Below are 56309 nucleotides of genomic sequence, written 5' to 3' on the forward strand. Positions count from 1 at the left end.
ATCTACGACCCCGTCGCCAACATCACCGCCGCCGCCAACTACGCCGCCGACCGCTACGGCTCCATGGACAACGTCGACAGCGCCTACTGACACACACGAACGACCGTCCCAGCCCGCCGCCGCTGAGGGTTGAGAGGTGGCGGCGGGCCACGACGTTCCCGGCGACCCGAGCGGGTCGCGGGGAGGGTGTCTGCCCTGACAGCGGGAGGTTACCCCGGATCTCGCTCATCTGAGCGTTTCGGCGATCAGACGTGGCGGGAGTCACGCCGGTCTCGCCGCCGGGGCGACCACCGCCCAGGGCGGCGAGGCCCGTGGTCGGCCAACTCCCGTCGCGGACGCACCGCGCGGCTCCGCGTACCCCAGGGCCGCCCACCGGGGCAGCGCCGGTCGGTCAGGGCATCTCGCTCAGGCGGCGGTCCGCGCGGTCGGGGGCGTAAAGGGACTCGACGACCATCGCCGCCGCGCCGGTCAGGCCGGCGCGTTCGCCGAGGCGGGACGTGACGACCTGGAGGTACGCCGTCGTCCTGGGCATCGCCCGCTGGTAGAGCGACTCCCGCACACCGGTGAGGAACGGCGGGCCCGCCAGGTCGCCGGCGATCACGAGGACGCCGGGGTTGAGCAGCGTGACCACCGTCGCCAGGACGCCGCCGACCAGCCGCCCGGCGTCGCGCGCCAGGCGCACCGCGTCCGGCTGGCCGACGGTGAGTTGCTCGCGCACGCCGGAGCCGGAGGCGGTGGGGACGCCGGCCGCCGTGAGCTGTTCCGCGAGGGCGCGCCCGCTGGCCACGGCGGCGAGGCAGCCGTAGGAGCCGCAGCGGCAGAGCGCGTCGGGGTGGTCGCCCAGCCGGATGTGGCCGATGTCGCCGGCGGCGCCGTCGAAGCCCCGGTACATCTCGCCGTCGACCACCATCCCGGCCCCGATGCCGGTGGAGACCTTGAGCAACAGAAACGCCGAGCAGTCGGGGTAGCCCTCGCGCTGCTCGGCGTACGCCATGAGGTTGGCGTCGTTCTCCACCAGCACGGGTATCCCGGCCGCGCCCGCACCGACCTGGGCGGTGAACGCGCGGCGCATGGTCTCCACGATCGGGTGACGGTCCCAGCCGGGCATCATCGGCGGCTGCACCACCTGCCCCAGCCGCGCGTCCACCGGGCCGGGAACGGACAGGCCGATGCCGCAGACGGCGTCGAGCGGGACGTCCGCCTTCTCCAGGAGCAACGCGAACCACTGGGCGAGCCGTTCGATGACCTCGTCCGGGCCCTGGTTGATCAGCAGCGCGCCCGAGTACTCGGCGAGCACGGTGCCGCCGAGGTCGAGCAGGGCCGCGCGGGCGTGACGGGTCTCCAGGTCGGCGCAGAGGACGACGGCGTGCTGGGTGTCGAACCGCAGCCGCACGGCGGGGCGTCCCCCGGTGGGGGCCTCCACGGGGTCGCCCGCGCTCTCCCGGACCCAGCCGGCGCGGAAGAGCTGGTCGAGGCGTCCGCCGACGGTCGATCGGGAGAGCCCGGTGACGCGTTGCAGCTCTCCCCGCGTGGTCGCGCGGCCGGTACGGATCAGCCGCAGAAGGTGACCCGCGCTCGACTGGTTCATGCCCGCTGCCTTCCCCTGGGGCGGATCTCTCACCCCCGGAAGCTTGTGAAGTAGATATTACAGCGGTACTTTTGCGTGTTAAGTAGACGTAACCCTACGGTACCTTCGACATAACACCGCGTGCCGTCGTGCCCCGGACGCCGGCGCCACCGTCCCTCGGAGATCACGTGGATCGCGCTGACCAGTCCACCAGCCCGCACACAACCGCATACAACGGAGCGCGCCGCGTACTCACGGGGAACTGGGTCGGCGCCTCCACCGTTCCCTCGCGTTCCCTCTATCCGCACCAGTGGAGTTGGGACTCCGCGTTCGTCGCGATCGGGCTGCGGCACCTGTGGCCGCTGCGCGCGCAGCGGGAGTTGGAGACGCTGCTGGCGGCGCAGTGGGACGACGGGCGGGTGCCGCACATCGTCTTCAACCCCTCGGTGCCGCTGGCCGCGTACTTCCCGAGCCCGGACTTCTGGCGCTCCTCGTCGGCCGGCGCCGCGTGCGGCGCGCCGCGCGGCACCGAGACCTCGGGGCTGGTGCAGCCGCCGGTGCACGCGCTGGCCGCGTGGCTGGTGCACCGGGCGGACCCGGCGTCGTCGCGGCAGCGAGGCTTTCTGCGGCGGGTGTATCCGAGGCTGGTCGCCTGGCAGCGCTATCTGACCGGCGCCCGCGACCTGGGGGGCCACGGGCTGGCGTCGATCGTGCACCCCTGGGAGTCGGGGATGGACAACAGCCCGTGCTGGGACCCGCCGTTGTCGCGGATCGAGCCGGTCGGCAGCGACACGTTCCACCGCGCCGACCTGGACCACAGCCGGGCCGACGACCGGCCGACCGACCTGGACTACGGCCGTTACGTGCGGCTCGCGGAGAACTACCGGGACCACGGCTACCGGGACCACGACTGCGGGCATCCGTTCGCCGTCGAGGACCCGGGGGTCAACGCGCTGCTGGTGCTCTCCGAGTACGCGTTGGCCGAGATCGCGGGGGCGTTGGGGCGTGACCCGGCCGATCACCTGGTCCGCGTCGAGGAGTTGACCAACGCGCTGGTGAAGCGGCTGTGGGACGAGGAGTCCGGCCTCTTCCTGCCGTTCGACGTGATCGCGGGCGAGACCGTGCGGGAGCACAGCGCGGCGGGGCTGATTCCGCTGGTGCTGCCGGGTCTGCCGGAGCGCACGGCGCGCGCGCTGGTGCGCACGGCGCGCGGGCCGCGCTTCGGCCTGGGCGACACGACCCGGATGGTGCCGAGCTACGACCTGACCGGCCACGCCCACGACCCGTCCCGCTACTGGCGCGGACCCGCCTGGTTCAACGTCAACTGGCTGGTGGAGCGCGGTCTGCGGCGCCAGGGCGAGTTGTCGCTGGCCAACGGGCTGCGCGCCGAGCTGATCCACCTGGCGGCGCGTTCCCACTACGCCGAGTACGTCGACCCGGTCTCGGGCGAGGCGCGCGGCACGCGCGACTTCAGCTGGACGGCGGCCGTCACCATCGACCTGCTGACCGGCGGCCCCTCAGCCGCCGCGCTGCCGGCGGAGGGGCGAAGGATCGCCGTCGCCGTGGACTGACCCGCCGCTCGCGGGGCAGGCCGTTGTCACGGGTGCCAACGCCCGCCCCCTCCCGTCATGCGCTTGAGGACCTCAAGGACCAAAGGAGTCGCGGTGATCCCGACGCACCACTGCCTGCTCGTCCGGGACGGCACGTTCGCAGCCGTGGGCGAGGGGGGTGACATCACCGGCGAGCGCGGCGTCAGTCCCGACGGCCTCTTCGCGCGGGACGCCCGCCACCTCAGCCGCTGGCAGCTCACCGTGGACGGAGTGGCGCCGACGGTGCTGGTGGCGACGCCGACCGGGCCGACCGGGGAGACGCCGGCGCGGGCGAGCGCCGTGCTCACCCAGCCGGCCGGCCGCTCGGACGTGCCCGGCATCACGCTCTTCCGGGAACAGACCGTGGCGCAGGGCGAGTTGGTCGACGAGATCCGGGTCGAGGGGAACGGCGCGCGGCCGGTCTCCGTGCTGCTGGCGCTCACCGTGGACGCCGACTTCGCCGACCAGTTCGAGCTGCGCGACGACCACCGCTGGTACCAGAAGCCGCACGCGGTGCGGACCAGGAAGAGCCGGCCGGACGGCGTCGAGTTCGGCTATCTGCGGCAGCAGTGGCACTCGCGCACGGTCGTGACGGCCGACCCGGCGCCCGACGCCGTCGAGGAGACCGGCAGCGGCGCGCGCCGGCTGTGCTGGCGGATCGAGCTGCCGCCGCGCGGCGGCACCACGCTGCGGCTGACGGTGACCGCCTACCCGCACGGCGTGCCGGTGCCGCTGACCGCGCCGCCGCCCGTGCCGGCGGCGCCGGAGCCGGTGGCGTACGGCGGCGGCGAGTTGGGGCGCGCCTGCGCGCAGGGCGCGGCCGACCTGGAGGCGCTGCGGATGCCGGCCCTCGGCCCCGACGCCGAGCAGCTGCGGGTGCCGGCGGCGGGGGTGCCGTGGTTTCTGACGCTGCTGGGGCGGCACGCGTTGATCACCTCGCTGCTGGCCCTGGACACCCACCCCGACCTGGGCCGCGACACCCTGCTCGCGCTGGCGGCGACGCAGGCGGCGGACGCGGAGCCGGAACGCATCGCACAGCCAGGGAAGATCGTGCACGAGGTGCGCAACGGGGAGCTGGCGTACTTCGGGCAGGTGCCCTACGGCCGGTACTACGGCTCGGTGGACGCCACCCCGCTCTTCCTGCTGCTGCTGGGCGCGCACGCGGAGCGGACGGGGGACGACAAGCTGGCGCACCGTCTGGAGCGCCGGGCGCGCGCGGCGGTCTCCTGGATGTTCGACCACGCGGGCCTGGGCGACCACGGCTATCTGCGGTACCGGGCCGACGAGGGCGGGCTGGCCAACCAGAGTTGGAAGGACTCCCCCGACGCCATCTGCTTCCCCGACGGCAGCCCGGCGCGCGGCACCATCGTGGCGGCGGCCCCGCAGGGGTACGCCTACGCGGCGCTGGTCCGCACCGCGGAACTGGCCCGTGACGTCTGGGGCGACGCGGCGTGGGCGACACGCCTGGCGGAGGCCGCCGAGGCGCTGCGGGCACGATTCCTGCGCGACTTCTGGCTGCCCGACGAGCGGTTCCCCGCGCTGGCCCTGGACGGCGAGGGCCGCCGGGTGGGGACGCTCGGCTCGGACGCGGGCCATCTGCTGTGGACGGGCGTGCTGGAGGGCGAGCGGGCCGACGCGGTCGCCGAACGGCTGCTGGCCCCCGAGTTCTTCTCCGGCTGGGGCATCCGCACGGTGGCCGCCGGCCAGGACGCGTACCACCCGCTCGCCTACCACCGTGGCGCGGTCTGGCCGCACGACAGCGCGATCGCCGCGCTGGGCCTGGCCCGCGCCGGCCACCACGAGCGCGCCGCCACGCTGACCGACGGGCTGCTGGCGCTGGCCGCCGCGCACGGCTACCGGATGCCGGAGGTGATCACCGGCTACGGCCGCGAGGCCCACCCCGTTCCGGTGCCCTATCCGCACGCCTGCTCCCCCCAGTCATGGGCGGCGGCGGTCCCGTTGGCACTCAGGCACTGCCGCGCGGCCCTGCCGGGGGCGACGGCAGCAGGTGGCTGACGTCCGCCCCCGCGACCGGACAGGGGCGCTCTCACGCCGACAACCCACCCAGCCACCAAGCTCCGTAGTCGACCAACCCCCGCCACCCAGCATTCGCGCAGTTCCCCGCGCCCCCAAACCGCCCACCGGCGTCACAGGGGCGCGGGGAACTGCGCGAGCAACCACACAGCGGGCTCACGCCGACAACCCACCCCGACCGGCAAGGTCGGTAGTCGCTGCCGTTACTACCCTCCCGACGTGGCCAACTCCGCGTCCGCCGCGACCGCGGCGTCCGCGTGGGGGTCGTCGAGCCAGCCGTCGGGGAGGGTGACCCGGTTGCGGCCTGAGGTGCGGCCCCGGGGGCCGTCCGCGCCGACCGGCCAGGGCTGGTCGAGGTCCAACTGGTCCAGCAGCGACGCCAGTTCGTCGAGCGAACCGGCGACGGCCAGCGCCCGACGCAGGTCGGAGCCGACCGTGAAGCCCTTGGTGTACCAGGCGACATGCTTGCGGAAGTCGATCACGCCGCGCGCCTCGTCCTCCTGCCACTCCCCCAACAGCCGCGCGTGCCGCAACATCACCGCCGCCACCTCGCGCAACGACGGCCGCGCGTACACCGGTTCCCCACCGGAGGGGCCCCCGCCGGAGGCGAACGCCGAGACCAGGTCGGCGAAGAGCCAGGGCCGGCCCAGGCAGCCCCGGCCGACCACGACGCCGTCGCAGCCGGTCTCCCGCACCATCCGCGCGGCGTCGTCCGCCGACCAGATGTCGCCGTTGCCCAGCACCGGGATCTCCGGCACGGCCTCCTTCAGTCGGGCGATCGCCGACCAGTCGGCCTCGCCGCCGTAGTGCTGGGCGGCGGTGCGGCCGTGCAGCGCGACGGCGGTGACGCCCTCGTCGACCGCGATGCGGCCGGCGTCGAGGTAGGTCAGATGATCGTCGTCGATGCCCTTGCGCATCTTGATGGTGACCGGCAGCCCGCCCGCGTTGCCGACGGCCGCGCGCAGGATCGCGCGCAGCAGCGGCCGCTTGTAGGGCAGCGCGGAGCCGCCGCCTTTGCGGGTCACCTTGGGAACAGGGCAGCCGAAGTTGAGGTCGACGTGGTCGGCCAGGTCCTCGTCGGCGATCATGCGCACGGCGCGGCCGACGGTCTCCGGGTCGACACCGTAGAGCTGGAGGGAACGCGGCTTCTCGGCGGCGTCGAAGTGCACCAGCCGCATGGTCTTCGCGTTCCGCTCCACCAGCGCCCTGGTGGTGATCATCTCGCTGACGAAGAGCCCGCGCCCGCCGGAGAACTCGCGGCAGAGGGTGCGGAACGGCGCGTTGGTGATCCCCGCCATGGGCGCCAGCACCACGGGCGGGTCCACCGTGTGCGGGCCGATCTGCAACGGCTGGGACATCGGGCGTTCCTCACGTTCCTCACTGCGGCGGCGTCGGGCCGCCTCCCGGCGGGCGGCCCTCCCATTGTGCGGCCCCGCGCGCCGAACGGCCGACGGCCGGGTCCCCGCAAGGGTCCCGGCCGTCGGCCCCGGTGCGTTCCCGGTGTGGTCCCGGTGCGTTCCGGTGCTGGTCAGCAGCCGATCAGGCGGGCGCCGAGGTAGCTCTCCACCTGGTCGAGCGAGACCCGCTCCTGCTTCATGGTGTCCCGCTCGCGGACGGTCACCGCGTTGTCCTCCAGGGTGTCGAAGTCGATGGTCACGCAGAACGGCGTGCCGATCTCGTCCTGGCGGCGGTAGCGGCGGCCGATGGCGCCGGCGTCGTCGAACTCGATGTTCCAGTGGCGGCGCAGCGCCGTCGCCAGCTCCTTGGCCTTCGGCGAGAGCTGCGGGTTGCGGGAGAGCGGCAGCACCGCGACCTTGACCGGGGCCAGGCGCGGGTCGAAGCGCATGACCACGCGCTTCTCCATCTTGCCCTTGGCGTTGGGCGCCTCGTCCTCCCAGTAGGCGTCGAGCATGAAGGCCAGCATGGTCCGCCCCACGCCCGCCGCCGGCTCGATCACGTAGGGGATCCAGCGCTCGCCGGCCTCCTGGTCGAAGTAGCTGAGGTCCTGGCCGGAGGCCTTGCCGTGGGCGCCGAGGTCGTAGTCGGTGCGGTTGGCCACGCCCTCCAGCTCACCCCACTCGGAGCCGCCGAACCGGAAGCGGTACTCGATGTCCGCGGTGCGCTTCGAGTAGTGCGACAGCTTCTCCTTGGGGTGCTCGAACCACCGCATGTTCTCCTCGGCGAGGCCGAGGTCGCGGTACCAGTTCCAGCGCTGCTCCATCCAGTAGACGTGCCACTGCTCGTCCTCGCCCGGCTTGACGAAGAACTCCATCTCCATCTGCTCGAACTCGCGGGTGCGGAAGATGAAGTTGCCCGGGGTGATCTCGTTCCGGAACGACTTGCCCATCTGCGCGATGCCGAACGGCGGCTTGCGGCGCGAGGTCTGCTGCACGGCCGCGAAGTTGGTGAAGATGCCCTGCGCCGTCTCCGGCCTGAGGTAGGCGATGGAGGCCGAGTCCTGGGCGGGGCCGAGGTGGGTGGCCAGCAGCCCGGAGAACTGCTTGGGCTCGGTGAAGGCGCCCTTGTTCCCGCAGTTGGGGCAGTTCACGTCGGCCAGGCCCTGCGCCGGCGGGTGCCCGTGCTTGGCCTCGTACGCCTCCTCCAGGTGGTCGGCCCGGAAGCGCTTGTGGCAGGAGGTGCACTCGGTGAGCGGGTCGGTGAAGGTGGCCACGTGGCCGGACGCCTCCCAGACCTCCGTCGCCAGGATGACCGAGGAGTCGATCCCCACCACGTCGTCACGCGAGGTCACCATGGCCCGCCACCACTGGCGCTTGATGTTCTCCTTCAACTCCACGCCCAACGGGCCGTAGTCCCAGGCGGCGCGCTGTCCGCCGTAGATCTCACTGCTGGGGTAGACAAAGCCACGGCGCTTGCTGAGGCTGACGATAGTGTCGATCTTGTCGGCGGCCACGGTGCTCTCTTCAGGACGAGGGGAGACAGGGAATCGCCTCAGGTTACCGGCGTCTCCCAGGGCGTCGGCAAATCGGTTGGCGGGTATCGGCCCACGGGGTGCGTTACCGGTGGATAGAGGGCCGTGACCGGGAGTTCCCGTTCGCCTCAAGATCTCTTTCGTTCACCCACTTGACCCATTTGACAATCGTTTCCACCGAACTTGAAAATGGCTGTCATGACCGGACGACGTCGCTCCCGCAGCCGAATAGCCATCGCCGCTCTCGCCGCCTCCAGCCTGATCGGGCTGAGCGGCTGCGGCCTCTACGACGACGAGAGCGACGGCGGCGGGGGCGGGTCCTCCGACGGCACGCTGGACGTCGTGGCGTCGTTCTACCCCATGACCTATCTCGCCGAGCGGATCGGCGGGGAGCACGTCTCGGTCAGCACCCTCACCGGCCCCGGGGTCGAGCCCCACGACCTGGACATCAGCCCGCGCCAGACGGCCGCCGTCGCCGACGCCGACCTGATCGTCTACCTCAAGGGCCTCCAGCCGGCCGTGGACGAGACCGTGGAGCAGTCGGCCACCGGCGAGGTCGCCGAGGCGACCGGCTTCACCTCCCTGGAGAGCCACGGGACCGAGGAGGAGGACGGGCACGACCACGGCGAGGACGAGGGCCACGACCACGACCACGAGCACGAGGGCGAGTCGCCCGAGGAGCACGCGGAGCACGCCGACGAGGGCCACGACCACGGGGACGAGGGCCACGCCGAGGAGGAGCACGCCGAGGAGGAGCACGACCACGGCGAGGACGGGCACGGGCACGACCACAGCCACGACATCGACGGCATGGACCCGCACATCTGGCTCGACCCGACGAAGTACGCCCAGGTCGCCCAGGGCGTGGGCGCCTCGCTGGCCAACGCCGACCCGGACCACATGGCCGACTACGAGCGCAACACCGCCGAGCTGGTCGAGGAACTGACCGCACTGGACCAGGAGTTCACCGAGGGCCTCGCCGAGGTCGAGGGCGGGACGTTCATCACCACCCACTCGGCGTTCGGGTACCTGGCCGCCCGCTACGGGCTGCACGAGGAGTCGATCACCGGCCTCGACCCGGAGGCCGAGCCCAGCGGGGCGCGGATGCGGGAGCTGCGGGAGGTCGCCGAGGCCGACGGGGTGACCACGGTCTTCTTCGAGACGCTGGTCAGCGACGACACGGCGCGCACCCTCGCCGACGACCTGGGCCTGGAGACCGCGGTGCTCGACCCGCTGGAGGGAATCACCGAGGACTCCCCGGGCGCTGACTACCCCGAGGTCATGCGGGCCAACCTGGAGGCGCTGCGGCAGGCCCTCGGCGCCGCCTGACCCGGCACGCCGCGGGGTCGCCGAGGTCGGGGCGGGCCCGCATCGTGAGAAGCGGGGGCGGCGGGGCGCCGGGAGGCGGACCGCCGCCGGGACGGCACGAGGAAACGGCACGAGAAAGCGGAGGCGACCCATGGAGCGCGAGGCCGAGCCCGTCATAGGGCTGGACGAGGTGTCCGCCGAGCTGGGCGGACGCCCCGTGCTGCGCGGCGTCAGCCTCACCGTCGGGCGCGGCGAGGTGGTGGCGCTGCTCGGCGCCAACGGTTCCGGCAAGTCCACCGCCGTGCGGGCCGTCGTCGGCCAGGTGCCGGTCACGGAGGGCCGGCTGACGCTCTTCGGCACGCCCGTGCGGCGCTTCTCCGACTGGTCGCGGGTCGGCTACGTTCCGCAGCGTTCCACGGCCGCCGGCGGGGTGCCGGCGACCGTGCGGGAGGTCGTGGCCGCCGGGCGCCTGGCGCGGCGCCGGCTGCGCCCGATGCGGCGGGCCGACCGGGAGGCGATCGACCTGGCCATCGAACGGGTCGGGCTCGCCGAACGCGCGGGGGAGCCGGTGGACGCCCTCTCCGGCGGGCAGCACCAGCGGGTGCTGATCGCCAGGGCGCTGACGGTAGAGCCCGAGCTGCTGGTGATGGACGAGCCGCTGGCCGGCGTCGACCTCGACAGCCAGCGGGTGCTGGCCGAGACCCTGCGTTCCCAGGTGGAGGGCGGGGCCTCCGTGCTGCTGGTGCTGCACGAGCTGGGACCGTTGGCGCCGCTGATCGACCGGGCCGTGGTGCTGGGGCACGGGCGGGTCGAGCGAACCGTCGACAGCCCCTCGCGGCTGCCGGAGGACAGCCACCCCTGCCATCCGGCCGACGCGCTGGAGCCCTCGGCCGAACCGTCCCTCCAGACCGGGATCCTGTGATGACCACCACGCTCGCCGGCTCCGGCGTCCTCGAACTGCTCGACTACCCGTTCATGCAGCGGGCGCTGCTCTCCGCCGTGCTGATCGGCCTGGCGGCGCCGGCCGTCGGGATCTACCTGGTGCAGCGCCGGCAGGCGCTGATGGGCGACGGCATCGGCCACGTGGCGCTGACCGGCGTGGCCCTCGGCTTCCTGCTCAACGCCAGCCCGGTGTGGATGGCGGTCGCGGTCTCGGCGGTGGGCGCCGTCGCGATGGAGCTGCTGCGCGCCTCGGGGCGGGCGAGGGGCGACGTGGCGCTGGCGATGCTCTTCTACGGCGGCATGGCCGGCGGCGTGATGATCGTGAACCTGGCGCCCGGCGGCTCGACGGCCAACCTCACCTCCTACCTGTGGGGGTCGGTCACCACGGTCTCGCCCGCCGACATCACCGCGATCATGGTGCTCTCGGCGCTGGTGCTGCTGGTCACGCTGGGTTTGCGGCGGCAGCTCTTCGCGGTCTGCCAGGACGAGGAGTTCGCCCGGGTCACCGGGCTGCCCGTGCGGGCGCTGAACCTGCTGCTGGCGGTCACGGCGGCGGCGACCGTCACGGTGGCGATGCGGGTGGTGGGGCTGCTGCTGGTCAGCGCGCTGATGGTGATCCCGGTGGTGGCGGCGCAGCAGCTCACGCGGGGCTTCGCGGCGACGCTGGCGCTGGCCGTGGGGTTCGGCGTGACGGTCTCGGTGGCGGGCACGACGACGTCCTACTACGCGGATGTGCCGCCGGGCGCGACGATCGTACTGCTGGCGATCGGGGTGTTCGCGCTGGTGTCGCTGCTGGCGCTGCCGCTGGCCCGCCGCAGGGCGCCTGCCGGCGGAACGCCTGCCGGCGGGGCGGGGGCGACCACCCACCCGGCCGGTACCGAGGCGTCGTCGGCCGCCGCCCACCGCCCGTGAAGGGGCGCGGGGAACTGCGCGAGCAACCCACCACCCGGGCGAGGACGACCACCCACCCAGGCCGGCAAGGCCGGTAGTCGGCCGCCGCCCACCGCCCGTGAAGGGGCGCGGGGAACTGCGCGAGCAACCCACCACCCGGGCGAGGACGACCACCCGCCCAGGCCGGCAAGGCCGGTAGTCGGTCGCGGCCCGGGAAAGCCGTGGAAGGGGCTACCCTGGGCCGGCAGGGGATGCTAAGCACATGGCAGGGAGGTACCCGTGGGGACGGCAGAACCGCCGGTTCGCGGACGTTCGACCAGGCAGCGCGCGGCCGTGGCGGCCGCCCTGGCCGACGTCGACGAGTTCCGCAGCGCGCAGGAGCTGCACGACATGCTCAAGCACCGGGGGGACTCCGTCGGGCTGACCACGGTCTACCGCACGCTCCAGTCGCTCGCCGAGGCCGGCGAGGTCGACGTGCTGCGCACCAACGACGGCGAGGCCGTCTACCGCAGGTGCAGCACCGGGGACCATCACCACCACCTGGTCTGCCGCTCCTGCGGCAAGGCGGTCGAGGTCGAGGGCCCGGCCGTGGAGCGCTGGGCCGACACGATCGCCGAGGAGCACGGCTTCGTGGACGTCGACCACACCGTGGAGGTCTTCGGCACCTGCGGCGACTGCGCGCGGAACGCCGGCCGCGTCTGAGGCCCGTCCGGCGCCGACCGGCGCCGACCGCGGCCGTCCCCCGTTCAGCGACCAGCGACCAGCGTGCGGCGTTCAGCCACCGGATCCGTTCAACGAACGGACGACCCGCCGCCCTCCATCTCGCCCTCCATCTCGCGCGCGATCTCGTTGGGGATGGCCCCGCCGAAGCGGCGGTCGCGGGAGGCGTACTCCAGGCAGGCCCTCCACAGGTCGCGGCGGTCGAAGTCCGGCCACAGCACGTCCTGGTAGACCATCTCGGCGTAGGCGCTCTGCCAGATCAGGTAGTTGGAGATCCGCTGCTCGCCCGACGGGCGCAGGAAGAGGTCCACGTCGGGCATGTCCGCGTGGTACAGGTAGCGGGCTATCGTCTTCTCGTTGATCCGCTCGGGGCTCAGCCGCCCCTCCCGCACGTCGCGCGCGAGCCGCGTCGTCGCGTCGACGATCTCCGCCCGGCCGCCGTAGTTGACGCACATGTAGAGCGTCATGGCGTCGTTGTCGCGCGTGACGTCCTCGGCGTGCTTGAGCTGGTTGATCACGGACTTCCAGAGCTTGGGCTCGCGGCCGGCCCACCGGACCCGCACGCCCAGCTCGTTGAGCTGCACGGTGCGCCGGGCGATCACATCCCGGTTGAACTCCATCAGAAAGCGCACCTCGTCGGGCGAACGCTTCCAGTTCTCGGTCGAGAAGGCGTAGAGCGACAGGTTCTTGACGCCCAGCTCCAGACAGCCGGCGACCACGTCGAGCACCACGCTCTCGCCGATCTTGTGCCCCTCGGTGCGCGGCAGCCCGCGCTCCTTGGCCCAGCGGCCGTTGCCGTCCATCACGATCGCCACGTGCTGGGGGACCAGATCGGACGGCAACCGCGGCGGGCGGGCCCCGCTCGGGTGGGGGTCGGGGGCGCGATAGTCGCGACGCTGCCGGGACAGTATTCCGCGGCGGCTCATGGGGCACTCCAGTGGTCGGACGGTCCTGCCGCGAGCGTATCCCCTCCGCGCCGCACGACCGAACCGGACGAACGGTCGGGCCCCGGAGGCCCGTTGTCCCTTCGGCTGGGCCTCCGCGCCCCGCCCGCGCCCCGTCAGCCCTTCTGGACGAAGCGCAGCGAACGCAGCCCGCGCTCCAGGTGCCAGTGCAGATAGGCGGAGACCAGCCCGCTGCCCTCCCTGACGTGGCGCCGCTCGGCCGCGTCCGCCGTCGCCCAGTCCCCGGTGAGCAGCGCGCCGAGCAGCAGCAGCGCCTCCGGCGAGGGCACCACGCTGCCCGGCACCCGGCAGTCCACGCATATCGCGCCACCCGCCGCCACCGAGAAGAAACGGTTGGGCCCCGGCAGCCCGCAGCGCGCGCAGTCGACGAAGCTCGGCGCGTAGCCGCCGACCGCCAGCGAGCGCAGCAGAAACGCGTCCAGCACCAGGCTCGGCGCGTGCTGCCCCGCCGCCAGCGTCCGCAGCCCGCCGACCAGCAGCAGATACTGCTGGACGTTGGCCTCGCCCTCGTGGTCGGTGAACCGTTCCGCCGTCTCCAGCATCGCGGTCCCCGCCGTGTAGCGGTCGTAGTCGGAGACGATGGAACGGCCGTACGGCGCGATCGACTCGGTCTGGGTGCACAGCGGCAGGCCACGCCCCACGAGGGTGCTGCCCCGCGAGAAGAACTGCACGTCGACGTGGCTGAACGGCTCCAGCCGCGCGCCGAACTTCGACTTGGTCCTGCGGACCCCGCGCGCGACCGCCCGGACCCGCCCGTTGCCCCGGGTGAGCAGGGTGATGATCCGGTCTGCCTCGCCCAGCTTCTGGGTGCGCAGCACGATGCCGTCGTCGCGGAACAGGCTCATGCCGCCCATTGTCGCCCGGCCCGGCCGTCGGTCGGCCGGCCGGGACCCGGCTTCCCGCCGTCGCGCGCCCCGCCACGACGGCCCTCGTTCAGCGGAGCGCGCCCGCGCGTACCGCGCGCTCCTGGGGGATGGTGAGAGGGTGAGCCCTCTCGCCCTGCCGCGCCGGCGGCGCAACGAGCGGGAGACGCCGTCCGACGTTCCCGCGCTGGACCCGCCGATCACGGTGGGGCGCTGGGACGTGTCCTGGACGCTGCCGGCGGCGCTGCTGCTGCTGATCGTGGTGGCGGACTGGCGGGCGCCGGAGCACATGCGGATCGTCACCTGGATCGGCCTGGTGCCGGCGTTCGCCGCCGGGATGTGCGGCGTGTGGACGACGGCCGTGTTCGCCGTGGTGTGTCTGGGGACGGTGATCGGGCTCGAACAGTCGCTTGACCACCGCTACCCGATGGGCGGCAGCGAGTTTCTGCTGGTGGTGACGGCCTGCGTGCTCTCGGTCCTCGCCTCGGCGCTGCGGCTGCGCGCCAACCGCCAGGTGCGGCGGCTGGAGGACGCGGCGCAGGCGACCCGGCTGGCGGTGCTGCGGCCGATCCCGCCGAGAATCGGCGGGGTGCGGACGGCCAACGTCTATCTGGCGGCGGAGCGCGCGGCCAAGGTCGGCGGGGACTTCTTCGACGTGCAGCCGACGCCGTTCGGGCCGCGCGTGCTCCTCGGCGACGTGCAGGGCAAGGGCACCAGCGCGGTGGACGCGGCGGCGGCGCTGCTGAGCGCGTTCCGCGAGGCGGCCTACTACGAGGCCGACCTGGCGGTGGTGGCGGAACGGCTGGAGCACCGCGTCCGGCGGCAGAACCAGTATGTGTCGCTGCTCGGGGAGGCCGGCGAACGGTTCGCCACGGCCGTGCTGGTCGGGCTGCCCGCCGAGGACACCGGCTGGCTGGAGATCGTCAACTTCGGCCACGAGGCGCCCTATGTGATCACCGACGAGCGGGTGTGGGCACTTCCCGAGGGGGAGGGCGCGCCGCTCGGCCTGACCGAGCTGACGGGGCGGCTGCCACCGGTGCGGCGGGTGGGGTTCCCGGCGGAGGCCACGCTGCTGCTGTACACGGACGGCGTCAGCGAGGCCAGGGACCGGAGCGGGGCGTTCCTGCCGCTCGCCGAGGAGTTGGAGCGCGCCTCGGACACCTCGCCACGCGGGGTGGTGGACCTGGTGGAGAACGCGGTGCTCCGCCACACCCGGGGCCGGCTCACCGACGACACCGCCGTCCTGGCGGTGTGCCGCGACCCCGACCCGCCGCCGGGCGGGCTCGCGCTGGACTGAACCGGCCGACTCCCGGACAGGGCCCGCCGTGGCGGGGGGACTACCCGGGGTGATGGTGCGGTGGGTGGTCCGGCTACTCTCCTGCCCATGTCAGCTGTGGGAGGCCGCGGGAGCGGTCCGAGACCCGGTCGCCGACGCGGCGCCGTGCCGGCGCTCGCGGTCGCTTGCGCCGTCGCCGTGGTGGGGGCCGCCGGATGCACGCTCACCGAACGGGCCGGGCCCGGCGGCGACGTGCTGAACGCGCTGGACGAGGTGCGCTACGAGTCGCCGCCCCCGACCGGACTCACCTATGTGGACGCGACCAGGGCCAACGAGCTGCGTACCGAGGACGCCGACCGGTTCGCCTTCGTCGCCGGGCTCGGCACCCCGCTGCTCAACCTCAGGGACCTGCCGGCCGAACGCTACGGGCTGGTGCCCGAGGACGCCGAGACCACGGTGACGGTGGACTTCGGGGCGCCGTTCGGGCACTGGGACGGCGCCTTCGACGCGGCGGCGATCGTCGGCGAGCTGGAGGCCGACGGCTTCACCGAGCGGGAGACGGACGCGGGCACCGTCTGGATCAACCACGACCGCGGGCTGGGGCTGATGGTCGAGGAGGACCGCATCCGCTGGGGCGACGAGCAGCTGGACCCGGCACGTACCGAGTCCTCGGGCGAGCCGCTCGCGGCGCGGGACACCTACCGCGACCTCGCGGCCTGCCTGGGCGACGTCTACCGCGCGGACTTCGTGCAGGCGAGCGAGGGCGCGGCCGTCCCCGTCTACGCCGTCGGCCACCGCGCCGAGGCGGCGGACGAGACGTCGACGGTGCTGTGCGCGGTGACGGAGGACGACGCGACGGAGGAGGCGGCGCTGGAACGGCTGCGGGAGGAGGTCGAACGGGCGACGACGCGGTACGCGGGCGCGGAGGTGTCCGCGCTGGACGGGGAGGGCGGCTCGGCCGGCGTCCGGGTCACGGTCCCCGACCGGCCCGAGCAGCGTCCCGGCCGCCTTCTCGCCGGCGACACGGACCTGACGGACGCGCTGCGCGAGCTGTGACCTGGCGGTCGGCCCTCCCGGGACGCGACCGGCACCCGACGTCCGCGTGACCGGTGCGGCAGCGGGGCCGACCACCCCGCCACCCACGCACCGCGCCGTCCACCGGGCCGAGGACGACAACCCACCTGGACCGGACAGGACCGTGGTCGACCCCGCCCACGCCGCACCTGCGGCTATCGCGCCGGCGTGACGAGCCCGGACTCGTACGCCGCGATGACCAGCTGCGCGCGGTCACGCGCGCCCAACTTGCCCATCACGCGGCTGACATGCGTCTTCGCCGTCAGCGGCGACATCCGCAGCGACGCCCCGATCTCCGCGTTGTTCTGGCCCCGGCCGACCAGGACGAGCACCTGGCGTTCGCGGTCCGTGAGGCGGGCGAGCGCCGCCGCCGTCGGTGCCGGCGCGTCGGGCGCGCGCAGGGCGCGGGCGATGAGCCGGGCCGTCGGGCCCGGCGACAGCAGCGCCTCCCCGCCCGCCACCGTGCGGATCGCCGCGAGCAGGTCGGCCGGCCGCGTGTCCTTGACCAGGAACCCGGACGCCCCGGCGCGCAGCGCCGCCAGCACGTGGTCGTCCGTGTCGTAGGTGGTCAGCACCAACACCCGCAGTCCGGCGAGCCGTTCGTCGGCGGCGATCCGCCGTGTCGCCTCGATGCCGTCGAGGTCGGGCATCCGGATGTCCATCACCACCACGTCGGCCGGGGTGGCGCGGGCCAGTTCGACGGCGGCGCGTCCCGTGCCGGCCTCGCCGACCACCGTCATCCCGGGTGTCGCCGAGACCAGCATCGCGAAGGCCGACCGCACCAACTGCTGGTCGTCGGCGAGGATCACCCGGATCCCGGGTACGCCGTCCGTGGTCACGGCACGTTTCCCTTCAGGGGCAGTTCGGCGGTGACCTCGAAGCCGGGGCCGCCGTGGGCGCGTGGCCCGGCGTCCAGTGTGCCGCCGACGCCCCGGGCGCGTTCCCGCATCCCGGTCAGGCCCAACCCGGGGCCGTCCGGCGGGCGTTCCGGTCCCCCGGCGCGCGGCCCCTCGTCGACGACGGTCACCCGCAGGGTGTCCCCGTCCCGCCGCACCGCGACGGCGACCCGGGTTCCCGGCCCGGCGTGCCGGACCGCGTTGGTGAGGGCCTCCTGGACGACGCGGTAGGCGGCGGCCCCGACCAGCCCCGGCACCGCCCCGAGGTCGGGCGCCACGGTCGAGTCGACGACCGCGCCCGCCTCCTCCGCGATCCGCACCAGGTCGGGAATGGCGTCGATCCCGGGCGGCGGCCCACCGGGCTCCGGCTCGTCGCCGCGCAACCCGCGCAGGGTGGAGCGGAGTTCGGCGCGGGCGTCACGGCAGACGTCGGCGATGCCTTCCAACGTGCCGGTGACGGCCGGCAGGTCGGCCCTCGCCGGTTCCACGGTGAGCAGGTGGGCGGCGACCGAGGCGCGGACCCCGATGACGGTGACGCTGTGCGCCAGCAGGTCGTGCAGGTCGCGCGCGATCCGCAGCCGTTCCTCCGCGACCCGGCGCGCGGCCTCCTCCTCACGGGTGCGTTCGGCGCGCTCGGCCCGTTCCCTGGCGGCGGCGAGCAGTCGGTGGTGCAGCCGCGCCGCCTCCCCCACCGCGAGCACGCACAGCAGCCAGCCGGAGATCCGCAGCAGCTTCAGCGCCGAGCCGCCGCCGTTGCCCTGCCAGACGACCAGCACCGCCACCAGCACCCCGCCCGCCAGCACGAGGGTCCGCCACCGGGGGCCTGCGGCGGCCGCCGTGTAGGCGCCGACGGCGGTGGCGGCGAACGGGGCGGCGTGCTGGTAGTCCAGCCGGTGGTAGACGGCCGCGAAGGCGAGCGACAGCACCAGCGTGCCCAGCGGGGCGCGCCGCCGCCACGCCAGGGGCGCGACGACGGCGCCCAGCAGCGCCAGCGCGAGTCCGTCCGTCGCCCGCCCGTCGTGCGGCAGCAGCACGGCGATCGCGCCGCAGACCGCGGCCAGGGCGCCGGCGAGCAGGGCGTCGGCCCGGAACTCTCCGAGCCGCGCGGGAAGTTCGGCAAGTCGCCGGACGGCCGACACCACGGAGGTCATCCGGCCATCATCCGGCATCGCCGCGCGGGACCGATCCGACGGGCACCGCGTCCCCCGCCGCCCGCCGGCCCGGCGCCACGGGCCGCCGGCCCAGCGGCCCCGGCCACCACACCCGCCGGTCCAGCAGCCAACTGGCCGAGGTGACCAGGTAGGTGCGGACGAGGAACGTGTCCAGCAGCACGCCGACCGCGACCACGAAGCCCATCTCCGCCATGACCACCATCGGCATCCCGGCCAGCACGCAGAACGTGGCCGCCAGCACCACGCCGGCCGAGGCGATCACCCCGCCCGTGGTGCGCAGCGCGTCGAGCGCCGCCGTCCTGGTGTCCGCGCCGTTCAACGCCTCCTCGCGCATCCGGTGCATCAGGAAGATGCCGTAGTCCACGCCGAGCGCCACGCAGAAGACGAAGGAGAGCAGCGGCACCTGCGCGTCCAGCCCCTCGAAGCCGAGGACCGGCCCGAAGACCAGCCCGCCCAGGCCCATGGCCGCTCCCCAGGACGCGACCACGGCCGCCAGCAGCAGCAGCGGCGCGACCAACGCCCGCAGCAGCACCGCGAGCACCAGCAGCACCACCGCCAACACCAGGGGGATGACGAGGAGTTGGTCGCGGGAGGCGGTGTCCGCCAGGTCCATGGTCTGGGCCGTGGGGCCGCCCACCAGCGCCCGCGCCTCCGGCAGCCCGGCCAGCCGTTCGCGGAGCGCGTCGACCGTGCGCTGCTCGCCGTCCGACTCCGGCGGGGCGGTCGCGAAGACCTGGATCTCCCGCCAGCCGCCGCCCTCCCGCCCGGGTTCGGCCTCCGCGACGCCGTCCGTGGCCAGCGCCGCCTCCCGCGCCGCCTCGGCGTGGTCCGCGTCGGCCAGCACGGTGATCGGCTGCCCGCTGCGCTCCGGGAACGCGTCCGCCACCAGCTCCATCGCGCGCACCGAGGCGGGCGTCTCGGTGAAGTTGTCCTGCTCGGCCAACGGCCCCGGCAGCCGGAGCGCCCCCAGCGACAACGCCCCCAGCAGCAGCGTTCCGCCCACGAGCACGGTGGCCGGACGGCGGCTGATCGAGGAGCCGAGCCGGGCGAAGAACGTGTCGCGCCCCGTCGCCCGCGACTCACCGTGGCGCGGCACCAGCGGCCAGAAGACCCGGCGCCCCAGCAGCACCAGCAGCGCCGGCAGCAGTGTGACCATCACGGCCAGCGCGCAGAGCACCCCGACGGCGCCCACCGGGCCCAGGCCGCTGCTGCTGTTGAGGTCGGCCGCGGTGAGGCAGAGCAGCCCAAGCGAGACCGTCCCCGAAGAGGCCAGCAGCGCCGGGCCGCAGCCGCGCAGCGCCGCCGCCATCGCCTCGCCCGCGCCGGGCAGTCGGCGCAGCTCCTCCCGGTAACGGGCGACCAGCAGCAGGGCGTAGTCGGTTCCCGCGCCGAAAATCAACACCGTCATGATCGAGCTGGACATGGTGGTGACGGTGAGGTCGAACCACGACACCAGCCCGTTGACCAGTGCCATCGCCGCGACCGCCGCCACCCCGACGGCCAACAGCGGCACCAGCCACAGCAGCGGGCTGCGGTAGGTCAGCACCAGCAGCAGGGCGACGATGCCGGCGGTGGCGAGCATCAGCGTGACGTCGATCGACTCGAAGACCGCCTCGGCGTCCACGCCGAGCGCGCCGGACCCGCCCAGCGCGAGGGTCAGCCCCCCGGGCGGGTCGCCGATCAGCTCCCTGATCCCGTCGACCGCCTCGGTCCGCTCCTCCTCGCCCAGCTCCCCCAGCGAGAACGGGTGCAGCGCGGTGCCCCCGTCGTCCGAGACGACCCCGGCGTCCCGCGGGTCGCCGGCCGCCAGCCCGAAGAGCGCGTCGACCCGCCCCAGCCGGCCCTCGACGAGCGCGCGATCCTCCGCGGTGAGTCCGCCGTCCCGCTGGGCGACCAGCAGCAGGTCGGTGGTGTCCCCGCCGGGCAGCAGCTCCGTGAGCCGCGCGACCTCGGTGGACTCGGCGCTGGCCGGGAGGTACTCCACGCCCTCGTCCTCGGTCGACTCCCCCAGCTGACCGGCGAGGGGCAGCGCGAGGGCGACGACCAGCAGCCACAGCCCGAGCACCCCCCAGGCCAGCGGGGAGGAACGGGACGGGCGCACGTCGGATCGACCCATGGCGGGGCTCCTGAGTGAGAAGGGGGAACGCGGCGACGCGCCGCGACCGTTCCAGACTCCCGCCCCGTTCCGCCGCCCTCGTCCCCCCGAGGACCGGTCTTCCCCCACTCCCCGGGCGGGCCCGTCGGCTCGCCGTACTCCCCCGGGAGTACGCCCGCCCGACCGGCGGGACCATCTCGCATCGTGGGACATGGGAGGCGGCGCGCGCCGACCCGGCTAGGCTGGTCGCCGCGATGCGAATCTGGACGCTTCTCCTTAGCCGCCGCGGCGAGGGTCCCTAGGCCACGACCGACCCCCTCCCCGCGGAGTTCGGCGCTGCCTGTCGGTCATCCCACCGTTCCTCACGCCCGACCGCGCCCCAAGGAGCCCGTCGCCCATGAGCACGTCGCCCGCGAACCAGCCCACGCCGCAGACCAACGCCACCGGCACCCAGCGGCCCTCCGGGATGCCGATCCACCGCTACCGCCCGTTCGAGGCGGTGGACATCCCCGACCGCACCTGGCCCGGGAACCGCGTCACCCACGCCCCCCGCTGGCTCTCCACCGACCTGCGCGACGGCAACCAGGCGCTGATCGACCCGATGTCGCCGGTCCGGAAGCGCGCCATGTTCGACCTGCTGGTGCGGATGGGCTACAAGGAGATCGAGGTCGGCTTCCCCTCCTCCGGCCAGACGGACTTCGACTTCGTGCGCTCCATCATCGAGGAGGACGCGATCCCGGAGGACGTCACCATCTCGGTGCTGACGCAGGCCAGGGAGGAGCTGATCGAGCGGACCGTCGAGTCCCTGGTCGGCGCCCGCCGGGCCACCGTCCACCTCTACAACGCGACCGCGCCCACGTTCCGCCGGGTGGTCTTCCGGGGCGGCAGGGAGCAGGTGCGGGGCATCGCGGTCGACGGCACCCGGCTGGTGATGGAGTACGCGGAGAAGCTGCTGGACGACCGCACGACGTTCGGCTACCAGTACAGCCCGGAGATCTTCACCGACACGGAGCTGGACTTCGCGCTGGAGATCTGCGAGAGCGTGATGGACGTCTGGCAGCCGGCCGAGGGGCGGGAGATCATCCTCAACCTGCCGGCGACGGTGGAGCGTTCGACGCCCTCCACGCACGCCGACCGCTTCGAGTGGATGGGGCGGCACCTGAGCCGCCGCGAGTTCGTCTGTCTGTCCGTGCACCCGCACAACGACCGGGGCACCGCCGTCGCCGCCGCCGAGCTGGCGCTGATGGCGGGCGCCGACCGGATCGAGGGCTGCCTCTTCGGGCAGGGCGAGCGCACCGGCAACGTGGACCTGGTGACGTTGGGGATGAACCTCTTCTCGCAGGGCGTCGACCCGCAGATCGACTTCTCGCAGATCGACGAGATCCGCCGCACCTGGGAGTACTGCAACCAGATGGAGGTCTCCCCGCGCCACCCATACGTGGGGGACCTGGTCTACACCGCCTTCTCCGGCTCCCACCAGGACGCCATCAAGAAGGGCTTCGACGCGATGGCGGACGAGGCGAAGGCCACCGGCCGGCCGGTCGACGAACTGCCCTGGGACGTGCCCTACCTGCCGATCGACCCCAAGGACGTGGGCCGCAGCTACGAGGCCGTGATCCGGGTCAACTCGCAGTCCGGCAAGGGCGGCGTGGCCTACGTGCTGAAGTCGGAGCACGCGCTTGACCTGCCGCGCCGGATGCAGGTGGAGTTCTCCCGGACCATCCAGGAGAGGACCGACGCCCAGGGCGGCGAGCTGACGCCGGCCGCGATCTGGGAGATCTTCTCCGACGAGTACCTGCCCGGCGGCCCCGGGGCCGCCGGCTGGGGCCGGATCGCGCTGCGCGACGTGCGGACCACCAGCACCGGGGACGGTGAGGACGCCCTCACCGTGGACGCGGTGGTGGACGGCACCGAGACCACGCTGACGGGTGCGGGCAACGGGCCGATCGCCGCGTTCTTCGACGCGCTGGCCGGCACCGGGGTGATCGAGGACGACATCCGGCTGCTGGACTACGTCGAGCACACGATGAGCGAGGGCGCCGGCTCCCAGGCCGCCGCCTACATCGAGTGCGCCGTGGGCGACCGGGTGCTGTGGGGCGTCGGCATCGACGCGAACATCGTGCGCGCCTCGCTCAAGGCCGTGGTCTCCGCCGTCAACCGCGCGGCCCGCTGAAGTCAACACCGCCTGACAGCGGGCACGGGCTCCGCACCGGGTCGGGGCGGACGTTTTCCGCCCGCCCCGACCTGCGCCTTCCCGGCCAGGGAACGGTCGACCCCGGTCACTTCGTCACGCACTACTGACGGCACCCGCCGACTGTGGTTAACATCACGGACGCGGCGATGTCGCCAGCGGGTAACGGAGGTACAGCGTGGTGCACTCCCGGTTGGCCGGGGTCAGGACTGTCTGGCGGGTCACTGACGACGGGGATTTCTTCTGCGCCGACTGCGGCGGCGACCGTCGTTACCAACGCCTGGAGGGCAGGCGGCGGTTGACGGTGCTGGCCGTTCCCGTGCTGCGCCGGGGCGCCGCCGAGCCGGTGGTGGAGTGCGTCTCCTGCCGGGCCCGGTTCCCCGAACGGGCGCTCACGCAGCCCACGACGACCCGGCTGGCGACCCTGCTGCGCGAGGCGGTGCACTCGGTGGCGCTCGGCGTGCTCGCGGCCGGCGGCACGGAGTCCGAGCCGGCGCGGCGGCTGGCGCTGGACGCGGTGCGGGACGCGGGCTTCCCCGACTGCTCGGAGGAGCGCCTGCTGACCCTTCAGGCGACGCTGGCGGCGCGCAGTCTGTCGCTGGTCGCCACGGAGATCGGCGAGACGGTCTCCGTCCTGACGCCGCACCTGTCGACGCCCGGCCGGGAGAGCCTGCTGCTGCGCGGCGCGCGGATCGCCCTGGCCGACGGCCCCTACCGGGAGGCCGAGCGGCGGATGCTGACCGCGGTGGGCGAGGCCCTGTGGCTGCCGAGCGCCGACACCGAACGCCTGCTGGAGGCCGCGGCCACGGCCAGCAGCTGAGGCGGGCCCGACCGCGGGGACGCCGAGGCGTCAGAAGCCGAGGCGGCGGAGCTGCTTGGGGTCGCGCTGCCAGTCCTTGGCGACCTTGACGTGCAGGTCGAGGAAGACCGGCGTGCCCAGCAGCGCCTCGATCTGCCGCCTGGCCTTGGTGCCGACGTCCTTCAGCCGCTGCCCCTTGGGGCCGATCACGATGCCCTTCTGGCTGGGGCGCTCGATGTAGAGGAACGCGTGCACGTCCAGCAGCGGCCGGTCGGCCGGGCGGTCCTCGCGCGGCAGCATCTCCTCGACGACCACGGCGATCGAGTGCGGCAACTCGTCCCGCACGCCCTCCAGCGCCGCCTCCCTGATCAGCTCGGCGATCATGACCTGCTCGGGCTCGTCGGTGAGATCACCCTCCGGGTAGAGCGGCGGGCCCTCCGGCAGCAGCGGCACCAGCAGGTCGGCCACCAGCCCGACCTGCTCCCCCGACACGGCGGAGACCGGCACGATCTCCGCCCACTCGATGCCCGCCTCGCGGCCCAACTGGTCGACGGCGATCAGCTGTTCGGTCAGCGTCTCGCGGTCGGCCAGGTCGGTCTTGGTCACCACGGCGACCTTCGGGGTGCGCTTGACCTGCGCCAGCTCCTTGGCGATGAAGCGGTCCCCCGGGCCGATCTTCTGGTCGGCCGGCAGACAGAAGCCGATCGCGTCGACCTCGGCCCACGTCGTGCGGACCACGTCGTTGAGCCGCTGCCCCAGCAGCGTGCGCGGCTTGTGCAGCCCCGGGGTGTCGACCAGCACCAGCTGCGCGTCGTCGCGGTGCACGATGCCGCGCACCGAGTGGCGGGTGGTCTGCGGCCGGTTCGACGTGATGGCGACCTTCGTGCCGACCAGGGCGTTGGTCAGCGTGGACTTGCCGGCGTTGGGACGACCGACGAAGCAGGCGAAGCCGGAGCGGTGCGGGGCTGCGGCCTGGCCGGCCGTGGGATCAGGGGAGTTCATCAGGCGGTGATGGTCCCACGAAGCGTGCCGTCCGGGCCAGCCAGCAGCAACGGCGTTCCGGCGCCGCCCAGGTCGCGCACCGCGGCCACATCCGCCTCCGGCACCGTCTCCGCGCCGGAGACCACGGCCGCCGCCTCCAGCGAACCGGCGCCGCTGGCCACCGCCATGGCGACGGCGGTGCGCAGCGCGCTCAGCCGCAGCGAGTCCAGCGCGACGGTGCTGGCCACATAGGTGCGGCCCATCTCGTCCCGCACGGCGGCGCCCTCGGGGGCGCCGTTGCGGGCACGGGCGCTGCGCGCCAGCGTGAGGATCTTGCGGTCTTCGGGGCCGGGTTCGTCGGGACCCGCCGCCGGGGAGGCAACGCCATCGGTCATACCGGTGAGCTTAAGCCGTGGCCCGCGCGTCACCGCCACCGGTCAGGCGGTCACAGCCGGGTGGTGCCCGGCTGGTCGGGGCTGGGCGCGGGGGTGCCACCGCTGGCGACCTCGGCGAGCTTGGCCACGGCGCGCTCGGCGAGGGGCGCCAGCTCGTCCTCGTCGTTCGCGTCGCGGCCGGCCTGCGCCACCCGCACCAGGTGCGGCCCCACCCGCGCGACCACCACCTCGACCCGCACCGGGGTGCCGGCGCCCTCGCCGTCCAGGGAACGCCGGTAGCGCAGCGCGGTCGACTCGTCGCCGAGCCCGCCGGGCGCCTCGCCCGGCTGCGCCTCGTAGGCGACCGTGACGGCGTTGCCCGCCGGGCCCTCGTCGGCGTGGAAGGTCTCGCAACGGCCGGCCGCCGCCCGGAACTCGGCGAGCGCCGCCCGCGCCTCCCCCGCCGAGCCGTGGTCGGTGGCGGTGGTGGTGACGAACGGGCCGGTCTCGGTCTTGGCGAAGCCGGCGCTCTGGCTGCCGTCGACGGAGCTGTCGAACAGCTCGCGGCAGCCGCGTTCGCTCGGCTCCGGAACGCCGAAGCCGCGCTTCTCCGCGGCCTCCTCGCTGTCGCTCGCCCACCCCTCGGGGAAGTCCACCGGGTCAAGCAGCGCCTCCCGCAGCCGGGCCTCGCCCAGCGAGTCGGCGGCGGCGGGCTGCCCGGGGGCCAGCGCGAGGCTGAGGGTGGCGAGCCCCGCGACGGTGACCGTCCTCAGATGAGCGTTCATCCCCCCATGGCGCCACCCGAACGGCCCCCCTGCCACCCTCGCTGACCCGTTCGAGTGACGGGGACGGGTGCGGTTGCGCGGGAGCCCGCGCGAACACCCGACGCGGACCGGCAGACGACAACGAGCCGACACCGCCGGGGACCTCGCCCGCGCCATCGGCAACAGCGCACCAACCCAGATCCTCAGCGGGGGCGCCTTCTGGGACAGCCTGGTCGGAACGATCAAAGGCCCCTCAGCGCTGGACCACCTGAAACCACGTGTCACGCGACAGACTTGGGAGATTGTTCCTGCCGACAGGCGTCGGCCCGCTGTGGGTGGGCTTCGAGAACGCCTGGCGCGACGCCGGCCACGACCAGCCAGGGGAAGCCTCGTGAACGAGCATGAGCTGATCACCCGCCTCGACGGCTCCGAGCATGTCTCGATCAACATCAACTCCGACGGTCGCCTACTCGTCGCGATCAGTCACGAGTTTGGCTACCGGTTGGCGGAGATACGAGGCCATGGGGTAAGCGTCACGCTGATCTTCCAGCGAGACGACAGCGAAGAGGCGCGGCATCGAGCCGCCTGGGCGACCTACCTCTACCGCACCACCGGCGCCTGGTGGACCCCGTGCTGGCCACCCCACCTCCAGAACCAACCAGACACAGTCACCCCGGCCCAGGCGGGAGCGGCCCGGATCGCGATCCACCGCTTCCGGCGCAACGGCACCGCACCCCCACGTGCCGTGCTGCTGATCGGCGCGGTCGCCGCCCTGATCGGAGCCGGCTTCGCCCTCGACACCCTGTGGCTGGCGCTGTCACTAGCAGCCCTCGCCGTCCTTCTCATCGCCCTCGTCCCCGTGGCGGGGCGGTGGGTCCTCAACGGACACCAACGCCAGCTCGGACTCGTCGAACGGTTCGAGGCGCAGCGCTCCTACCCCTCCCCCGATGCCGCGAGGGAGGTCTGATGCACGTCGCGCTCGTCGTCCCCGGACGGGCGCTCCGGGGCGCACGACGGAGGGCTCGGGAACCGTCGTCGCTGCACGCACCCCCCGGAGGGGCTACTCGTCGCCCCCCGCGGCCTCCGGCGGGCCGCTGGCCACCGGCTCGACCAGTACCCGTTCGATCCGGTTGCGGCGGCCCGACGGGGACTCCGCCGTCAGCCGCAGCGCCGCCAGCGCGGGTCCTTCCACGTCCAGCGGCTGCTCCTGGGAGACGTCGACGACCGCCCGCGCCCCGGCGATCGGCACCCGCCCCAGCGCCTTGGCCAGCAGCCCGCCCACGGTCTCGACGTCCTCGTCGTCGAGCCGCAGGTGGTACAGCTCGCCGAGCGCGCCCAGGTCGAGGCGGGCGGTCACCCGGTAACTGCCGCCGCCCAGCTCCTCGACCGGGGGCAGCTCGATGTCGTACTCGTCGGTGATCTCCCCGACGATCTCCTCCAGGATGTCCTCGATGGTGACCAGCCCGGCGGTCCCGCCGTACTCGTCGATCACCACCGCCACGTGGATGTGGTCGCGCTGCATCTCGCGCAGCAGGTCGCCCGCGTTCTTCGTGTCGGGGACGAACGTGGCCGGCCGCATCACGGACTCCACGGACTCGTTCTCCGACTCCCGGCGGACATGGGTGCGGCGCGCCAGGTCCTTGAGGTAGACGATGCCGACGATGTCGTCGTCGCTCTCACCGGTGACCGGTATCCGCGAGAAGCCGGAGCGCAGCGCCAGGCTCAGCGCCTGGCGGAGCGTCTTGCCCCGGTCGATGGAGACCAGGTCGGTGCGGGGCACCATCACCTCGCGCACCAGGGTGTCGCCCAGCTCGAAGACCGAGTGCACCATCCGGCGCTCCTCGTCCTCGATCAGCGACTCCCGCTCGGCGAGGTCCACCATGGCGCGCAGCTCCGCCTCGGAGGCGAAGGGCCCCTTGCGGAAGCCGCGGCCTGGGGTGACCGCGTTGCCCAGGATGATCAGGGCCTGGGTCAGCGGGTTGAGCACCCGGACCAGCGGGACCAGCACGAACGAGGCGGCGATGGTGGTGGTCAGCGGGTGCTGGCGCCCGATGGTGCGCGGCGAGACACCGACCGCGACGAAGGAGAGCAGCACCATGATCCCGAACGCCACCGACAGCGCCGGCAGCAGACCGTCGAACGCCTCCAGGCAGGCGTAGGCGACGAGCACGGCCGCCGCCATCTCGCTCGCCACCCGCAGCAGCAGCGCCAGGTTGAGGTAGCGGGTCGGGTCCTTGGCGACCTCGGCGAGCCGGTCGGCGCCGCGCCGCCCGGCGCGCGCGGCCTCCTCGGCGCGGTAGCTGGTGATCACCGCGAGGCCGGCCTCGGCGCAGGAGGAGAGCCAGCCGACGGCGAGCAGCCCCACGACGGCGACCAGCAGGGTGCCGGTCATGTCAGCGTGGGGGCCGGGGAGGGCCCGGAGAGGCCGCGCTCGGCGCGCCAGCCGTCGACGATGGCCTGCTGGAGTCCGAACATCTCGGCGCGCTCCCCCGGCTCCTCGTGGTCGTAGCCCAGCAGGTGCAGCAGCCCGTGCACCGTGAGCAGTTGCAGTTCGGTGTCCATGGAGTGCCGGGTGGGCGCCGCCCGGCCCTGCTCCGCGGCGACCTCGGGGCACAGCACGATGTCACCGAGCAGGCCCTGCACGGGCTCCTCGTCCTCCTTGGCCGGCGGCCGCAGCTCGTCCATCGGGAAGGACATCACGTCGGTGGGGCCCGGCAGGTCCATCCACTGGAGGTGGAGCCGCTCCATCGCCGCCGCGTCGACCGCGATCACGGACAGCTCGGAGAGCGGGTGGATCCGCATCCGGGCCAGCGCGTAGCGGGCGATGTCGAGCAGCGCGTGCTCGTCGAGCGGCTGGCCGGACTCGTTGTTGACCTCGATCGCCATGATGCGGGGCGGCTACTTTCCGGTCCGGTGGTCGTAACGGTCGTACGCGTCCACGATGCGCCCGACGAGCTTGTGGCGCACCACGTCCTGGCTGGTGAGCCGCGAGAAGTGCACGTCGTCCACGCCGTCCAGGATCTCCTGCACCTGGCGCAGACCGCTCTGGGTGCCGCCGGGCAGGTCGACCTGCGTGACGTCCCCGGTGATCACGATCTTGGACTCGAACCCGAGCCGGGTGAGGAACATCTTCATCTGCTCGGTGCTGGTGTTCTGCGCCTCGTCGAGGATGATGAACGCGTCGTTGAGCGTCCGTCCGCGCATGTACGCCAGTGGGGCGACCTCGATGGTGCCGGCGCTCAGCAGCCGGGGGATCGAGTCCGGGTCCAGCATGTCGTGCAGCGCGTCGTAGAGCGGGCGCAGATACGGGTCGATCTTCTCGTAGAGCGTGCCCGGCAGAAAGCCGAGCCGCTCGCCCGCCTCGACGGCGGGGCGGGTCAGGATGATGCGGTTGACCTGCTTGGACTGGAGGGCCTGGACGGCCTTGGCCATCGCCAGGTACGTCTTGCCGGTGCCGGCGGGGCCGATACCGAAGACGACCGTGTGCTGGTCGATCGCGTCCACGTAGCGCTTCTGGTTGAGCGTCTTGGGGCGGATCGTCTTGCCGCGGTTGGACAGGATGTTCTGGGTGAGCACCTGGGCCGGGCTGGCGTCCTCGCCGCCGGTGCCGCGCAGCATCGCGATGGAGCGCTCGACGGCGTCCTCGGTGAGCGGCTGGCCGGTGCGGAGCACCAGCATCATCTCGTCGAAGAGGCGCTGCACGAGCCGGACTTCGGCCTCGTCTCCGGTGGCGCGGATCTCGTTGCCCCGCACATGGATGTCGGTGGCGGGGAAGGCCCGCTCGATCACGCGCAGCAGCGTGTCGCCCGAGCCCAGCACGGTGACCATCGGGTGCTTGGCCGGAACGGTGAACCGCGCGGTCGCCTCGTCGGTGGGGCTCGGCTGGTGTGTGGGTGTCTGCGTCATGGGCGGCCCGGACGGACCTGCTCATCCCTCTCTGCGCTGGGGTGCCTTGGGTCCCAGAGTACGACGGGAAGCGGCCGTTCCCCCAGGACATTACGGAGCGCGATCCGCCTGCCGCGCTGCGGTGTTGACCACCCGGCCGACCCCGCGGGACGCCGCCGCCGCGCGACCCCGGCGTCACTCCCCGTCACCGCTCAGCCCCGGAAGCCGAGGGTGGGGACGGCCCTGCGGCGGGGGCCGGCCGCGGTGGCGGCCGGCAGCAGGCCGGCCAGGAACGCGTACCGCTCGACCAGCGGGTGCCCCTCGGGGGCGGCGCCGGCCGGTGTGAGGGCCTGGGCGTGCCGCCACCACGCCTCGATCTCGGCCCAGCCGGGCGCGGAGAGCGAGCCGCCGAACTCCCGCACCGAGAGGGAGGCCGTCAGCCCCGCCAGGGCGAGCCGGTCGGCCAGCGGCCAGCCGGCCAGCGAGCCGGTGACGAAGCCGGCCATGAAGACGTCCCCCGCGCCGGTGGTGTCCAGCGCGTCCACGACGATCGCGGGCACATGGGCGCTCTCGCCGGTGCGGGCGTCCACGCCGTAGGCGCCGTCGGCGCCCATGGTGACCACGGCCAGCGGCACCCGCTCGGCCAGGGCGTGGGCGGCGGCCCTCGGGTCGTCGGTGCGGGTGTAGCGCAGTGCCTCGGCCGCGTTGGGCAGGAACGCCTCGCAGTGCGCGAGGTCGGACAGCGCCGCGAGCTCCCATCGGCCGCTCTCGTCCCAGCCGGTGTCGGCGAAGAGGAGCACCCCGGCGCCGGCCGCGTCCGCGATCCACTCCTGCGGGCGGTCCGGCGCCAGCGAGGCGACGGCCGAGCGCGCCTCCGGCACGCTCCCGGCCGTCGGCTCGGCGGCCGGCGGCGGCGCCTCGTGGCCGTGCGAGACCATGGTCCGCTCGCCCTCGTAGGCCATGGAGACGGTCACCGGGGAGTGCCAGCCGGCGGGGGTCCTGGAGCGGGAGAGGTCGATGCCCTCGCCGCGCTCCAGCGTCTCCCAGCAGTACTCGCCGTACTTGTCGTCGCCGAACGCGGCGGCGAGGCTGGTGCGCAGGCCGAGCCGGGCGAGGGCCGTCGCCATGTTCGCCACGCCGCCGGGGCTGGAGCCCATGCCCCTGGCCCAGGACTCGGTGCCGCGCACCGGCGCCGAGTCGAGGCCGGTGAAGACGATGTCCAGGAAGACCGTGCCGGTGAGGAAGACGTCGCAGGCCGGGTCGGCGGGCCCGCGCACGGCGGCGAGCGGGTCGATCGGGCAGCGCTGCGGGGGCTCGTTCTCGGGGGTCACCTGCGGCTCCGGGCTGGGTCGTGGACATTTCTACGGTACGTTCCGGCCCATGAGGCTCACGATCATCGGCGGCGGTGGGTTCCGTGTCCCCCTGGTATACCGGGCGCTACTGACAACGGCGGGTGACGGTTCATCCGTTCGCTGTAGCGAGGTCAGACTCCATGACACGGACCCCGTGCGCGTGCGGGTGGTGGCGCGGGTCTGCGAGGCGCTGGCGGAGGGGGTGCCGGGGGCGCCGGCGGTGCGGATCGCCGGGACGCTCGACGAGGCGGTGCGGGACGCGGACTTCGTCTTCCACGCGATCCGGGTCGGCGGCACCGGGGGGCGGGTGCGGGACGAGCGGGCGGCCCTGGACGAGGGGCTGTTGGGGCAGGAGACGGTCGGCGCGTCCGGGGTGCTCTACGGGCTGCGCACGGTGCCGGTGGCGCTGCGGGTCGCGGAGCGGGTCGCCGCGCTGGCGCCCCGCGCCTGGCTGATCAACTTCACCAACCCGGCGGGCATGGTGACCGAGGCGATGGCGAGCCGGCTCGGGCACCGCGTGATCGGCATCTGCGACTCGCCCGTCGGGCTGGTGCGCCGCGCCGCGTGGGCGGCCGGGGTCGATCCGGCCGAGGTCCGCTACGGCTATGTGGGCCTCAATCACCTGGGCTGGCTCAACTCCCTCAGCCACCGGGGCGTCGACCTGCTAGCCGGACTGCTGGCCGACGACGCGGCGCTGGCCGGCTTCGAGGAGGGCCGGCTCTTCGGCGGCGAACTGCTGCGCGCCCTCGGCTCGTTGCCCAACGAGTACCTGCACTACTACTACCTGGCGCGGGAGACCAGGCGAGCGGTGGCGGAGGCGGAGCAGACGCGGGGCGCGTTTCTCGCCGCCCAGCAGGGGGCGTTCTTCGACGAGGCGGCGCGCGCACTGGAGAACGCGCCGGCGCTCTGGGAACGCACACGCCTGGAGCGCGAGCGCACCTATGGCGCCGAGCAGCGGGCGGCCGGCGGCGGGGGCGAGCGGGACAGCCGCGACCTGGAGGGCGGCGGCTACGACGGCGTCGCCCTGGCCCTGATGCGCGCCATCGCCGAGGACCGCCGCACCCGGCAGATCCTCAACGTGCGCAACGCGGGCACGGTCCCCGGGCTGCCGGACGACGCGATCGTGGAGACGGTCTGCGAGGTCGACTCCCAGGGCGCGCACCCCGTTCCCGCGCTCTCCCCCGGCCTCGCGGAGCTGGGACTGATGCTCCAGGTCAAGGCCGTGGAACGGGCCACCATCGAGGCGGCGTCGACCCGTTCGCCCGAGCTGGCCCGGCACGCGCTGGCGCTCCACCCGCTGGTCGACTCCGCCCGGGTCGCCGCACGGGTGCTGGCCCGCGCGGGCTGGCCGGACAGCGCGTGACGGCTCGGCGGGCCGGGGCACGCGCGGTTCAGGCCAGGTCGGCGCCGGTCAACAGGCCGGCCTCGTAGGCGACGATCGCCGCCTGCACCCGGTTGCGCACCCCCAACTGGGCGAGGATCGCGCTGACATGGGTCTTCACCGTTCCCTCGACCAGGTGCAGCCGGCGGCCGATCTCCGCGTTGGACAGGCCCGTGCCGAGCATCGCCAGCACCTCCCGCTCCCGCTCGGTCAGCCGCCCGACGCGCTCCCCCGCGCCGCGCACCCGGGTCGAGCCCGCCTCCCGCAGCCTGGTCATCAGGCGGCGGGCGATCCGGGGCGAGAGCGCGGCGCCGCCGGCGGCGACCGCCCGCACGCCGGCGATCAGCTCCCTCGGGTCGGACGCCTTCAGCAGGAAACCGGCCACCCCCAGCTCCCACGCGCGCTCCAGATAGGCGTCCTCGCCGAAGGTCGTCAGCATCACCACCGAGGTCTCCGGGACGGCGCTGCGCAGCTCGTCGGCCGCCGCCAACCCGTCCATCCCCGGCATCCTGATGTCCAGCAGCGCGACCTCGGGCCGGTGCCGCCTGGCCAGCTCGACCGCGGCCCTGCCGTCCGCCGCCTCCGCCACCACCTCGATGCCTTCGTCGCTGGTCAGGATGGCGCGCACGCCCGCCCTCACGATCGCCTCGTCGTCCGCGAGCAGTACCCGCACCGACACCTCCCCGCTCCGGGGCGCGCGGCCCCGCCCGTTCACCACCGGCTCGTTCGCCGTCGGTCCGTTCACCACCGGCCCGGTCACCACCGGCCCGGTCACAACCTGTCCTTGGCGACCAGCACATCATCGACGAAGCAGAGCCGGTACAGCGTCCCGCCGAACCGCCACAGCGCCTCCCTGGACCGGTAGTAGCGGCAGTCGGCGCCCTCCGGGGCCGGCGGCTCTTCGACGACCGGCGGCGGCGCGTCGATGCTCCGCGACGGCAGCGCCGGGGCCAGCTCCTGGCGGGTCTGCCCGAGGCGCATTCCGGCCACATCCGCGGGGTCGACGGCGGTGAGCGACACCGAGACCACGTGCAGTCCGCCGAACACCAGCAGCAGCGCGCCCCCCGCCAGCGCCGGCGCCAGCGCCGCCCGCCGGGTCCTGCCCCGCAGCCCGGCGCGCAGCGCGCGCCGCATCGCCCCGGTCTCGCCGGCCGCCGACTCGACCGGGCCGGGCGGGGGTTGCCGGGACGGGCCGGGCGCCGCCGGCGTGCCGGGCAGCCAGGCCGCCACCGCGAAACGGCCGCCGCCGCGCCGCACCCTCAGCGTCCCGCCAGCCTGCCGCACCCGTTCGTCCAGGCCGACCAGCCCCGTCCCGCTGCCCGGGGCGCCCGGCGGGTCGGCGTGCGCCGGGACCGGGTTGACGACCGTGACCAGCAGCGCGTCTCCCCGGTTGCTGACCCGCACGGTGACGGGTGCGCCCGGCGCGTGCTTGGTCGCGTTGGTCAACGCCTCCCGCACCACCCGGTGCGCGGCGAGCCTGGACAGCAGCGACGGCGACCCCGCGGTGCCGCGCTCCACCAGCCGCACCGGCAGCCCGGAACGGACCGCGCGCGCCACCAGTTCGGCGACCGTCTCGTCCTCCGGGTGCGAGGGGGGCGCCGCGTCCTCGCGCAGCAGCCCGATCGCCTCGTGCAGGCGCTCGGTGGCGACGGTGGCGCGCTCCCTGAGGTCGACGACGGTCGCGCGATGCGTGTCCGGCATCCCCGGGGCCAGCTCAAGGCCGCCGGCCAGCAGCGCGATCACGGACAGCTCGTGCCCGAGCGAGTCGTGCACGTCCTGCGCGATCCGCGCCCGCTCGCGGCTGCGGGCGCGCTCGGCGACCAGCCGCTGGCGCGTCTCCAACTCCTCGGCCCGCTCCCACCCGGCGCGCGCCAACGCGGCGCGCTGGCGCCACCAGGTGCCGATCCACCACGGCAGCAGCGCGCCGCCGCAGACCAGCAGCGCGATGGTCAACGCGTCCTGCGTGCGGGCCACCGTCCAGGACAGCAACAGGCCGGCCAACCCGACGGCGAGGAAGACCAGTTGGGCCCGCCACAGCTCCGGCAGCCGGCGACCGGCCAGCGCGCAGAGCACGACCGTAGCCGGCAGCGTCCACACCTGCGAGCCGAGCCACGGCGCGAACAGCACCAGCGAGGTCGCCAGCGCCAACGAGACCAGCGGCGCCGCGCGTCGGGTCAGCACCCCGGCCACCACGAGGGCGGCGGCCGCCGCCCACAGCGCGGCACCGGCCGCCGCACGCCCCGGGTCCAGCAGGGAGGGCACCAGCAGCAGCCCCGCGAGCCACCACGTACGCATGGCCGAATGCTAGGCCGCCGCCGGCACCCGAGCCGCCCACGCCCGCCACCGAAGAGGCCGCCACCGGCACCGTCGTCGTCCGCCCGCTCCGCCGATCGTCGTGTGCGCCGTTGCCGATCGACAGAGGCCGCGCACCGCCCTGGCTCCCTAGCGTGGCGCGCACATAGACGCCGGCGACCCAACGACCCAACGACCGAACGACCGAACGACCGAACGAGATGAGCGTGTGAGCCGATGATCACCCTTGACGGACTGTCCAAGCGCTACGGCGAAACCGCCGTGGTCTCCGCACTCTCCTGCGCGATCGCACCGGGCCGCGTCACCGGCTTCCTGGGACCCAACGGCGCCGGCAAGTCGACCACCATGCGCCTGATCGTCGGCCTCGACACCCCCAGCGCCGGCAGCGCGCTGATCGGCGGCCAGCCCTACGCGCGGCTGCGCCACCCGTTGCGCGAGGTCGGCGCGTTGCTGGACGCGCGCGCCGGGCATCCGGGGCGCAGCGCCCGCGCGCACCTGCGCGGGCTGGCCAGGAGCAACGGCATCCCCACCGGCCGCGTCGACCTCGTGCTGGAGGCCGTCGGGCTGAGCGAGGTCGCCGACCGCAGGGTGGGCACCTACTCCCTCGGCATGGGCCAACGGCTCGGCATCGCCGCCGCGTTGCTCGGCGACCCCGAGGTGCTGCTCTTCGACGAACCGGTCAACGGCCTCGACCCCGACGGCGTGGCCTGGGTGCGCCGGCTGACCCGCTCGCTGGCCGCCGAGGGGCGCACGGTGCTGGTCTCCAGCCATCTGCTGAGCGAGATGCAGGAGACCGCCGACCACCTGCTGGTGATCGGCCGCGGCCGGCTGCTCGCCGACGCCCCCGTCGACGAGGTGATCGCGGCCAGCTCGGGCAACGCCGTACTGGTCCGCAGCCCGGAACGCGACGCGCTCGGCACGGTGCTGGCCGATGCCGGGCTCACCGTGCGGCAGGCGTCGGGCGCCGACGGGCTGCTGGTCGGCGGCGCCGCCTGCGACACGGTCGGCGCGCTGGCATTCCGGCACGGGCTGCCGTTGCGCGAACTGAGCCCGCGCCGGGCCAGCCTGGAGGAGGCGTTCCTCGAACTGACCTCTGGCAGCGCCCAGTTCACCACCTCGGAGACCACCGACCGGACCACCCCCATCCCGCGGGAGCGCTGAAGCGATGACCACGACCACCACCCAGGCCCCCGTCCCCGCCCTGCCGCGCCTCGAAGGGTCCCCGACCGGCGGCGGCTCACGCGGCGCGTTCGCCTTCGAGTGGACCAAGCTGACCAGCGTGCGGGCCACCTGGTGGAACCTGCTCGCCGCACTGGTCCTCACCGTCGGCTTCGCCGGGATGCTCGGCCTGTCGGCCGAGGCCAGCTCCGCCAAGGGGGTCGCCGTCGACGAGCCGGCGCATCGCCTCGCCGCCCAGGCGTTCCTCGTCTCCCAACTGGCGCTCGTCGCGCTGGCCACGCTCGCGGTCACCTCCGAGTACGCCGGCGGCACCGCCCACGCCACGCTCCGGGCCGTCCCCCGGCGCGGCCGGCTGCTCGCGGCCAAGACCACCGTGGTGGCGCTGGTGGTCGGCGCGGCCGGGACCGTTCTCCAACTGGCCGGCGGGCTGACCGCCGGAGTGCTGATGGGCGGGGGAGGAACGGGCGGCGACGGTTCCCCGGCGGCCACCGCGCTGGCCGTGGGCGGCCATCTCGCGCTGCTGGCGGTGCTCTCCGTCGGCCTGGCGTTCGTGCTGCGCAGCGCGGCCGGCGCGCTCACCTCGTTGATCATGCTGCTGCTCGCGCTGCCCCAACTGCTCGGCGCGCTCGGCCCCGGCTGGCTGGCGACGGCCTCCGACCATCTGCCGGGCGTCGCCGGCGAGGCGCTCACCGCGCCGGACGGCGCGCCCTACGGCGCCGCGCGCGCCGTGCTGGTCCTGGTCGGGTGGGCGCTGGCGGCCCAGCTCGCCGCCCTCGTCACGCTGCGCCGCCGCGACGCCTGAACGGCGCCCGCCCCCGCCGGGTCACCCGGCCCGGGGCGGTACCGGCACCCGGCTGAGGTCGTCCGCCACGGTCAGCTCGCCGGCGAAGCCGGCCGCCCGCGCCTCCTCGGCGAACGCGGCCGGCTCGCGGTAGCGCTGCGAGAAGTGCGTCAGCACGAGGTGTCGCACCCCGCACTCGGCCGCGACCCGCGCCGCCTGCCCCGCCGTCAGATGGCCGTACTCCTCGGCCAGCGCCTCGTCGGCCGCCAGGAAGGTGGACTCGATGACCAACAGGTCGCAGCCTTCGGCGAGTTCCCACACCGCGTCGCACAGCCGGGTGTCCATGACGAACGCGAAGCGCTGCCCCGGCCGTTCCTCGCTGACCTGCTCCAGGGTGACCCCGCCGAGCCGCCCGGCGCGCCGCAGCCGCCCGACGTCGGGGCCGCTGACGCCGAGCGCCGCCAGCCGCTCCGGCAGCATCCGCCGGCCGGTCGGCTCCACCAGCCGGTATCCGAAGGACTCCACCGGGTGGGAGAGGCGCCGGGCGCTCAACGTGAACGCGTCCGTCCGTTCCAGCACGCCGTCCTCGGCGACCGGCGCGGGCCGCAGCTCGGCCGTCTCCTGGTAGGCGGTGGCGTAGCGCAGCCGCTCGAAGTACCGCTGTCCGCTCGCCGGGTAGTGCACGGGCACCGGGTGCGGCACCCGGTCCAGGTTGATCCGCTGGATCACGCCGGCCAGCCCCAGCGAGTGGTCGCCGTGGAAGTGGCTGACGCAGATCCGGGTCAGCGCGTGGGCGCTCACCCCGGCGAGGGTCAGCTGTCGCTGGGTGCCCTCGCCCGGGTCGAAGAGGATGCCGTCCCCGTCCCAGCGCAGCACGTAGCCGTTGTGGTTGCGCCGGCGCGTGGGCACCTGGCTGGCGGTGCCGAGCACCACCAGCTCACGGGCGGACATCGTCGGGCACCTTTCAGCCGGGCGGCCAGTTGAGCCCGCGCCCGCCCAGCACGTGGGCGTGCGCGTGGAAGACGGTCTGCCCGGCGCCGGAGCCGGTGTTGAAGACGACGCGGTAGCCGTTCTCCGCGACCTTCTCCTGGGCGGCCACCGCGCCCGCCTCGCGCAGCACGTCGGCGGCGACCTCGGGCGCGCCCTCGGCGAGTGAGGCGGCGTCCGGGTAGTGGGCCTTCGGGATCACCAGCACATGGCTGGGCGCCTGCGGGTTTATGTCCTGGAACGCGACGGTTGTCGCGGTCTCCCTCACCACCGTCGCCGGCACGTCGCCCGCCACGATCTTGCAGAACAGGCAGTCAGCCTGCGGCTCTCCGGCCATCCCCCGGGACCTCCTGGGCCTTGACGCTGGGCAGTGACCGAAGGATGGTATCGCCTCGGCGCGGGGCCGCCATGGTGCGTGGCCTCGGCGACCCCGGGGAAGCGCGGGACGAAAGCCCGTTCCTCGGCAGGCGACCGGCTGGTAGCGTGCACCGGTCACTCATTCCACCCTCAATGCGAGCAAAGCGAGCAGTCGCCCGAGGAGACCTCAGGAACCATGTCGACCAAGGCCGCACAGCCGCAGCGCGAGCAGTGGGGAAGCCGTCTGGGCTTCCTCATGGCCGCCATCGGATCAGCCATCGGGCTGGGTAACATCTGGCGCTTCCCCGCCGTGACCTACGAGCACGGCGGCGGCGCGTTCCTGATCCCGTACCTCGCCGCGCTGCTGACCGCCGGAATCCCGCTGCTGATCCTGGAGTACACGATCGGGCGGAAGTACCGCTCCTCGCCGCCCGGCGCGCTGAGAAAGCTGGCGAAGCCGGCCGAGGCCATCGGCTGGTGGCAGGTGGCGATCTGCTTCGTGGTGGCCACCTACTACGCGGCGATCCTGGCCTGGGCGGTGCGGTACACCGGCTTCTCGTTCGACCAGGCGTGGGGCGACGACCCCGAGGGCTTCCTCAACAACGACTTCCTGAAGCTCAACGAGACGCCGGGCGAGGTCTCCACCTTCGTGCCGGGCGTGGCCTGGCCGCTGGTGGCGGTCTGGGTGCTGACCCTGGTCGTCCTGGCGTTCGGCGTCCGCCGGGGCATCGAGCGGGCCAACATCGTCTTCATCCCGCTGCTCGTCGGCTTCTTCCTGGTGCTGGTGGTCAGGGCGCTCACCCTGGACGGCGCGACCGAGGGCCTGAACGCGCTCTTCACGCCCGACTGGGGCGCGCTGAGCGAGGGCAGCGTGTGGGTGGCGGCCTACGGGCAGATCTTCTTCTCGCTCTCCGTCGGCTTCGGCATCATGATCACCTACGCCTCCTATCTGCACCGCAAGTCGGACCTCAGCGGTTCGGCGATGGTGGCCGCGTTCGCCAACAGCTCGTTCGAGATCCTGGCGGGCGTCGCGGTCTTCGCGACGCTGGGCTTCATGGCGCAGGCGGCGGGCGTCGGCGTCGCCGACGTGACCTCAAGCGGCGTGGGTCTGGCCTTCGTGGCGTTCCCGCAGATCATCTCCGAGATGCCGATGGGCGCGCTCTTCGGTGTGCTCTTCTTCGTCTCCCTGGTGATCGCGGGCCTCACCTCGCTGATCAGCATCGTCCAGGTCATCGTCGCCGCCGTGCAGGACCGCACCGGTCTGGCCCGCGTGCCGGCCGTGCTGGGCGTGGGCGGGGCCGTCGCCCTGGTGTCGCTGCTGCTCTTCGCCAACGACAGCGGGCTCTACTTCCTGGACACCGCCGACCACTTCATCAACCAGTACGGCATCGCGCTGGCCGGCCTGGTGCTGCTGATCACGGTCAGCTGGGGCCTGCGCAAGCTCCCGGCGCTGCAACGGAACGCCGACGCGACCTCGTCCGTCGGTCTCGGCAGGTGGTGGCGGATCTGCCTCGGGGTGATCACCCCCGTGGTGCTGACCTGGATGATGGTGGACAGCCTCCGCCACGAGCTGGACGAGAACTACGGCGGCTACTCGACGGACTTCCTGCTCTGGGCCGGCTGGGGCGTCGCCGGCGGCGCGCTGCTGGTCGGCGTGGTGCTCGCCCTGGTCTTCCGCCGCAAGCCGGCCGCCGACCATCCCGAACCCGCCGACCGTCCCGACCCCGTGGACCCGCCGGAGAGGAGCTCCTGATGTCCGCCTCGGCCATCGTGATGATGATCGTCGCCATGCTGGTGGTGTGGGGCGGCCTGCTGCTCGCCGTCCTCAACCTCCGCAACCACCCCGACGCCGAGGAGCCGGACGCGGACGAGGTCCCGCACCAGCTCTGACGAGAACGACCTGCGGGCCGCCCCTCGGAGACGCGGGGCGGCCCGCCGTCGTCGCGCCGCACGGCGGGCGGCCTCAGTCGACCGGCTTGACCACCCGGGCGGGCGCCCCCGCGACCAGGGTGCCCGGGGGCACGTCACGGCTGACCACCGCGCCGGCGGCGACCACCGCGCCCGCGCCGACGGTCACTCCCTGGAGGATCACGGCCGTCGCCCCGATCCAGACGTCCTCCTCGATGACGATCGGGGCGAAGGACAGGTACGCGCGACGCTCGGCGAGCGGCAACGGGTGCCCCCCGGTGATGAGGCTCACCCTCGGGCCGATCATGACACCGTCCCCGACGCTGATCCCGCCCTTGTCCATGAAGGTGCACCCCTGGTTGACGAAGACGTTCTCCCCGAACGTCGTGTGCAGCCCGCACTCGGTGAAGAACGGCGGGTAGATCGTCACCGACTCCGGGAGCGGGCCGCCGAACACAACGGAAAGGAGTGCGGCGCGACCCTCATCGTCGCTGAAGGGCAGCACGTTCAGCCGGGACGTCGCGTCGGTCACCTCCGCGATGCGCTCCGCGTGGCGCGCGAACTCGGCTGTACTGACATACATGGTCTGCTCTGTACGGGTGGACATGGGGCGATCCCACCAGCGCGGGAAGCGAACGATCAAACAACTGCCCGCCCACGAGACACAACCAACAGTTGTGGAACTAGGCTGAGACCGTGGACGCCGAAGCCCTGCGCACGTTCGTCGCCGTCGCCGCGACCGGCCAGTTCCAGGCGGCGGCGGACGAACTCGGGATCAGCCAGCAGGCGGCCTCCAAGCGGATCGCGACCCTGGAGCGACGCCTCGGCGTCACGCTCCTGACGCGCACCCCGCGAGGCTCCCGACTCAGCCTGGACGGGCAGGTGTTCCTGCCCCACGCCCGCAAGGCACTCGCGGCCCTCGACCAGGCCGAGCGCTCCGTCCGCCCCGGCAGCCGCCCCCTGCGCGTCGACGTACTCCACCGACGCATCGCACCGGCCCAGGCCGTGTACCGGTTCTACCGCGCCCGCCCGGACACACCGCAGTTGGAAGCGGTCACCCTGGGCGACGAGAACGCGGCCGGGGCCGCCCGAGCGGTGCGGGAGGGAACGGTCGACGCGTCCTTCCGCGCCGTCCCGAAGGACCAGGTCCCGGCCGGCATCAGCGCCGAACGGCTGCTGGACGCGCCCCTGGAACTGCTGGTCGGGCCCGGCCACCCGCTGGCCGACGCGGACCGGGTCAGGCCGACGGACCTGGCGGGCCACCGGCTCTGGGTCCCCGGGATCAGACCGGGCACGGAGTGGGGGGCGTTCTACGAGGCGTTGTCCGAGTCCTTCGGCCTGAGCATCGACGCGCTCGGCCCCCACTTCGGGGACGAGGCCCTGATGGACGCGCTCGCCGAGTCGCCCTCCCTGGCCACCCTCGTCGGCGGCGGCGACCGTTACCTGTGGCCCGAGGCCCACGACCTGCGGCGCGTCCCGTTGCACCGACCGACCCCGGTGTACCCCCACATGCTGCTGTCCCGCACCGGCGACCGCCACCCCGTCCTGACCGCGCTCCGCGACCACCTGCGCGCGACGGGCCCCCGCCTCCCCGACGACGTGTGGGTGCCACCGGGTTGGGCGGAACGGACCTAACGCGCGACGTGCCGCACGAACGCGCTCCAGGCATCCGCCCCGAACGTCACCACGTCCACCCTGTCCTTGCTGTCCCGAACCGGCACCACACCCGGCACCCCGTCCCGGACCTCCACGCACTCTCCGCCGTTACCGCTGCTGTAGCTCGACGTACGCCACCGCTGCTCACTCACGGATTACCTCCTCGGTATGGCCAACGACCAACGGCGGGCCGTCCGTTCAGGACAACCCGCCGCATGGATGCAACGCGCAACGGACCTAACGCGCGACGTGCCGCACGAACGCGCTCCAGGCGCCCGCCCCGAACGTCACCACGTCCGTCCGAACCTTGCTGTCCCGAACCGGCACCACACCCGGCACCCCGTCCCGGACCTCCACACAGGCTCCGCCGTTGCCGCTGGTGTAACTCGACGTACGCCACCGTTGCTCACTCATGGAATCCCTCAGCCAGTTGGTTCAGGAGCACGATCGAACGTCGTGGGGCCAACGCATCGGCCTTCAACCGCTCGATCCTCCGGGCCGCATCGCTCAGACGAGCCTCGTCGTTGCTGAGCTGGCCGCCCATCACTGTATCGGAGTACAGGCATTCCTGGCCGTCTGATTGTCGGAGCACGATCATCGGGTCGGTCGACGGTGGGGCGCCCAGTTCGATGGGCAACACCTGAAGCGTCACCTGGGGCAAGGCGGCCATCGTCACCAGATGAGCGAGTTGGTCCCGCATAACGGCGGGGCCCCCGACAGGGATACGCAGGCAGCACTCGTGCAGGATCGCCCAGAACGACGCCGGGGTCTCCCCCGCGAGCACCTGCTGCCGCTCCAGTCTGGCCTTCACCTGCTGTGCGATCTCCTCGGCCGTGGCATCCGGCGCCCACGCCTCGAACACGGCCCGCGCGTAGTCCCCGGTCTGAAGCAGGCCAGGCACGAGCGTCAACGAATACTCGGTGATCCACCGCGCCTTCCGCTCCTGTTGGACGAACGGTTGGAACCACGCCGGGAGGCCGGTGTTCACCACCCGGGCCCGCAGCCGCGCGTACAACCCGTCCGTTCCCAGCGCGAGATCGCAACCCTCCACGAATCGCTGCGACGGAACGATCAACCCGGACTCCACTTTGGACACGTAACTCAGGCTGTAACCCGTGGCCTTGGCCAGATGCTCCTGAGTGAGACTGCGGCCCAGACGGCCCGCTTTGATCTCGGAACCGAGGAACACGAGATCGTTCAAACCGCTGCCGAGCTTCCCCGCCTCGTCCCCGTTGACCTGCTTCTTTGCCACAACTTCCCCCCATACCCGACCGGTTGGACTTGAATTTCGGCCAATGTATCCACTGCTCACGGCTTTGTATGTGTTCTGCTGAGAAAGTTCCCCCGCACGAGCGAGTCCGGACCGCCCGCAGGCCGGCCCGGGTTGTTCCCGAACAAAGTGGAGGCCCAGCCGTGATCTTCCAGTCCCACGCCGACTACCTCGCCCCGCACCTCGGACTCCCCGAGGGGCCGCTGCCCACCGACCCCATGGGCAGGAGGGCGCTGCCCGAACCCGAGCCCGTCGAGGGATGCGCGGAGTGCCTCCGCCTCTCCCACGGCAGGGACCGCGCCAAGTACCTGCGCGACTGGTCCTACGTCACCGACTTCAACATCTTCCTGCGCCAGCACCCGAACCACCAGCCGATCTGAGGCCGCCGGAGGCGCACCCGCGCCCGGCCGATAAATCACCGGCCCGGACTATCACACCCGTGATAGCTTCGCGCTCGTGGGATACATCGACGTCAACGCCGTTTCTTACGGGCTGCCGGACGGCCGGCTGCTGCTGGACGAGATCTCGTTGCGGGTCGGCGAGGGGGCGAAGACCGCGCTGATCGGGGCCAACGGGTCGGGGAAGACCACGCTGCTGCGGATGATCTCCGGGGACCTCGCGCCGCACGGCGGAGCGGTGACGCGGAGCGGAAGCCTCGGCGTCATGCGGCAGTTCACCGCCCGCGAGGGCGACCAGGTGCGGGACCTGCTGCTGTCGGTCGCCGACCCGCGCGTCCGCCGCGCGGCGGCGTCCGTCGACCGGGCGGAGGCGGCCATGGAGGCCGGCGGCGACACCGCGGCGCAGATGGCGTACGCGAACGCGCTGGCCGAGTGGGGCGACGCCGGCGGCTACGACGCCGAGGTGCTGTGGGACGTCTGCACCACGGAGGCCCTCGGTATGTCCTTCGACCAGTGCCGACGGCGCCCGGTCGACACCCTGTCGGGCGGCGAGCAGAAGCGGCTGGTGCTGGAGGCGCTGCTGCGCGGCACCGACGAGGTGCTGCTGCTGGACGAGCCGGACAACTTCCTCGACGTCCCCGGCAAGCGCTGGCTGGAGAGCCGTCTGCTCGAAACACCGAAGACCGTGCTGTACATCAGCCACGACCGCGAACTGCTCGCCCGCACGGCGGGGAGCATCGTCACGATCGAGCTGGGCGCGGCCGGCAACACGGCCTGGGTGCACCCCGGCGGCTTCGACGGCTACCACCAGGCCAGGGTCGAGCGGTTCGAGCGGTTCGACGAGCTGCGCAACCGCTGGGACGAGGAACGCGCCAAGCTCAGGGCGCTGGTGCTGATGTACAAGCAGAAGGCCTCGTACAACTCGGACATGGCATCGCGCTACCGCTCCGCGCAGACCCGGCTCGAACGGTTCGAGAAGGCGGGGCCGCCGCCCGCGCAGCCGCGCGAGCAGCACCTGGCGATGCGGCTGCGCGGCGGGCGCACCGGCAAGCGGGCCGTGGTCTGCGCGGGACTCGAACTGACCGGCCTGATGAAGCCGTTCGACCTTGAGGTCTGGTTCGGCGACCGGGTGGCCGTGCTGGGCTCCAACGGCTCGGGCAAGTCGCACTTCCTGCGGCTGCTCGCCTCCGGGGGCAGCACCCCCGAGCCGGAGCACGAGCCGGTGGGCGGCCTCCCGGTCGAGCCGGTGGCGCACGCGGGGGTCGCGCGCCTGGGGGCGCGGGTGCGCCCCGGGTGGTTCGCGCAGGTGCACGGAAGGCCGGATCTCGCCGGCCGCACGCTGGTGTCGATCCTGCACCGGGGCGACGAGCGCCGGGCGGGGCTGCCGCGCGAGGAGGCGTCGCGGGCGTTGGCGCGTTACGAGCTGGCGGGCGCGGCGGAGCAGACCTTCGACTCGCTGTCCGGCGGGCAGCAGGCGCGCTTCCAGATCCTGCTGCTCGAACTCGGCGGCACCACCCTGCTGTTGCTCGACGAGCCCACCGACAACCTCGACCTGGTCTCCGCCGAGGCGCTGCAACACGCCCTCCGCGCCTACGAGGGCACGGTGCTTGCGGTGACCCACGACCGGTGGTTCGCCCGGGACTACGACCGTTTCCTGGTCTTCGGCTCCGACGGCACCGTGTACGAGTCGGCGGAGCCGGTGTGGGACGAGAAGCGGGTGGTCAGACCCCGGGGGTGAGCCCTTGGGCCACGCGCGCCCCTTCGTGTCACACCCGTGATACTTTTTGGCCATGCCCGCCAGGATCGACCTCGCGCAGCGCCGCAGGGATGTCGTCGAGGCGGCCTTCCGCCTCCTGGTCGCCGAGGGTTTCACCGGTGTCTCACTGCGGAAGGTCGCCGTCGAGTCCGGCCTGAACATCGGTTCCGTCCGCCACTACTTCAGCGATCACCGCAGCCTTCTCATCGCGGCCGTGACCGAGGTCGGCGACCGCATGGGCGCGCGGCTCACCCGCCATCCGACCGACGCGCTGGCCGGGCTCACCGGCGAAGCGGCGGTGGAGGCGCTGCAGCGGCGGCTGGAGGAGCTGCTTCCGGTCGACGAGGAGCGCCGCGTCGAGTCGATCGTGCTGACGGAGTTCATCGTCGCCGCCCGGGTGCACCCGGCCTTCCGCCCGGTGACCGAGCGGATGGCCGCCGACCTGCGCCTGGCGGTCACGGACTTCCTGCGCGCGCTCCGGGTGCGGGACCCGGCCGAGGAGGCGGAACGGATCGTCGCGGTCCTGGGCGGTCTGGCCCTGGACTCGGTGACGCCGCACGGGTCGCTCGGCGTGGCACGCGTCCGCGCGACGCTGCGGGCGCATCTGCGGTCGGTGCTGACGGACGTCGCCGGTCATACCGCAGCGCGATAGCCGGTCCCGGCCCGGGTGGGGCCGTGGCACCGGCGGCGGGTCAGCTCCAGCGGCCGGTGCGGGTCAGCAGCAGGGCCGTGGCGGCGGGTCCGGCCGTCGAGGTACGCAGCACCGTGGGGCCCAGCCGGTAGGGGGTGGCTCCGGCGTCGGCGAAGGCCGTCAACTCCGCCTCGGTGATCCCCCCTTCGGGGCCGACCACCAGCAGCAGCGGCCCCCCGGCCGGCAGCGGCGCCGTGGCCAGCGGCAGCGTCGCGCTCTCGTGGAGCACGGCGGCGAACGAGGCCCCGGCGACCAGCTTGGCCACGCCCGCCGAGTCCAGCGGTTCCGCGACCTCCGGCACCCGCAGCCTGCGGGCCTGCTTCGCCGCCTCGCGGGCCGCGGCCCGCCAGCGCGTCAGGGACTTCGCGCCGCGCTCGCCCTTCCACTGGGTGACGCAACGGGCCGCCGCCCAGGGCACGATGGCGTCGACGCCGGTCTCGGTCATGGTGCTGACCGCCAACTCGCCCCGGTCGCCCTTGGGCAGCGCCTGCACCACCGTGATCCGGGGCGTCGGCTCCGGCTCGTCGCGGCGCTCCAGGACCGTCACCTCAAGCCGGTCCCGGCCGTCGACCTCCGCGACCCGGCCCAGCGCGCCGGCGCCCTCGCCGTCGCTGAGCACCAACTCCTCGCCGACGCGCAGCCGTCGGACCGCCACCGCGTGGCGGCCCTCGGCGCCGTCGAGGGTCAACGACGCCCCGGGCTCGGCGTGCGCCAGCGACCCGACGAGAAAGACCGGCGCGCTGCTCATCGACCGCCACCCATCGAACCGCTGGCCACCGAACCGCCGCTCACCGAACCGCCGCTCATCGGCCGTTGAACGCGTCCTTCAACCGCGAGAACAGGCCCTGCTGGCCCGGCTGGAACTGGCCGGTCGGCCGTTCCTCACCGCGCAGCTTGGCCAGCCGCCGCAGCAGCTCCTCCTGCTCGGGGTCGAGCTTGCCCGGCGTCTGCACCTCGACGTGGACGACCAGGTCGCCCCTGCCGTTGCCCCGCAGATGCGTCACGCCACGGCCGTGCAACGGGATGGACTGCCCCGACTGCGTGCCCGGACGGATGTCCACCTCCTCGCGGCCGTCGAGCGTGTCCAACGGCACCTGCGTGCCGAGGGCCGCCGCCGTCATCGGGATGGTGACCGTGCAGTGCAGGTCGTCGCCGCGACGCTGGAACGTCGAGTGCGGCTTCTCCTGGATCTCCACGTACAGGTCGCCTGGCGGGCCGCCGCCGGGTCCGACCTCGCCCTCGCCGGCCAGCTGGATGCGGGTGCCGTTGTCCACGCCGGCGGGAATCTTCACGTTCAACGGGCGGCGGGTGCGCACCCGGCCGTCGCCCGCGCAGTCCGGGCAGGGGTTGGGCACCACGGTGCCGAAGCCCTGGCACTGCGGACACGGACGCGAGGTCATCACCTGGCCGAGGAACGAGCGCGTCACCTGCGAGACCTCGCCGCGCCCACGGCACATGTCGCAGGTCTGCGCCGAGGTGCCGGGGGCGGCGCCCTCGCCGTTGCACGAGTTGCACACCGTGGCGGTGTCCACCTGGATCTCCCGGGTGGTGCCGAAGGCAGCCTCGTTGAGGTCGATGGACAACCGGATCATCGCGTCCTGGCCGCGCCTGGTACGCGACTTGGGCCCGCGCTGGGACGCCGTGCCGAAGAACGCGTCCATGATGTCCGAGAAGTTGCCGAAGCCCGCGCCGAACCCGGCCCCGGCGCCGCCACCGCCCGCACCCCCGAGCGGGTCCCCGCCCAGGTCGTACATCTGCTTCTTCTGCGGGTCGGAGAGCACCTCGTAGGCGGTGTTGATCTCCTTGAACCGCTCCTGCGTCTTGGGGTCCGGGTTCACGTCCGGGTGCAGCTCCCGGGCCAGCCGGCGGAAGGCCTTCTTGATCTCGTCCTGCGAGGCGTCACGCTGCACGCCGAGGACCGCGTAGTAGTCCGTCGCCACCTAGTTCTCCGCGAGGATTTGTCCGACGTACCGTGCCACCGCGCGTACCGCTCCCATCGTTCCGGGGTAGTCCATCCGGGTCGGTCCGACGACTCCGAGCTTCGCGACCGCTTCGTCCCCAGAACCGTAGCCGACCGACACAACCGATGTGGAGGTCAGGCCCTCGTGAGCGTTCTCATGGCCGATGCTCACCGTCATCTCCGAGCCCCTGGCCTCGCCGAGCAGGCGCAACATGACCACCTGCTCCTCCAACGCCTCCAGCACGGGGCGGATGGTGAGCGGGAAGTCGGTCGCGAACCGGGTCAGATTGGCCGTACCGCCGATGACCAGGCGTTCCTCGGTCTCCTCGACCAGGGTCTCCAGCAGGGACGAGAGCACGGTCGAGACCGCGCCCCGCTCCTCGGGGACGAACGCCTCGGGCAGCTCGGCGACCAGCCGGGGCACCTCGGAGAAACGTTGACCCACGATCCTGCTGTTCAGCCGGGCGCGAAGATCGGCCAGCGAGGTCTCGCCCAGCGGCGCCGGGCAGTCGATCATCCGCTGCTCGACCCGGCCGGTGTCGGTGATCAACACCAGCATCACGCGCGCCGGGGCGAGCGCCAGCAGCTCGACATGGCGCACGGTCGAGCGGCTGAGCGAGGGGTACTGCACGACCGCGACCTGCCGCGTCAGCTGGGCCAACAGCCGGACGGTGCGCGCGATCACGTCGTCGAGGTCGACCGCGCCGTCGAGGAAGTGCTGGATCGCGCGCCGCTCGGGGGACGACAGCGGCTTGACCCCGGCGAGCCGGTCGACGAAGAGGCGGTAGCCCTTGTCCGTGGGCACCCGCCCCGCGCTGGTGTGCGGCTGCGCGATGTAGCCGTCCTCCTCCAGCGCCGCCATGTCGTTGCGCACCGTGGCGGGGGAGACCTGGAGGTTGTGCCGCTCGGTCAACGCCTTGGAGCCGACCGGCTCCTCGGTGCCCACGTAGTCCTGGACGATGGCCCGGAGCACTTCCAGCCTGCGCTCGTTGAGCACGCCGCACACCTCCCGTCCGGCTCGTCGGTCCCTCGTCGCTCTCCTGGCACTCAGCGGCGCAGAGTGCCAACACTGCTCCAGTGTACGGCGGAGTAGCCCGCCCGGGGAACGAGCGACCGAAGAGAACCACGCCGGAATCCACGGGCAAAGCGGGACACTCGGCGCTACCGGGGCACTACGGGAAGTCGACCGGAACCCCGCCCAAGAACGGCCGGAAACGGACGGTCCGCCGACGTAGGGCGACCGGACGCGCCCCGCCCCGGGTGGCGCGGCACGGATGTCCTCCGCGGCCCGGCCCCCCGCGCACCACGCGAGCGACCCGCCAGGGCCGCGGCCGACACCCCGCCCGGGGCCACACACGCGAGACGCCGACCGCGCCCCGGACACCCCCGCTACCCTCACCCCCGTGAGCGAGGGAAACGAGAAGCACCCGTGGGAACGCCTCGCCGCGGGCGTCACGCGGCGGCGCCTCCCCGGCTGGGACGAGACGGTCGGCGCCGTGGCCGGCCCGGAGGGCGTGCTGGTCGTGGACGCCGGCCCCTCGTTGACCACGGGCGCCGCGCTCCGCGCCGAGGTGACGGAACGGCTGGGCCCACCGCGCTGGCTGGCCCTGACCCACCCGCACTTCGACCACGCGCTGGGCGCCGGCGGCTTCCCCGGCGTGGAGGTGCTGGCGGGAGGCCCCCTGCCGGGGGCGGGGATGGCCGCGGACGCGGTCGCGCACGGCCTGGACAGCGCGGAGGCGGAACGTTCGGCCGCCGCGCTGCCGACACCGGCCCGCCTGGTGACCGGGCGGCTGACGCTGGAGCTCGGCGGCGGCCGCCGCGCCGTGCTCGCGTCGCTCGGCCCGGCGCACGCCGGCCACGACCTGGTGGTGGCGGTGTACGACGGGGCGGCCGATCCCTCGGTGGTCTTCTGCGGTGACCTGGTCGAGGAGTCGGGGGAACCGCAGGCGGGACCCGACGCGGAGCCGGCGCGCTGGCCGGCCGCGCTGGACCGGCTGCTGGCGCTGGGCGGCGAGGACGCCGCCTATGTGCCGGGGCACGGCGCGGTCGTGGACGCCGCGTTCGTCCGCGCCCAACGGGCGTCGCTCGCCCGGCGCTTCGGGGTGGCGGACGGGCCGGTCTGACCGCCGGGTCGGTGCGCGGCGTGGTCGAATGGGGCCATGCGCGCGCGTTCCTATGACCCGGACCTGACCCCGCCGTGGAAGCGCCCGGCGGCGGTGCCCGAGGTGGAGGCCGAGCCGGGGCTGGTGGTGGAGGAGGTCACCACGGGCTTCTGCGGGGCGGTGATCCGCTGGGAGAAGACGGCGGAGGGCCCGACGGTCACCCTGGAGGACCGTTTCGGCGCGCACCGGGTCTTTCCGATGGTGGCGCGCGGCTTCCTGCTGGAGGGGCGCGAAGTCACGCTCGTGCGCCCCAAGGCGGCCGCCGGGGCGCGCGGGCCCGCCCGCACCGCCTCGGGCTCGGTCGCCGCGCCCCGCGCGCGGGCGCGGGTGGCGCGCGCGGGGCGGATCTTCGTCGAGGGCCGGCACGACGCCGAGCTGGTGGAGCGGGTCTGGGGCGACGACCTGCGGGCCGAGGGCGTGGTGGTGGAGTTCCTGGCGGGCGTGGACGATCTGGCCGCGGTGGTCGCGGAGTTCGGGCCGACGCCGGAGGCCAGGCTGGGGGTGCTGGTGGACCATCTGGTGCCGGGTTCCAAGGAGTCGCGGATCGCCGAGGAGGTGCGCGCGGCGCACGGCGAGGACGTGGTGCTGGTGGTCGGGCACCCGTTCGTGGACATCTGGGCGGCGGTGCGCCCCGCGGCGGTCGGCATCGCGGCGTGGCCCGAGGTGCCGCGCGGCCAGGACTGGAAGACGGGCGTCTGCCGTGCGTTGGGCTGGCCGGAGAACACGGGCGCCGCGTGGCAGCGGGTGCTGCGGAGCGTGCGGGACTACCGCGATCTGGACCCGGGGCTGCTGGGACCCGTCGAGCACCTGATCGACCATGTGACGGTCGGCTCGCCGGCCGGGCCGGTGGGTCCCTGACCCGGCGGGGGACGCGCCGCCGTGCGCGTGCGGACAGTTCGTGAGCGAAGACGCTCAGACCAGAAACAGGTCCTCGTCGAAGACGGTCACCACCACGACCACCATCAGCCCCTGACCGATCAGGTACTCGATGAGGATGCCGGGCGCGACCTGCGCCTTGCGGTTGTCCTCGTGGGTGCCGACCGGGGCGCTCGCCTTGTGGTACGGGTCCTGGGCCAGCTTGGCCAGACCGCGTTCCAGGAGCTTCTTGCGGTGCGGCGCCATCCGCTCGGCGGACTCGGCGGCCTCCGTCGTGAAGGAGATCCGCAGGTCGAACACGGTGCCTCCTCCCCGCCTCGCGGCCGTTCCCCGTCGATGCCGGACAATGGCGAGTATGCCCTCCGCCCTGCCCGAAGGCGACCCCGCGCCGCGTGACGGTTCCCTGCCGCCCGCCGCGCTGGCCAGCGCCGCCGAACGGCCGCTCGCGTTCTATCTGCACGTCCCGTACTGCGCGACCCGCTGCGGCTACTGCGACTTCAACACCTACACCGCGAGCGAGCTGCGCGGCTCCGGCGGGGCGCTGGCCTCGCGGGAGAACTACGCCTCGGTGCTGGCCGAGGAGATCCGGCTGGCCAGAAAGGTGCTGGGGGACGACCCGCGCCGGGTCGCCACGGTCTTCGTCGGCGGCGGCACCCCGACGCTGCTGCCGCCGGCCGACCTGGCGGCGATGCTGGACGCGGTGCGTCAGGAGTTCGGACTGGCCGAGGACGCCGAGGTCACCACGGAGGCCAACCCCGACTCGGTGGACCGCGCCGGGCTCGCGGCCCTGCGGGAGGCCGGCTTCACCCGCGTCTCGTTCGGGATGCAGAGCGCGAGCCCGCACGTGCTGCGCCTGTTGGAGCGCACCCACACCCCCGGGCGCCCCGAGCGCGCCGTCGCGGACGCGCGCGCCGCCGGGTTCGCGCACGTCAACCTGGACCTGATCTACGGCACCCCGGGCGAGAGCGAGGCGGACTGGCAGTCCTCGCTGGAGGCGGCGCTCGCCGCCGGGCCCGACCATGTCTCGGCGTACTCGCTGATCGTGGAGGAGGGCACCAGGCTCGGGCAGCGGGTGCGGCGCGGCGAGGTGCCGATGACCGACGACGACGTGCACGCCGACCGCTACCTCCAGACGGAACGCGTGCTGGGCGCCGCCGGGTTCGCCTGGTACGAGGTCTCCAACTGGGCGACCACGCCGGCCGGTCGCTGCCGTCACAACGAGCTGTACTGGACCGGCGCCGACTGGTGGGGAGCGGGTCCCGGGGCGCACAGCCACGTGGGCGGGGTGCGCTGGTGGAACGTGAAGCACCCGGGCGCGTACGCCCAGGCGCTGGCGGAGGGCCGTTCGCCGGCCGCGGGCCGCGAGCTGCTGGACGCGGAGGACCGGCGGGTGGAGCGCGTGATGCTGGAGCTGCGGCTGGTGGACGGGTGCCCGTTGGCGCTGCTGCGGCCGGCGGGGCTGGCGGCGGCGCGGCGGGCGTTGACCGACGGGCTGCTGGCGGAGGAGGCGTTCGCCGACGGCCGCGCGGCGCTGACGCTGCGCGGCCGTCTGCTGGCGGACGCCCTGGTGCGGGACCTGGTGGACTGACTCCCCCGGCCGACCGGGTCGGTCAGGTCGTCGGGTACATCTCGTCGATCAGGTGCTGGTACTCGCCCTCGACGACGGGGCGCTTGAGCTTGAGGCTCGGGGTGAGCTCGCCGTGCTCGATGTCCAGCTCGCGCGGCAGCAGCCGGAAGGACTTGATCGTCTGCCAGCGCTGGAGGCTCGCGTTGAGCTGCTCGACATAGCCGTCGACCATCGCGACGGTCCGCTTGTCGGCGATCACCTGGGCGTAGTCGCCGGAAACGCCGTTCTCCCCGGCCCAGGCCAGCACCGCCGGCTCGTCGAGGGCGATCAGCGCGGTACAGAACTTGCGGCCCGCGCCGATCACCAGCATCGAGGAGGCCAGGGGGCAGATGACCTTGAAGCGGCCCTCGATCTCGGTCGGCGCGACGTACTTGCCGACGGAGGTCTTGAAGAGGTCCTTCTTGCGGTCGGTGATGGTGAGATAGCCGTCGTCGGACAGCTCGCCGATGTCCCCGGTGTGGAACCAGCCGTCCTCGGTCAGCACCTCGGCGGTCAGGTCGTCCCTGCCGTGGTAGCCGTCCATGATGCCGGGGCCGCGCAGCAGCACCTCGCCGTCCTCGGCGATCCGCACCTCCAGGCCGGGCAGGGCCTTGCCCACGGTGCCGACGCGGTTGGCGTCGCGGCGGTTGACGAAGCTGGCGGCGGCGGACTCGGTGAGCCCGTAGCCCTCCAGGATGGGGACGCCGGCGCCGGTGAAGAAGTAGCCGAGCTCGGGGGTGAGCGCCGCCGAGCCCGAGACGCAGCCGACCATGTTGCCGCCGAAGGCGGCCCGGATCTTCGCGTAGACCAGCTTGTCGGCGATCCGGTGCTTGGTCGCCAGGGCCGGCGGCACGCTGGCCCGCCCGGTGCGGCGGCGGGTGTCCTGGGAGACCTTGGCGTAGTCCTTGGCGACCTCGGCGGCCCAGGTGAAGATCTTGTACTTCACCGCGCCGCCCGCCTTGGCCTTGGCGGCGACACCGTTGTAGACGCGTTCGAAAATGCGCGGAACGGCGCACATGACGGTCGGACTGACGATCGGCAGGTTCTCGATGATCTTGTCGACGCGACCGTCCACGGCCAGGACATGACCGACCTTGATGTGGCCGGCCAGCAGCACCTTGCCGAAGACGTGGGCCAGCGGCAGCCAGAGGTACTGGGTGTCCTCCGGCAGCATCATGTCGACCCGCTCGATGCCGTACCCCATGTACGACCAGGTGTCCTGCCGCAGCCGGACCCCCTTCGGGCGGCCGGTGGTGCCCGAGGTGTAGATCAGCGTCGCCAGCTGGTCGGGGCGCAGCGCGGAGACCGTGTCGCGGACCGCGTCCGGCTTCTCCTCCAGGTAGCGGGCGCCCCGCTCGGCCAGCTCGGCGAGGGAGAGCACCCAGCCCTCGGGGTCGCCCTCGGCCGGCACCGCGTCGTCGCTCTCGATCACCACGACGTGCTTCAGCTCGGGCAGCTCGGCGCGGCGCTCCCTGACCTTGGCCAGTTGCTCCGCGTTCTCGGCGACCAGCAGGCGGCTGCCGGAGTCGGCCAGGATGAACGCGGTCTCGTCCACGTTGGTCTGCGGGTAGACCGTGGTGGTCGCGGCGCCGGCACACATGATGCCGAGGTCGGTCAGCACCCAGTCCACGCGGGTGGAGGAGGCGATCGCGACCCGCTCCTCGGGGCGGATGCCCAGGTCCATCAGCCCGGCGGCGATGGCGAAGACCCGGGTGCCGGCCTCGGCCCAGGTGTAGGAACGCCAGTCGTCGGGCCCCTCGCCCGCGCTGGGCACCGGGTAGCCGTAGGCCCGTCGGTCCGGGGTGGCCTCGACCCGCTCCAGGAACAGGTGCGCCACGGACGGTGGCCGGTTCGCCATGGCCTGCTCACTCTCGCTCACGAATTCCTCCGGGTGCCGCACTGCAACGGGGGTGACCTGCGGGTAACTTTCCGCCGGGGCGAACAGACTAAGCGGCGCGGCCCTCTCTGTTAAGGGGGATGGTCCCCCGTGCTGTCGCGCCGCCGTTCCGCCGCGCGGTGTGCGCTGTGCGGTGCGCGGGCCCCGGCGGGCGGGGCCGCCGCGCCCCGCTCCCCCGCGCCTGGCCGCTCCTACTTCTTGCTCTTGGCCTCGCCGCCGCCGTCGGAGTCCGAGGAGAGGGCCGCGATGAACGCCTCCTGGGGCACCTCGACCCGGCCGACCATCTTCATCCGCTTCTTCCCCTCCTTCTGCTTCTCCAGCAGCTTGCGCTTCCGGGAGATGTCACCGCCGTAGCACTTGGAGAGCACGTCCTTGCGGATGGCGCGGACGGTCTCCCGGGCGATCACCCGCGATCCGATCGCGGCCTGGATCGGCACCTCGAACTGCTGCCTGGGGATCAACTCGCGCAACTTCCCGGCCATCTTCACGCCGTAGGCGTACGCCTTGTCCTTGTGGACGATCGCGGAGAAGGCGTCGACCTTGTCGCCGTGGAGCAGGATGTCGACCTTGACCAGCGCGGCGGTCTGCTCGCCCGTGGGCTCGTAGTCCAGCGAGGCGTAGCCCCTGGTCTTGGACTTCAGCGCGTCGAAGAAGTCGAAGACGATCTCCGCCAGCGGCAGGGTGTAGCGCAGCTCGACGCGCTCCTCGGAGAGGTAGTCCATGCCCTGGAGCGAGCCCCTGCGGGTCTGGCACAGCTCCATGATCGCGCCGATGAACTCGCTCGGGGCGATCAGCGTCGCCCGCACGACCGGCTCGCGCACCTCGTCGATCTTGCCGCCGGGGAACTCGCTCGGGTTGGTCACGATGTGCTCGGTGCCGTCCTCCATCGTCACGCCGTAGACCACGTTGGGAGCGGTGGCGATCAGGTCGAGACCGAACTCGCGCTCCAGCCGTTCACGGATGACCTCAAGGTGGAGCAGGCCGAGGAAGCCGACCCGGAAGCCGAAGCCGAGGGCCGCCGAGGTCTCCGGCTCGTAGACCAGCGCCGCGTCGTTGAGCTGGAGCTTCTCCAGGGCGTCGCGGAGCGCCGGGTAGTCGGAGCCGTCGATCGGGTACAGCCCGGAGAAGACCATGGGCTTGGGGTCCTTGTAGCCGCCGAGCGGCTCCGTGGCACCGTGGCGCTGGAAGGTGACCGTGTCGCCGACCTTGGACTGGCGGACGTCCTTCACGCCGGTGATCAGATAGCCCACCTCGCCGACGGCCAGGCCGTCGGCCGGGGCCATCTCCGGGGAGTTGACCCCGATCTCCAGCAGCTCGTGGGTGGCGCCCGTCGACATCATCTGGATGCGCTCGCGCTTGCTCAGCCGGCCGTCGACCATCTTCACGTAGGTCACCACGCCCCGGTAGGAGTCGTAGACCGAGTCGAAGATCATCGCGCGGGCCGGGGCCTCGCCCTCGCCGACGGGCGCCGGCACCTGGCGGACCACCTCGTCGAGCAGCTCGGCGACGCCCTCGCCGGTCTTGGCGGAGACGCGCAGCACGTCGCCGGGGTCGCAGCCGATCAGGTGCGCCAGCTCGGCGGCGAACTTCTCCGGCTGGGCGGCCGGCAGGTCGATCTTGTTGAGCACCGGAATGATCGTGAGGTCGTTCTCCATGGCCAGATAGAGGTTGGCCAGGGTCTGGGCCTCGATGCCCTGCGCGGCGTCGACCAGCAGGATGCAGCCCTCGCAGGCGGCCAGCGATCGGGAGACCTCGTAGGTGAAGTCCACGTGGCCCGGGGTGTCGATCATGTTGAGCACATGGGCCGTGCCGTCCTCGGCACCCCAGGGCATCCGGACCGCCTGGGACTTGATCGTGATGCCGCGCTCGCGCTCGATGTCCATCCGGTCGAGGTACTGGGCACGCATCTGCCGCTGCTCGACCACCCCGGTCAACTGGAGCATCCGGTCGGCGAGGGTGGACTTGCCGTGGTCGATGTGCGCGATGATGCAGAAGTTGCGGATGATGGCCGGGGCGGTACGGCTGGGCTCCGGCGCGTTCGAAGGGATCGCGGGCACGCGGGGTCCTGTCGGTGATGGCGGTGGGTCGCTTGGTCGCTCCCATGGTCCCATGCGCGGGAAGCCGGCTCCGATTGGGAAGGGCTCGGGGGGCGCTGGTACGCTGGCACACTGCCTCTGGTGTGGGACGGACCGCCGGGGGCGGAACCACGCTTCACCCGCTTCACCGCCGTCCCAGCACGACCGAACATCCGAAACGTTCGGGGCGCCCCGCAGGGGCCTCCGAAACTTCTCGAACCTGCAAAGGCTCTCATTCGTGGCGAACATCAAGTCCCAGATCAAGCGGATCAAGACCAACGAGAAGGCCCGGCTGCGCAACCAGTCGGTCAAGTCCGAGGTCAAGACCGCGATCCGTCGCGCCCGCGAGGCCGCGGCCAGCGGTGACTACGAGTCGGCCGAGGCCG

53 protein-coding genes and 1 pseudogene (1 of these 54 running past the window's edge) are annotated in these 56309 nt (G+C 73.2%); 25 read left to right on the forward strand and 29 right to left on the reverse strand.

From position 1 onward, the window contains the following. A pseudogene (locus CRP51_RS29690) lies at positions 1-90 on the forward strand (transglycosylase SLT domain-containing protein); the annotation flags it as partial. A 301-nt stretch (positions 91-391) separates the two neighbouring features. On the opposite strand, the gene CRP51_RS21135 reads toward CRP51_RS29690, so the two are convergent. Further along, a complete protein-coding gene (locus tag CRP51_RS21135; RefSeq protein WP_097232877.1) occupies positions 392-1588 on the reverse strand; it encodes an ROK family transcriptional regulator in 1197 nt (398 codons plus the stop codon). A gap of 167 nt (positions 1589-1755) precedes the next feature. Between CRP51_RS21135 and CRP51_RS21140 the strand changes: the two genes are divergently transcribed. Together CRP51_RS21140 and CRP51_RS21145 are read left to right on the forward strand one after the other, a co-directional pair. Continuing rightward, positions 1756-3138, forward strand: a complete 1383-nt coding sequence (locus tag CRP51_RS21140) for an MGH1-like glycoside hydrolase domain-containing protein (RefSeq protein ID WP_107500853.1) — start codon at positions 1756-1758, stop codon at positions 3136-3138. Between the two features lie 96 nt (positions 3139-3234). Continuing rightward, on the forward strand, positions 3235-5172 hold the full coding sequence (locus tag CRP51_RS21145) for an amylo-alpha-1,6-glucosidase (protein ID WP_097232970.1): 1938 nt from the start codon (positions 3235-3237) through the stop codon (positions 5170-5172). Positions 5173-5396: 224 nt separating this feature from the next. On the opposite strand, the gene dusB is transcribed toward CRP51_RS21145, so the two are convergent. Both dusB and CRP51_RS21155 read right to left on the reverse strand, forming a co-directional pair. Continuing rightward, positions 5397-6548, reverse strand: coding sequence for a tRNA dihydrouridine synthase DusB (gene dusB, locus CRP51_RS21150; RefSeq protein ID WP_097232878.1), 1152 nt, complete (start codon positions 6546-6548; stop codon positions 5397-5399). Positions 6549-6718: 170 nt separating this feature from the next. Next, complete coding sequence (locus CRP51_RS21155) at positions 6719-8101, reverse strand: glycine--tRNA ligase (RefSeq protein ID WP_097232879.1); 1383 nt, start codon at positions 8099-8101, stop codon at positions 6719-6721. A 207-nt stretch (positions 8102-8308) separates the two neighbouring features. On the opposite strand from CRP51_RS21155, the gene CRP51_RS21160 reads away from it, so the two are divergent. From CRP51_RS21160 to CRP51_RS21175, 4 genes are all read left to right on the forward strand, one after another. After that, entirely contained in the window at positions 8309-9448 is a 1140-nt protein-coding gene (locus CRP51_RS21160) for a metal ABC transporter substrate-binding protein (protein ID WP_097232880.1), read from the forward strand. Between the two features lie 130 nt (positions 9449-9578). Continuing rightward, complete coding sequence (locus CRP51_RS21165) at positions 9579-10349, forward strand: metal ABC transporter ATP-binding protein (protein ID WP_097232881.1); 771 nt, start codon at positions 9579-9581, stop codon at positions 10347-10349. Continuing rightward, positions 10349-11281, forward strand: coding sequence for a metal ABC transporter permease (locus CRP51_RS21170; protein WP_097232882.1), 933 nt, complete (start codon positions 10349-10351; stop codon positions 11279-11281). The genes CRP51_RS21165 and CRP51_RS21170 overlap by 1 nt, the downstream gene beginning before the upstream one ends. A 258-nt stretch (positions 11282-11539) precedes the next feature. After that, a complete protein-coding gene (locus CRP51_RS21175; protein WP_097232883.1) occupies positions 11540-11962 on the forward strand; it encodes a Fur family transcriptional regulator in 423 nt (140 codons plus the stop codon). Between the two features lie 89 nt (positions 11963-12051). On the opposite strand, the gene CRP51_RS21180 is transcribed toward CRP51_RS21175, so the two are convergent. Next, positions 12052-12906, reverse strand: a complete 855-nt coding sequence (locus tag CRP51_RS21180) for an isoprenyl transferase (protein ID WP_097232884.1) — start codon at positions 12904-12906, stop codon at positions 12052-12054. 134 nt (positions 12907-13040) lie between these two features. Further along, positions 13041-13790, reverse strand: coding sequence for a DNA repair protein RecO (gene recO / locus CRP51_RS21185; protein ID WP_170970631.1), 750 nt, complete (start codon positions 13788-13790; stop codon positions 13041-13043). Positions 13791-13929: 139 nt separating this feature from the next. Here recO and CRP51_RS21190 point away from each other — a divergent pair, with 139 nt between their 5' ends. After that, on the forward strand, positions 13930-15105 hold the full coding sequence (locus tag CRP51_RS21190) for a PP2C family protein-serine/threonine phosphatase (RefSeq protein WP_245880723.1): 1176 nt from the start codon (positions 13930-13932) through the stop codon (positions 15103-15105). Positions 15106-15192: 87 nt separating this feature from the next. Then, positions 15193-16140 (forward strand): hypothetical protein, encoded by a 948-nt coding sequence (locus CRP51_RS21195; RefSeq protein ID WP_141514639.1) that lies wholly within the window; start codon positions 15193-15195, stop codon positions 16138-16140. A gap of 173 nt (positions 16141-16313) precedes the next feature. On the opposite strand, the gene CRP51_RS21200 is transcribed toward CRP51_RS21195, so the two are convergent. From CRP51_RS21200 to CRP51_RS21210, 3 genes are all read right to left on the reverse strand, one after another. After that, a complete protein-coding gene (locus CRP51_RS21200) occupies positions 16314-16922 on the reverse strand; it encodes a response regulator (protein WP_097232972.1) in 609 nt (202 codons plus the stop codon). 71 nt (positions 16923-16993) lie between these two features. Beyond that, entirely contained in the window at positions 16994-18205 is a 1212-nt protein-coding gene (locus CRP51_RS21205) for a sensor histidine kinase (RefSeq protein WP_245880724.1), read from the reverse strand. 7 nt (positions 18206-18212) lie between these two features. Then, entirely contained in the window at positions 18213-20342 is a 2130-nt protein-coding gene (locus CRP51_RS21210; RefSeq protein ID WP_097232888.1) for an MMPL family transporter, read from the reverse strand. A 376-nt stretch (positions 20343-20718) separates the two neighbouring features. Between CRP51_RS21210 and leuA the strand changes: the two genes are divergently transcribed. Both leuA and CRP51_RS21220 read left to right on the forward strand, forming a co-directional pair. After that, positions 20719-22494 (forward strand): 2-isopropylmalate synthase, encoded by a 1776-nt coding sequence (gene leuA, locus CRP51_RS21215; RefSeq protein WP_097232889.1) that lies wholly within the window; start codon positions 20719-20721, stop codon positions 22492-22494. A gap of 196 nt (positions 22495-22690) precedes the next feature. Further along, positions 22691-23332, forward strand: coding sequence for a TerB family tellurite resistance protein (locus CRP51_RS21220; RefSeq protein WP_245880725.1), 642 nt, complete (start codon positions 22691-22693; stop codon positions 23330-23332). Between the two features lie 30 nt (positions 23333-23362). On the opposite strand, the gene era is transcribed toward CRP51_RS21220, so the two are convergent. The 3 genes from era to CRP51_RS21235 are packed head-to-tail and all read right to left on the reverse strand — an operon-like array spanning position 23363 to position 25451. Then, positions 23363-24313 carry a GTPase Era gene (gene era, locus CRP51_RS21225; RefSeq protein ID WP_097232890.1) on the reverse strand — a complete coding sequence of 317 codons (951 nt, stop codon included), beginning with the start codon at positions 24311-24313 and terminating at the stop codon, positions 23363-23365. Beyond that, positions 24313-24687: a cytidine deaminase-like protein gene (locus CRP51_RS21230; RefSeq protein WP_097232891.1), complete on the reverse strand. Its 375-nt coding sequence runs from the start codon at positions 24685-24687 to the stop codon at positions 24313-24315. Before CRP51_RS21230 ends, era begins: the two co-directional genes overlap by 1 nt. Positions 24688-24737: 50 nt before the next feature. Further along, positions 24738-25451, reverse strand: coding sequence for a hypothetical protein (locus CRP51_RS21235; RefSeq protein WP_097232892.1), 714 nt, complete (start codon positions 25449-25451; stop codon positions 24738-24740). A 370-nt stretch (positions 25452-25821) separates the two neighbouring features. Between CRP51_RS21235 and CRP51_RS21240 the strand changes: the two genes are divergently transcribed. Continuing rightward, the gene (locus CRP51_RS21240; RefSeq protein WP_097232893.1) at positions 25822-26397 is read left to right on the forward strand and encodes a hypothetical protein; all 576 of its coding nucleotides are present in this window, start codon (positions 25822-25824) and stop codon (positions 26395-26397) included. 93 nt (positions 26398-26490) lie between these two features. Here the strand turns inward: CRP51_RS21240 and CRP51_RS21245 are convergent, their stop codons facing one another. The 4 genes from CRP51_RS21245 to CRP51_RS21260 all read right to left on the reverse strand — a co-directional run bounded on the left by CRP51_RS21245 (position 26491) and on the right by CRP51_RS21260 (position 30646). Next, complete coding sequence (locus CRP51_RS21245; protein ID WP_097232894.1) at positions 26491-27822, reverse strand: hemolysin family protein; 1332 nt, start codon at positions 27820-27822, stop codon at positions 26491-26493. After that, positions 27819-28316 (reverse strand): rRNA maturation RNase YbeY, encoded by a 498-nt coding sequence (ybeY, locus tag CRP51_RS21250; protein ID WP_097232895.1) that lies wholly within the window; start codon positions 28314-28316, stop codon positions 27819-27821. The genes CRP51_RS21245 and ybeY overlap by 4 nt, the downstream gene beginning before the upstream one ends. Positions 28317-28328: 12 nt before the next feature. Beyond that, positions 28329-29336, reverse strand: a complete 1008-nt coding sequence (locus CRP51_RS21255; protein WP_097232896.1) for a PhoH family protein — start codon at positions 29334-29336, stop codon at positions 28329-28331. Between the two features lie 191 nt (positions 29337-29527). Further along, the gene (locus CRP51_RS21260) at positions 29528-30646 is read right to left on the reverse strand and encodes a PfkB family carbohydrate kinase (protein ID WP_097232897.1); all 1119 of its coding nucleotides are present in this window, start codon (positions 30644-30646) and stop codon (positions 29528-29530) included. A 49-nt stretch (positions 30647-30695) separates the two neighbouring features. Between CRP51_RS21260 and CRP51_RS21265 the strand changes: the two genes are divergently transcribed. Next, a complete protein-coding gene (locus CRP51_RS21265; RefSeq protein ID WP_097232898.1) occupies positions 30696-32030 on the forward strand; it encodes a family 4 glycosyl hydrolase in 1335 nt (444 codons plus the stop codon). Between the two features lie 28 nt (positions 32031-32058). Here the strand turns inward: CRP51_RS21265 and CRP51_RS21270 are convergent, their stop codons facing one another. Further along, on the reverse strand, positions 32059-32763 hold the full coding sequence (locus tag CRP51_RS21270; RefSeq protein ID WP_439333203.1) for a response regulator: 705 nt from the start codon (positions 32761-32763) through the stop codon (positions 32059-32061). A gap of 56 nt (positions 32764-32819) precedes the next feature. Further along, positions 32820-34343 carry a sensor histidine kinase gene (locus CRP51_RS21275; RefSeq protein ID WP_097232899.1) on the reverse strand — a complete coding sequence of 508 codons (1524 nt, stop codon included), beginning with the start codon at positions 34341-34343 and terminating at the stop codon, positions 32820-32822. Between the two features lie 234 nt (positions 34344-34577). Between CRP51_RS21275 and CRP51_RS21280 the strand changes: the two genes are divergently transcribed. Next, positions 34578-35522, forward strand: a complete 945-nt coding sequence (locus tag CRP51_RS21280) for an ATP-binding cassette domain-containing protein (RefSeq protein ID WP_097232900.1) — start codon at positions 34578-34580, stop codon at positions 35520-35522. 4 nt (positions 35523-35526) lie between these two features. Continuing rightward, entirely contained in the window at positions 35527-36342 is an 816-nt protein-coding gene (locus tag CRP51_RS21285; protein WP_097232901.1) for an ABC transporter permease, read from the forward strand. A gap of 21 nt (positions 36343-36363) precedes the next feature. Here the strand turns inward: CRP51_RS21285 and CRP51_RS21290 are convergent, their stop codons facing one another. Together CRP51_RS21290 and CRP51_RS21295 are read right to left on the reverse strand one after the other, a co-directional pair. Continuing rightward, complete coding sequence (locus CRP51_RS21290) at positions 36364-37272, reverse strand: ribonuclease Z (RefSeq protein WP_097232902.1); 909 nt, start codon at positions 37270-37272, stop codon at positions 36364-36366. A gap of 13 nt (positions 37273-37285) precedes the next feature. Beyond that, positions 37286-37645 carry a histidine triad nucleotide-binding protein gene (locus CRP51_RS21295; protein ID WP_097232903.1) on the reverse strand — a complete coding sequence of 120 codons (360 nt, stop codon included), beginning with the start codon at positions 37643-37645 and terminating at the stop codon, positions 37286-37288. A 216-nt stretch (positions 37646-37861) separates the two neighbouring features. Here CRP51_RS21295 and CRP51_RS21300 point away from each other — a divergent pair, with 216 nt between their 5' ends. Both CRP51_RS21300 and CRP51_RS21305 read left to right on the forward strand, forming a co-directional pair. After that, positions 37862-39418: a sodium-dependent transporter gene (locus CRP51_RS21300; protein ID WP_097232904.1), complete on the forward strand. Its 1557-nt coding sequence runs from the start codon at positions 37862-37864 to the stop codon at positions 39416-39418. Beyond that, positions 39418-39555, forward strand: coding sequence for a methionine/alanine import family NSS transporter small subunit (locus tag CRP51_RS21305; RefSeq protein WP_097232905.1), 138 nt, complete (start codon positions 39418-39420; stop codon positions 39553-39555). The genes CRP51_RS21300 and CRP51_RS21305 overlap by 1 nt, the downstream gene beginning before the upstream one ends. A gap of 73 nt (positions 39556-39628) precedes the next feature. On the opposite strand, the gene CRP51_RS21310 is transcribed toward CRP51_RS21305, so the two are convergent. After that, a complete protein-coding gene (locus CRP51_RS21310; RefSeq protein WP_439333200.1) occupies positions 39629-40180 on the reverse strand; it encodes a DapH/DapD/GlmU-related protein in 552 nt (183 codons plus the stop codon). Between the two features lie 89 nt (positions 40181-40269). On the opposite strand from CRP51_RS21310, the gene CRP51_RS21315 reads away from it, so the two are divergent. After that, positions 40270-41208, forward strand: coding sequence for a LysR family transcriptional regulator (locus CRP51_RS21315; protein WP_097232907.1), 939 nt, complete (start codon positions 40270-40272; stop codon positions 41206-41208). Here the strand turns inward: CRP51_RS21315 and CRP51_RS21320 are convergent. From CRP51_RS21320 to CRP51_RS21330, 3 genes are all read right to left on the reverse strand, one after another. Beyond that, positions 41205-41381, reverse strand: a complete 177-nt coding sequence (locus CRP51_RS21320; RefSeq protein ID WP_097232908.1) for a DUF397 domain-containing protein — start codon at positions 41379-41381, stop codon at positions 41205-41207. The two genes, CRP51_RS21315 and CRP51_RS21320, sit on opposite strands and share 4 nt — an antisense overlap. Positions 41382-41466: 85 nt before the next feature. Next, positions 41467-41643 carry a DUF397 domain-containing protein gene (locus CRP51_RS21325; protein WP_097232909.1) on the reverse strand — a complete coding sequence of 59 codons (177 nt, stop codon included), beginning with the start codon at positions 41641-41643 and terminating at the stop codon, positions 41467-41469. After that, entirely contained in the window at positions 41636-42481 is an 846-nt protein-coding gene (locus CRP51_RS21330) for a helix-turn-helix domain-containing protein (protein ID WP_170970633.1), read from the reverse strand. The genes CRP51_RS21325 and CRP51_RS21330 overlap by 8 nt, the downstream gene beginning before the upstream one ends. Positions 42482-42642: 161 nt before the next feature. Here CRP51_RS21330 and CRP51_RS28560 point away from each other — a divergent pair, with 161 nt between their 5' ends. The 3 genes from CRP51_RS28560 to CRP51_RS21340 all read left to right on the forward strand — a co-directional run bounded on the left by CRP51_RS28560 (position 42643) and on the right by CRP51_RS21340 (position 45305). After that, positions 42643-42879 (forward strand): hypothetical protein, encoded by a 237-nt coding sequence (locus CRP51_RS28560; RefSeq protein ID WP_141514640.1) that lies wholly within the window; start codon positions 42643-42645, stop codon positions 42877-42879. Between the two features lie 76 nt (positions 42880-42955). Next, complete coding sequence (locus CRP51_RS21335; RefSeq protein ID WP_097232911.1) at positions 42956-44635, forward strand: ATP-binding cassette domain-containing protein; 1680 nt, start codon at positions 42956-42958, stop codon at positions 44633-44635. A gap of 52 nt (positions 44636-44687) precedes the next feature. Then, the gene (locus CRP51_RS21340; protein WP_097232912.1) at positions 44688-45305 is read left to right on the forward strand and encodes a TetR/AcrR family transcriptional regulator; all 618 of its coding nucleotides are present in this window, start codon (positions 44688-44690) and stop codon (positions 45303-45305) included. A gap of 40 nt (positions 45306-45345) precedes the next feature. Here CRP51_RS21340 and CRP51_RS21345 read toward each other — a convergent pair whose 3' ends face one another. Genes CRP51_RS21345 through hrcA form a run of 3 tightly spaced genes read right to left on the reverse strand, consistent with a single transcriptional unit; the run spans position 45346 to position 48301 of the window. Beyond that, positions 45346-46092, reverse strand: coding sequence for a 16S rRNA (uracil(1498)-N(3))-methyltransferase (locus CRP51_RS21345; protein WP_097232913.1), 747 nt, complete (start codon positions 46090-46092; stop codon positions 45346-45348). 55 nt (positions 46093-46147) lie between these two features. Next, a complete protein-coding gene (gene dnaJ, locus CRP51_RS21350) occupies positions 46148-47284 on the reverse strand; it encodes a molecular chaperone DnaJ (RefSeq protein WP_097232914.1) in 1137 nt (378 codons plus the stop codon). Next, complete coding sequence (hrcA, locus tag CRP51_RS21355) at positions 47285-48301, reverse strand: heat-inducible transcriptional repressor HrcA (protein WP_097232975.1); 1017 nt, start codon at positions 48299-48301, stop codon at positions 47285-47287. Positions 48302-48707: 406 nt separating this feature from the next. On the opposite strand from hrcA, the gene CRP51_RS21360 reads away from it, so the two are divergent. Together CRP51_RS21360 and CRP51_RS21365 are read left to right on the forward strand one after the other, a co-directional pair. Continuing rightward, complete coding sequence (locus CRP51_RS21360) at positions 48708-49430, forward strand: MBL fold metallo-hydrolase (protein ID WP_245880726.1); 723 nt, start codon at positions 48708-48710, stop codon at positions 49428-49430. A gap of 36 nt (positions 49431-49466) precedes the next feature. After that, a complete protein-coding gene (locus CRP51_RS21365) occupies positions 49467-50327 on the forward strand; it encodes a DUF3097 family protein (RefSeq protein ID WP_097232916.1) in 861 nt (286 codons plus the stop codon). A 54-nt stretch (positions 50328-50381) separates the two neighbouring features. Here the strand turns inward: CRP51_RS21365 and CRP51_RS21370 are convergent, their stop codons facing one another. Next, on the reverse strand, positions 50382-50645 hold the full coding sequence (locus CRP51_RS21370; protein WP_097232917.1) for a hypothetical protein: 264 nt from the start codon (positions 50643-50645) through the stop codon (positions 50382-50384). A gap of 55 nt (positions 50646-50700) precedes the next feature. Here CRP51_RS21370 and hemW point away from each other — a divergent pair, with 55 nt between their 5' ends. Continuing rightward, positions 50701-51933, forward strand: a complete 1233-nt coding sequence (gene hemW, locus CRP51_RS21375; RefSeq protein WP_097232918.1) for a radical SAM family heme chaperone HemW — start codon at positions 50701-50703, stop codon at positions 51931-51933. A 22-nt stretch (positions 51934-51955) separates the two neighbouring features. Here hemW and CRP51_RS21380 read toward each other — a convergent pair whose 3' ends face one another. Continuing rightward, entirely contained in the window at positions 51956-53830 is a 1875-nt protein-coding gene (locus CRP51_RS21380; protein ID WP_097232919.1) for an AMP-dependent synthetase/ligase, read from the reverse strand. Between the two features lie 209 nt (positions 53831-54039). Beyond that, the gene (gene lepA, locus CRP51_RS21385) at positions 54040-55905 is read right to left on the reverse strand and encodes a translation elongation factor 4 (RefSeq protein ID WP_097232920.1); all 1866 of its coding nucleotides are present in this window, start codon (positions 55903-55905) and stop codon (positions 54040-54042) included. Between the two features lie 256 nt (positions 55906-56161). On the opposite strand from lepA, the gene rpsT reads away from it, so the two are divergent. Further along, positions 56162-56309, forward strand: partial view of a 30S ribosomal protein S20 gene (gene rpsT / locus CRP51_RS21390; RefSeq protein WP_097232921.1) — the 5' portion only. It continues 119 nt past the right edge of the window; only the first 148 of its 267 coding nucleotides appear in the window; its start codon is at positions 56162-56164; the stop codon falls past the right edge of the window.

The sequence above is a fragment of the Streptomyces zhaozhouensis genome (assembly GCF_900230195.1).
Lineage (GTDB): Bacteria > Actinomycetota > Actinomycetes > Streptomycetales > Streptomycetaceae > Streptomyces > Streptomyces zhaozhouensis.

Bases quoted from the DNA above. Each gene is read 5' to 3' on its own strand.
- CRP51_RS21135 (WP_097232877.1), bottom strand. From the start codon at position 1,588: ATGAACCAGTCGAGCGCGGGTCACCTTCTGCGGCTGATCCGTACCGGC.
- dusB (WP_097232878.1), bottom strand. From the start codon at position 6,548: ATGTCCCAGCCGTTGCAGATCGGCCCGCACACGGTGGACCCGCCCGTG.
- CRP51_RS21160 (WP_097232880.1), top strand. From the start codon at position 8,309: ATGGCTGTCATGACCGGACGACGTCGCTCCCGCAGCCGAATAGCCATC.
- CRP51_RS21165 (WP_097232881.1), top strand. From the start codon at position 9,579: ATGGAGCGCGAGGCCGAGCCCGTCATAGGGCTGGACGAGGTGTCCGCC.
- CRP51_RS21170 (WP_097232882.1), top strand. From the start codon at position 10,349: ATGACCACCACGCTCGCCGGCTCCGGCGTCCTCGAACTGCTCGACTAC.
- CRP51_RS21180 (WP_097232884.1), bottom strand. From the start codon at position 12,906: ATGAGCCGCCGCGGAATACTGTCCCGGCAGCGTCGCGACTATCGCGCC.
- recO (WP_170970631.1), bottom strand. From the start codon at position 13,790: ATGAGCCTGTTCCGCGACGACGGCATCGTGCTGCGCACCCAGAAGCTG.
- CRP51_RS21195 (WP_141514639.1), top strand. From the start codon at position 15,193: ATGTCAGCTGTGGGAGGCCGCGGGAGCGGTCCGAGACCCGGTCGCCGA.
- CRP51_RS21200 (WP_097232972.1), bottom strand. From the start codon at position 16,922: ATGCTGGTCTCGGCGACACCCGGGATGACGGTGGTCGGCGAGGCCGGC.
- CRP51_RS21205 (WP_245880724.1), bottom strand. From the start codon at position 18,205: ATGACCTCCGTGGTGTCGGCCGTCCGGCGACTTGCCGAACTTCCCGCG.
- CRP51_RS21210 (WP_097232888.1), bottom strand. From the start codon at position 20,342: ATGGGTCGATCCGACGTGCGCCCGTCCCGTTCCTCCCCGCTGGCCTGG.
- leuA (WP_097232889.1), top strand. From the start codon at position 20,719: ATGAGCACGTCGCCCGCGAACCAGCCCACGCCGCAGACCAACGCCACC.
- era (WP_097232890.1), bottom strand. From the start codon at position 24,313: ATGAACTCCCCTGATCCCACGGCCGGCCAGGCCGCAGCCCCGCACCGC.
- CRP51_RS21230 (WP_097232891.1), bottom strand. From the start codon at position 24,687: ATGACCGATGGCGTTGCCTCCCCGGCGGCGGGTCCCGACGAACCCGGC.
- CRP51_RS21235 (WP_097232892.1), bottom strand. From the start codon at position 25,451: ATGAACGCTCATCTGAGGACGGTCACCGTCGCGGGGCTCGCCACCCTC.
- CRP51_RS21245 (WP_097232894.1), bottom strand. From the start codon at position 27,822: ATGACCGGCACCCTGCTGGTCGCCGTCGTGGGGCTGCTCGCCGTCGGC.
- ybeY (WP_097232895.1), bottom strand. From the start codon at position 28,316: ATGGCGATCGAGGTCAACAACGAGTCCGGCCAGCCGCTCGACGAGCAC.
- CRP51_RS21255 (WP_097232896.1), bottom strand. From the start codon at position 29,336: ATGACGCAGACACCCACACACCAGCCGAGCCCCACCGACGAGGCGACC.
- CRP51_RS21265 (WP_097232898.1), top strand. From the start codon at position 30,696: ATGAGGCTCACGATCATCGGCGGCGGTGGGTTCCGTGTCCCCCTGGTA.
- CRP51_RS21275 (WP_097232899.1), bottom strand. From the start codon at position 34,343: ATGCGTACGTGGTGGCTCGCGGGGCTGCTGCTGGTGCCCTCCCTGCTG.
- CRP51_RS21280 (WP_097232900.1), top strand. From the start codon at position 34,578: ATGATCACCCTTGACGGACTGTCCAAGCGCTACGGCGAAACCGCCGTG.
- CRP51_RS21285 (WP_097232901.1), top strand. From the start codon at position 35,527: ATGACCACGACCACCACCCAGGCCCCCGTCCCCGCCCTGCCGCGCCTC.
- CRP51_RS21290 (WP_097232902.1), bottom strand. From the start codon at position 37,272: ATGTCCGCCCGTGAGCTGGTGGTGCTCGGCACCGCCAGCCAGGTGCCC.
- CRP51_RS21295 (WP_097232903.1), bottom strand. From the start codon at position 37,645: ATGGCCGGAGAGCCGCAGGCTGACTGCCTGTTCTGCAAGATCGTGGCG.
- CRP51_RS21300 (WP_097232904.1), top strand. From the start codon at position 37,862: ATGTCGACCAAGGCCGCACAGCCGCAGCGCGAGCAGTGGGGAAGCCGT.
- CRP51_RS21305 (WP_097232905.1), top strand. From the start codon at position 39,418: ATGTCCGCCTCGGCCATCGTGATGATGATCGTCGCCATGCTGGTGGTG.
- CRP51_RS21310 (WP_439333200.1), bottom strand. From the start codon at position 40,180: ATGTCCACCCGTACAGAGCAGACCATGTATGTCAGTACAGCCGAGTTC.
- CRP51_RS21325 (WP_097232909.1), bottom strand. From the start codon at position 41,643: ATGAGTGAGCAACGGTGGCGTACGTCGAGTTACACCAGCGGCAACGGC.
- CRP51_RS21340 (WP_097232912.1), top strand. From the start codon at position 44,688: ATGCCCGCCAGGATCGACCTCGCGCAGCGCCGCAGGGATGTCGTCGAG.
- CRP51_RS21345 (WP_097232913.1), bottom strand. From the start codon at position 46,092: ATGAGCAGCGCGCCGGTCTTTCTCGTCGGGTCGCTGGCGCACGCCGAG.
- CRP51_RS21365 (WP_097232916.1), top strand. From the start codon at position 49,467: ATGCGCGCGCGTTCCTATGACCCGGACCTGACCCCGCCGTGGAAGCGC.
- hemW (WP_097232918.1), top strand. From the start codon at position 50,701: ATGCCCTCCGCCCTGCCCGAAGGCGACCCCGCGCCGCGTGACGGTTCC.